51 protein-coding genes (2 of these 51 only partly in view) are annotated in these 57,671 nt (G+C 44.6%); 31 read left to right on the top strand and 20 right to left on the bottom strand.

From position 1 onward, the window contains the following. On the top strand, positions 1-1,894 hold the 3' portion of the coding sequence (locus CEQ32_RS06530) for a hypothetical protein (protein WP_037425594.1). It extends 638 nt beyond the left edge of the window; 1,894 of the gene's 2,532 nt are visible here — the last part of the coding sequence; its start codon lies beyond the left edge, outside the window; its stop codon occupies positions 1,892-1,894. Between the two features lie 86 nt (positions 1,895-1,980). On the opposite strand, the gene CEQ32_RS06525 is transcribed toward CEQ32_RS06530, so the two are convergent. After that, positions 1,981-4,209: a M3 family metallopeptidase gene (locus CEQ32_RS06525; protein ID WP_088585727.1), complete on the bottom strand. Its 2,229-nt coding sequence runs from the start codon at positions 4,207-4,209 to the stop codon at positions 1,981-1,983. A gap of 273 nt (positions 4,210-4,482) precedes the next feature. Here CEQ32_RS06525 and CEQ32_RS06520 point away from each other — a divergent pair, with 273 nt between their 5' ends. From CEQ32_RS06520 to CEQ32_RS06500, 4 genes are all read left to right on the top strand, one after another. Further along, positions 4,483-6,081, top strand: a complete 1,599-nt coding sequence (locus CEQ32_RS06520; RefSeq protein ID WP_037425589.1) for a dipeptidase — start codon at positions 4,483-4,485, stop codon at positions 6,079-6,081. A 548-nt stretch (positions 6,082-6,629) separates the two neighbouring features. Next, the gene (locus CEQ32_RS06515) at positions 6,630-7,934 is read left to right on the top strand and encodes an SIR2 family NAD-dependent protein deacylase (RefSeq protein ID WP_037425586.1); all 1,305 of its coding nucleotides are present in this window, start codon (positions 6,630-6,632) and stop codon (positions 7,932-7,934) included. Between the two features lie 405 nt (positions 7,935-8,339). Continuing rightward, positions 8,340-9,317, top strand: coding sequence for a hypothetical protein (locus CEQ32_RS06505; protein ID WP_037431476.1), 978 nt, complete (start codon positions 8,340-8,342; stop codon positions 9,315-9,317). Positions 9,318-9,699: 382 nt separating this feature from the next. After that, positions 9,700-10,161, top strand: a complete 462-nt coding sequence (locus CEQ32_RS06500; protein WP_037431474.1) for an Imm26 family immunity protein — start codon at positions 9,700-9,702, stop codon at positions 10,159-10,161. A 391-nt stretch (positions 10,162-10,552) separates the two neighbouring features. Here the strand turns inward: CEQ32_RS06500 and CEQ32_RS06495 are convergent, their stop codons facing one another. Beyond that, on the bottom strand, positions 10,553-10,759 hold the full coding sequence (locus tag CEQ32_RS06495) for a hypothetical protein (protein ID WP_037431472.1): 207 nt from the start codon (positions 10,757-10,759) through the stop codon (positions 10,553-10,555). 879 nt (positions 10,760-11,638) lie between these two features. Between CEQ32_RS06495 and CEQ32_RS06485 the strand changes: the two genes are divergently transcribed. Further along, entirely contained in the window at positions 11,639-13,732 is a 2,094-nt protein-coding gene (locus tag CEQ32_RS06485; RefSeq protein WP_088585726.1) for a TonB-dependent siderophore receptor, read from the top strand. A 181-nt stretch (positions 13,733-13,913) separates the two neighbouring features. On the opposite strand, the gene CEQ32_RS06480 is transcribed toward CEQ32_RS06485, so the two are convergent. Together CEQ32_RS06480 and ggt are read right to left on the bottom strand one after the other, a co-directional pair. Continuing rightward, entirely contained in the window at positions 13,914-15,122 is a 1,209-nt protein-coding gene (locus tag CEQ32_RS06480) for an IS4-like element IS10A family transposase (RefSeq protein ID WP_088585542.1), read from the bottom strand. Positions 15,123-15,333: 211 nt separating this feature from the next. Further along, complete coding sequence (gene ggt, locus CEQ32_RS06475; protein WP_037425373.1) at positions 15,334-17,073, bottom strand: gamma-glutamyltransferase; 1,740 nt, start codon at positions 17,071-17,073, stop codon at positions 15,334-15,336. A 109-nt stretch (positions 17,074-17,182) separates the two neighbouring features. Between ggt and CEQ32_RS06470 the strand changes: the two genes are divergently transcribed. Next, entirely contained in the window at positions 17,183-18,451 is a 1,269-nt protein-coding gene (locus CEQ32_RS06470; RefSeq protein ID WP_037425369.1) for a GNAT family N-acetyltransferase, read from the top strand. A 108-nt stretch (positions 18,452-18,559) separates the two neighbouring features. Here CEQ32_RS06470 and CEQ32_RS06465 read toward each other — a convergent pair whose 3' ends face one another. Beyond that, the gene (locus CEQ32_RS06465) at positions 18,560-19,183 is read right to left on the bottom strand and encodes a LysE family translocator (protein WP_037425366.1); all 624 of its coding nucleotides are present in this window, start codon (positions 19,181-19,183) and stop codon (positions 18,560-18,562) included. A 274-nt stretch (positions 19,184-19,457) separates the two neighbouring features. Between CEQ32_RS06465 and CEQ32_RS06460 the strand changes: the two genes are divergently transcribed. After that, positions 19,458-20,489, top strand: a complete 1,032-nt coding sequence (locus CEQ32_RS06460) for an IS630 family transposase (RefSeq protein ID WP_037425363.1) — start codon at positions 19,458-19,460, stop codon at positions 20,487-20,489. Positions 20,490-20,704: 215 nt separating this feature from the next. Here the strand turns inward: CEQ32_RS06460 and CEQ32_RS06455 are convergent, their stop codons facing one another. After that, the gene (locus CEQ32_RS06455; RefSeq protein ID WP_037425360.1) at positions 20,705-21,133 is read right to left on the bottom strand and encodes a hypothetical protein; all 429 of its coding nucleotides are present in this window, start codon (positions 21,131-21,133) and stop codon (positions 20,705-20,707) included. Positions 21,134-21,469: 336 nt separating this feature from the next. Between CEQ32_RS06455 and CEQ32_RS06450 the strand changes: the two genes are divergently transcribed. The 5 genes from CEQ32_RS06450 (at position 21,470) to CEQ32_RS06430 (ending at position 25,166) form a co-directional block, all read left to right on the top strand. Continuing rightward, entirely contained in the window at positions 21,470-22,018 is a 549-nt protein-coding gene (locus tag CEQ32_RS06450; RefSeq protein WP_037425395.1) for a YbhB/YbcL family Raf kinase inhibitor-like protein, read from the top strand. A gap of 10 nt (positions 22,019-22,028) precedes the next feature. Beyond that, the gene (locus tag CEQ32_RS06445) at positions 22,029-23,189 is read left to right on the top strand and encodes an L-dopachrome tautomerase-related protein (protein ID WP_050991290.1); all 1,161 of its coding nucleotides are present in this window, start codon (positions 22,029-22,031) and stop codon (positions 23,187-23,189) included. Between the two features lie 24 nt (positions 23,190-23,213). Next, complete coding sequence (locus tag CEQ32_RS06440) at positions 23,214-23,675, top strand: VOC family protein (RefSeq protein WP_037417625.1); 462 nt, start codon at positions 23,214-23,216, stop codon at positions 23,673-23,675. A gap of 88 nt (positions 23,676-23,763) precedes the next feature. Further along, positions 23,764-24,675, top strand: a complete 912-nt coding sequence (locus tag CEQ32_RS06435) for a glycine betaine ABC transporter substrate-binding protein (RefSeq protein ID WP_088585725.1) — start codon at positions 23,764-23,766, stop codon at positions 24,673-24,675. Next, positions 24,672-25,166: an Atu1372/SO_1960 family protein gene (locus tag CEQ32_RS06430; RefSeq protein WP_037425353.1), complete on the top strand. Its 495-nt coding sequence runs from the start codon at positions 24,672-24,674 to the stop codon at positions 25,164-25,166. Before CEQ32_RS06435 ends, CEQ32_RS06430 begins: the two co-directional genes overlap by 4 nt. A gap of 94 nt (positions 25,167-25,260) precedes the next feature. Here the strand turns inward: CEQ32_RS06430 and hppD are convergent, their stop codons facing one another. Further along, positions 25,261-26,301, bottom strand: a complete 1,041-nt coding sequence (gene hppD, locus CEQ32_RS06425) for a 4-hydroxyphenylpyruvate dioxygenase (protein ID WP_088585724.1) — start codon at positions 26,299-26,301, stop codon at positions 25,261-25,263. A 115-nt stretch (positions 26,302-26,416) separates the two neighbouring features. Continuing rightward, positions 26,417-27,577 (bottom strand): homogentisate 1,2-dioxygenase, encoded by a 1,161-nt coding sequence (locus CEQ32_RS06420; RefSeq protein ID WP_037425347.1) that lies wholly within the window; start codon positions 27,575-27,577, stop codon positions 26,417-26,419. 216 nt (positions 27,578-27,793) lie between these two features. Between CEQ32_RS06420 and CEQ32_RS06415 the strand changes: the two genes are divergently transcribed. Continuing rightward, the gene (locus CEQ32_RS06415; protein ID WP_069454782.1) at positions 27,794-28,708 is read left to right on the top strand and encodes a LysR family transcriptional regulator; all 915 of its coding nucleotides are present in this window, start codon (positions 27,794-27,796) and stop codon (positions 28,706-28,708) included. Positions 28,709-28,856: 148 nt separating this feature from the next. Further along, the gene (locus tag CEQ32_RS06410; protein WP_088585723.1) at positions 28,857-29,651 is read left to right on the top strand and encodes a TIGR00266 family protein; all 795 of its coding nucleotides are present in this window, start codon (positions 28,857-28,859) and stop codon (positions 29,649-29,651) included. Between the two features lie 121 nt (positions 29,652-29,772). On the opposite strand, the gene CEQ32_RS06405 is transcribed toward CEQ32_RS06410, so the two are convergent. The 3 genes from CEQ32_RS06405 to CEQ32_RS06395 all read right to left on the bottom strand — a co-directional run bounded on the left by CEQ32_RS06405 (position 29,773) and on the right by CEQ32_RS06395 (position 32,345). Beyond that, positions 29,773-31,032 (bottom strand): lipopolysaccharide biosynthesis protein, encoded by a 1,260-nt coding sequence (locus CEQ32_RS06405; protein WP_088585722.1) that lies wholly within the window; start codon positions 31,030-31,032, stop codon positions 29,773-29,775. A 443-nt stretch (positions 31,033-31,475) separates the two neighbouring features. Continuing rightward, entirely contained in the window at positions 31,476-31,808 is a 333-nt protein-coding gene (locus CEQ32_RS06400; protein ID WP_037425338.1) for a hypothetical protein, read from the bottom strand. Positions 31,809-31,883: 75 nt separating this feature from the next. Next, positions 31,884-32,345 (bottom strand): EVE domain-containing protein, encoded by a 462-nt coding sequence (locus tag CEQ32_RS06395; RefSeq protein WP_055647551.1) that lies wholly within the window; start codon positions 32,343-32,345, stop codon positions 31,884-31,886. A gap of 310 nt (positions 32,346-32,655) precedes the next feature. Between CEQ32_RS06395 and CEQ32_RS06390 the strand changes: the two genes are divergently transcribed. The 4 genes from CEQ32_RS06390 (at position 32,656) to CEQ32_RS06375 (ending at position 36,303) form a co-directional block, all read left to right on the top strand. Continuing rightward, positions 32,656-33,036 carry a DUF6508 domain-containing protein gene (locus tag CEQ32_RS06390; RefSeq protein ID WP_055647550.1) on the top strand — a complete coding sequence of 127 codons (381 nt, stop codon included), beginning with the start codon at positions 32,656-32,658 and terminating at the stop codon, positions 33,034-33,036. 126 nt (positions 33,037-33,162) lie between these two features. Then, a complete protein-coding gene (locus CEQ32_RS06385) occupies positions 33,163-34,887 on the top strand; it encodes an AMP-binding protein (protein ID WP_055647549.1) in 1,725 nt (574 codons plus the stop codon). A gap of 315 nt (positions 34,888-35,202) precedes the next feature. Then, on the top strand, positions 35,203-35,955 hold the full coding sequence (locus CEQ32_RS06380) for a substrate-binding periplasmic protein (protein WP_037417661.1): 753 nt from the start codon (positions 35,203-35,205) through the stop codon (positions 35,953-35,955). 117 nt (positions 35,956-36,072) lie between these two features. Continuing rightward, positions 36,073-36,303 (top strand): alpha/beta fold hydrolase, encoded by a 231-nt coding sequence (locus CEQ32_RS06375; RefSeq protein WP_226871884.1) that lies wholly within the window; start codon positions 36,073-36,075, stop codon positions 36,301-36,303. 170 nt (positions 36,304-36,473) lie between these two features. Here the strand turns inward: CEQ32_RS06375 and CEQ32_RS06370 are convergent, their stop codons facing one another. Beyond that, on the bottom strand, positions 36,474-36,881 hold the full coding sequence (locus CEQ32_RS06370) for a YccF domain-containing protein (RefSeq protein WP_011072069.1): 408 nt from the start codon (positions 36,879-36,881) through the stop codon (positions 36,474-36,476). 253 nt (positions 36,882-37,134) lie between these two features. Between CEQ32_RS06370 and CEQ32_RS06365 the strand changes: the two genes are divergently transcribed. From CEQ32_RS06365 to CEQ32_RS06350, 4 genes are all read left to right on the top strand, one after another. Continuing rightward, on the top strand, positions 37,135-38,085 hold the full coding sequence (locus CEQ32_RS06365) for a pyridoxal-phosphate dependent enzyme (RefSeq protein ID WP_088585721.1): 951 nt from the start codon (positions 37,135-37,137) through the stop codon (positions 38,083-38,085). Positions 38,086-38,180: 95 nt separating this feature from the next. Further along, the gene (locus CEQ32_RS06360; protein WP_088585720.1) at positions 38,181-38,894 is read left to right on the top strand and encodes an NrtR DNA-binding winged helix domain-containing protein; all 714 of its coding nucleotides are present in this window, start codon (positions 38,181-38,183) and stop codon (positions 38,892-38,894) included. 338 nt (positions 38,895-39,232) lie between these two features. Then, positions 39,233-40,120, top strand: a complete 888-nt coding sequence (prs, locus tag CEQ32_RS06355) for a ribose-phosphate diphosphokinase (RefSeq protein WP_088585719.1) — start codon at positions 39,233-39,235, stop codon at positions 40,118-40,120. Between the two features lie 7 nt (positions 40,121-40,127). Continuing rightward, complete coding sequence (locus tag CEQ32_RS06350; RefSeq protein WP_226871883.1) at positions 40,128-41,603, top strand: nicotinate phosphoribosyltransferase; 1,476 nt, start codon at positions 40,128-40,130, stop codon at positions 41,601-41,603. Between the two features lie 156 nt (positions 41,604-41,759). On the opposite strand, the gene CEQ32_RS06345 is transcribed toward CEQ32_RS06350, so the two are convergent. From CEQ32_RS06345 to CEQ32_RS06325, 5 genes are all read right to left on the bottom strand, one after another. Further along, positions 41,760-42,020, bottom strand: coding sequence for a hypothetical protein (locus CEQ32_RS06345; protein ID WP_037425313.1), 261 nt, complete (start codon positions 42,018-42,020; stop codon positions 41,760-41,762). Between the two features lie 269 nt (positions 42,021-42,289). Then, the gene (locus tag CEQ32_RS06340; RefSeq protein WP_011072074.1) at positions 42,290-42,463 is read right to left on the bottom strand and encodes a hypothetical protein; all 174 of its coding nucleotides are present in this window, start codon (positions 42,461-42,463) and stop codon (positions 42,290-42,292) included. 522 nt (positions 42,464-42,985) lie between these two features. Further along, positions 42,986-43,678, bottom strand: a complete 693-nt coding sequence (locus CEQ32_RS06335; protein WP_037425311.1) for a ChrR family anti-sigma-E factor — start codon at positions 43,676-43,678, stop codon at positions 42,986-42,988. Further along, positions 43,671-44,339 carry a sigma-70 family RNA polymerase sigma factor gene (locus CEQ32_RS06330; RefSeq protein WP_037425309.1) on the bottom strand — a complete coding sequence of 223 codons (669 nt, stop codon included), beginning with the start codon at positions 44,337-44,339 and terminating at the stop codon, positions 43,671-43,673. Before CEQ32_RS06330 ends, CEQ32_RS06335 begins: the two co-directional genes overlap by 8 nt. A 122-nt stretch (positions 44,340-44,461) precedes the next feature. After that, the gene (locus CEQ32_RS06325) at positions 44,462-45,013 is read right to left on the bottom strand and encodes an LON peptidase substrate-binding domain-containing protein (protein ID WP_037425390.1); all 552 of its coding nucleotides are present in this window, start codon (positions 45,011-45,013) and stop codon (positions 44,462-44,464) included. A 96-nt stretch (positions 45,014-45,109) separates the two neighbouring features. On the opposite strand from CEQ32_RS06325, the gene CEQ32_RS06320 reads away from it, so the two are divergent. Both CEQ32_RS06320 and CEQ32_RS06315 read left to right on the top strand, forming a co-directional pair. Then, a complete protein-coding gene (locus CEQ32_RS06320; protein ID WP_037425307.1) occupies positions 45,110-45,724 on the top strand; it encodes a class I SAM-dependent methyltransferase in 615 nt (204 codons plus the stop codon). A gap of 225 nt (positions 45,725-45,949) precedes the next feature. Continuing rightward, a complete protein-coding gene (locus tag CEQ32_RS06315; protein WP_037417686.1) occupies positions 45,950-46,894 on the top strand; it encodes a chemotaxis protein CheV in 945 nt (314 codons plus the stop codon). A gap of 53 nt (positions 46,895-46,947) precedes the next feature. On the opposite strand, the gene CEQ32_RS06310 is transcribed toward CEQ32_RS06315, so the two are convergent. Together CEQ32_RS06310 and CEQ32_RS06305 are read right to left on the bottom strand one after the other, a co-directional pair. Further along, positions 46,948-47,589 carry a hypothetical protein gene (locus tag CEQ32_RS06310; RefSeq protein WP_037425305.1) on the bottom strand — a complete coding sequence of 214 codons (642 nt, stop codon included), beginning with the start codon at positions 47,587-47,589 and terminating at the stop codon, positions 46,948-46,950. A gap of 51 nt (positions 47,590-47,640) precedes the next feature. After that, positions 47,641-48,000 (bottom strand): DUF2750 domain-containing protein, encoded by a 360-nt coding sequence (locus tag CEQ32_RS06305; RefSeq protein WP_037425300.1) that lies wholly within the window; start codon positions 47,998-48,000, stop codon positions 47,641-47,643. Between the two features lie 406 nt (positions 48,001-48,406). Here CEQ32_RS06305 and CEQ32_RS06300 point away from each other — a divergent pair, with 406 nt between their 5' ends. Together CEQ32_RS06300 and CEQ32_RS06295 are read left to right on the top strand one after the other, a co-directional pair. Continuing rightward, a complete protein-coding gene (locus tag CEQ32_RS06300) occupies positions 48,407-49,699 on the top strand; it encodes a lytic murein transglycosylase (protein WP_037425298.1) in 1,293 nt (430 codons plus the stop codon). Positions 49,700-49,859: 160 nt separating this feature from the next. Next, on the top strand, positions 49,860-50,348 hold the full coding sequence (locus CEQ32_RS06295; protein WP_037417724.1) for an FKBP-type peptidyl-prolyl cis-trans isomerase: 489 nt from the start codon (positions 49,860-49,862) through the stop codon (positions 50,346-50,348). A gap of 244 nt (positions 50,349-50,592) precedes the next feature. Here CEQ32_RS06295 and CEQ32_RS06290 read toward each other — a convergent pair whose 3' ends face one another. Next, positions 50,593-52,521: a M1 family metallopeptidase gene (locus tag CEQ32_RS06290; RefSeq protein ID WP_088585718.1), complete on the bottom strand. Its 1,929-nt coding sequence runs from the start codon at positions 52,519-52,521 to the stop codon at positions 50,593-50,595. 336 nt (positions 52,522-52,857) lie between these two features. Between CEQ32_RS06290 and CEQ32_RS06285 the strand changes: the two genes are divergently transcribed. The 4 genes from CEQ32_RS06285 to CEQ32_RS06270 all read left to right on the top strand — a co-directional run. Then, entirely contained in the window at positions 52,858-53,085 is a 228-nt protein-coding gene (locus CEQ32_RS06285; protein ID WP_037425292.1) for a DUF3389 domain-containing protein, read from the top strand. Positions 53,086-53,160: 75 nt separating this feature from the next. After that, a complete protein-coding gene (locus tag CEQ32_RS06280; protein ID WP_088585717.1) occupies positions 53,161-53,826 on the top strand; it encodes an alpha/beta hydrolase in 666 nt (221 codons plus the stop codon). A gap of 363 nt (positions 53,827-54,189) precedes the next feature. Next, the gene (gene ushA, locus CEQ32_RS06275; RefSeq protein WP_088585716.1) at positions 54,190-55,899 is read left to right on the top strand and encodes a bifunctional UDP-sugar hydrolase/5'-nucleotidase UshA; all 1,710 of its coding nucleotides are present in this window, start codon (positions 54,190-54,192) and stop codon (positions 55,897-55,899) included. Between the two features lie 426 nt (positions 55,900-56,325). Beyond that, positions 56,326-57,671, top strand: the 5' portion of a protein-coding gene (locus tag CEQ32_RS06270) for a TonB-dependent receptor (protein WP_088585715.1). Its footprint extends 1,312 nt past the window's final position; only the first 1,346 of its 2,658 coding nucleotides appear in the window; the start codon lies at positions 56,326-56,328; its stop codon lies beyond the right edge, outside the window.

The raw sequence follows: 57,671 nt of genomic DNA, 5'->3' as shown, positions 1-57,671 counted from the left end.
TCTTCCTGGTGCGGGTACTGCAAAAGCATCGTTGAACACGGGTGAGTTTGGTGAGCAAGTCTTTGTAGTGGGCGCTACCAATGTATTAATGGGAAGTGGCTCGCCCTTCGTGTCAGGCAAAGCAGATGTAAGTGCTACCACATTATCAGCAGGAGGAACTGCAACGATTTCTGTCCTCCTTCAGGATAGTAACGGTAATCCATTTACCGAGCCTGTGGATGTTAAATTTGCTTCAACTTGTTCAAATAAGGCGACACCAGAAGCAGTGTTAAGTACTCCTGTTACCGCTGTCGGCGGCCAAGCAACGAGTACCTATCTCGCAAAAGGATGTGTCGGTGATGATAATATTACTGTTACTGCAGATGTAGGGGGTAAAAACCTTTCCGCTACAGGTATTATTAAAGTGTTGTCAGCAAGTGTAGGTAGTATCGTTTTCGTTGATGCAACACCTCAGAATATTGGTATCAAAGGCACAGGCACTGCAGAATCTGCCACTTTGCGTTTTAGAGTGTTGGATACAAATGGCAATGCTGTAGCGAATAAATCGGTCGATTTTAAGCTTAACAATGATTCTGCTGGATTAAGCTTAACACCTGCAACTGTGACATCGAATAATCAAGGCTACGTACAAACAGTAGTGAATTCTGGTACTGTCGCAACCACGGTGCGTGTGACTGCAACGACTCAAGGGTCCAATGGGGCAATCATTTCAAGCCAATCTAATGTATTAGTCGTTTCAACGGGTAAGCCTGATCAAGACAGCTTTTCACTTTCCGCGTCAGTTTTAAACGTTGAAGGCTGGGATTATGATGGCGCTAAAGTGACTGTAACAGCCCGTTTAGCTGACGCTTTTAACAACCCTGTGCCAGATGGTACTGCTGTAGTGTTCACTGCGGAAGGTGGTTCAATTGAGAGTTCATGCCAAACAAAAAAAGGAGTGTGTTCTGTAGTTTGGACTAGTCAACAACCTCGTCCAGTTGGTGTTGCCGCTAATGGGCCTTTTTTCGATAGCATTGGTAATCGCGTTAAAGATCCTACTGCTTTATTAAAGCAAGAGGTCAATCTCGCTGGTCGAAGCTATTTTGGGAACTATTATGGCCAACCCTATGGTGGACGAGTCACTATTACTGCTACAGCAATTGGTGAAGAGTCTTTCCCTGATCTAAATAGCAACAATATTCTCGATACCGCGAATGAATTTAATTTATTTGTCGGTACCTCAACAAATTGTGGCCGTGATAACAGCGGAGACTGTTATGACTTGACCGAAGCCTACGTTGATCATAACGAAGATGGTATTTATACGCCGAAGTATATGACAGCAAGTACTACGGATACCTCCGGTGCTCGCGAAACCTTCACTGACTTTATTGATCCCGTGAATCCAACAGGACAAGGTGAGTTTAACTTAGCGGATGGAGAGTACAGCGGTGTGTTATGTGACGCTTCAGTTCCAGGGGTAAAATGTAGCCCACAAGCTTCAATTTCGGTTCGGCGCTCGCTTGTTCTTGTAATGTCAAGCAGTGAGGCTTACGCAACCAGTCTTGGAAATGTTGTGATTACTGATAATGTTGCAGGTAACAACCAAATTGATATCGGACTAAAAGGTAGCGCATCTGTTGTGTTTACTATAGCTGATATTAATAATCAGCAAATGCCTGCTGGAACAGTGGTTAACTTTAAAGCTACAGGCGCTACTGTCACGAGTTCAGGTAGTTATACTTGGCCAAGTACAAATTATAATGGTGGTAGACAGTTTGTTGTAAGCTTAAAAGGTGGCGATCAGCCCGACTCTGGTAATTTAATTGTCACAGTTACAACGCCAGGCTTAAGTGATGTTGGACTCGTAGGGACGGCATCTGAGGTGCTTAATATTCCCATCGTGGTTAAATAAGAACTAAAAAAATAAGGTGCCGATGGCACCTTATTTTTTGTTCATAAATACAATACCCGCATTGTTTTCACTGTGCGGGTGGTTGATTACTCAGCAAGTAAACCGCGGCTACGCAACAACGGTTCGATTCCTGCCTCTTTTCCACGAAATTTTTTATACATCAACATAGGGTCGTCACTGCCACCCTTAGACAAGATGTTGTTACGGAAGGCATCTGCGGTTGCTTTATCGAAAATGCCATTTTCTTTAAAGGCTTCGAAGGCATCGGCACCTAAAATATCCGACCAGAGGTAGCTGTAGTAACAGGCTGAATAACCGCCCGCGAAGATATGCGAGAAGTAAGTGCTGCGGTAACGTGGGCTGATCTCATTAATCAATCCCATGGCAGTTAAGGAGTCGGCCTCAAACTTGGCGGCATCCTTAGGCGAGGTATCGGTTAGGGTGTGCCAATCTAAATCGAGCTTTGTGGCGGCCATATATTCAACGGTCGCAAAGCCTTGGTTGAATTTGCTGGCGGCTTGGATTTTTTTCACCAGTTCCTGCGGGATCACTTCACCGGTTTTGTAGTGCTTAGCAAATTGCGCGAGCACTTCGGGCTGAGTCATCCAGTTTTCGTTGACCTGTGAAGGGAACTCCACATAGTCGCGAGGTACTGCCGTTCCGCCCTGTGAGCGATATTCAACATTGGATAACATGCCGTGCAGCGCATGGCCAAACTCATGGAACAGGGTGCTGGCTTCATCGAAGGTGAGCAACGCAGGTTCATTACCCGCTGGGCGAGGGTAGTTCAACACGTTGACTATAATGGGTTTAGAATCGACACCATTCATATGGTATTGCTTGCGGAACGAGTTCATCCAGGCGCCACCGCGTTTGCTATCACGGGTAAAATAGTCACCCATAAAGATGGCCATAAGCTTACCGTCTTTATCATACACTTCCCAGGTACGCACTTCGGGGTTGTATTTGGGTAAGTCGGTACGTTCTTTAAAGGTTAAACCATAGAGGCGATTGGCCGTGTAGAACACGCCTTTTAGGGTGCTGTCGAGGGAGAAGTAAGGACGAGTTTGCTGCTCGTTAAAGCTGTACTTCGCAACACGGATTTTGTCGGCATAGTAATCCCAATCCCAAGCTTGCAGCTTAAACTTGCCGCCTTGGCTGTCGATTAAGGCCTGCATATCTGCAACCTCAGCCTTGGCTTGGGCAAGGGCTGCTGGCCAAACTTTATTGAGTAAGCCGTAGACATTTTCAGGCGTCTTGGCGGTGCGATCTTCTAACACAAAATCCGCATGGGTTTTATAGCCCATGAGCTGCGCACGTTCGGCGCGCAGTGCGGCAATTTTTGCCAGAATGACTTTGTTATCATTGGCATTATTGTTATTACCACGCTCGATATAACCCTTATAGAGTTTTTCGCGTAGTTCGCGATTATCGGCATAAGTTAAAAATGGCGTGATAGACGGGCGTGACGTGGTAAATACCCATTTGCCTTCATGGCCACGTTTTTTCGCGGTTTCGGCGGCGGTGGCAACCACATCGGCCGGTAAACCTGATAAGTCAGCTTGCTTATCAATCACTAGCTCGAAGGCATTGGTTTCGGCTAACAGATTGTCACCAAAGGCTAAGTTAAGTTTGCCGATTTCTTCATTCAGGGCGCGCAGCTTGGTTTTATCCTGCTCGCTGAGGTTAGCACCGCCACGGGTAAATGATTTATAGGTGTCTTCCAGTAATTTGGCCTGAGCCGTGTTGAGCTTTAGGCTGTCTTTGCTGTTATAAACGGCTTTAACGCGTTGAAACAGCTTATCGTTCAATAAGATATCGTCTTCGGCCGACGATAACATTGGCGAGACTTCTTTGGAAATCGCTTGCAGCTCTGGAGTGGTATCCGCGCCAGTTAAGTTAAAGAAGACGTTGGATACGCGGGTCACGAGACCGCCCGAAAACTCCATCGCTTCAATGGTGTTGGCGAAGGTCGGCTTGTCTTTATTATCGACAATCGCTTGGATTTCTTCGTGTTGTTGAGCGATACCCGCCTTAAATGCTGGGAGGAAGTGCTCGGGCTTAATCTTATCGAAGGCCGGAATTTCCATAAAAGTATCATAGGGTTTAAAGAATGGGTTGCTGGCATTTTGGCTGATGATCTGTGCCGACATGGCATTCGGTGCGACTGCCGCCTGCGCCGCAGTATCGCTATGCTGCGCACTGCAACCGCTTAAGGCTAGGGCGAGCGTGATAGCGCTAAAGGTCAGTGTGATTGCGTGTGGTTTGAGTGTTCGCGCGTTAAGGGCCTGTGATTTTAGGCTTAGTCCCTTCATGTCAATTCCCCGTTAGGTGATTATTATTCTGTCGGATTAATGGTGTTAACAACCATTAAGCTTATTTTAAGCTGACTGTTTAGCATGTATTCGCCTAAGGGTTCCATCGATTTTGTGTTTTGTTTGTAACAAATGGTTAGCCTGCGGTTTTTAACGGAAGAACTATGGCAAACTGAGCCGCGCACTAAAGCAATATTCGGCAAAGGATAAAGCCATTGCTTGGGTGCGTTTTTATGTAAGTCCCTCATCATACAAATAATAAATAGGACCTCTATGGAATTGCTTCGGTTTAACTGTACGAGTCTCTGTCGTCGTTTTTCTTATTCCCTATTAGTCGCTGCGCTGTGGACATCGCAAGCAGCAGCGTCATCCACTAGCCTTAGCCAAGATGCGCTTAAGGTGGCCGATTATGCGGTGACCACCTATGACACGCAGATGGTTAAGAGTCTGGCGCATTTAATCAGTTTTAATACCCAAGCGGTTGAGGGGCAAACACCCGATACCAACCCCGCTTTTATTGGTTTTAAGTCGAGTTTAAAAAGCTTGAGCCAAGAACTCGGGCTCGATTATGCCGACCACGGTTATGTTGTATTGATTGGCCTCGATGCCAATGTTGTCGATGCCCAACGCTCACAGGTTGAGAAATTAGGAATCGTTACCCACGGCGATGTGCAACCCGCCAATCCCGCGCTCTGGGCCAAGAGCCCCTATGTGCTGGATACCGAGTCTGAACCTGGCAAGCTGATAGGTCGCGGCACTGAAGATGATAAAGGCGCGATTGTCACCGCCATGTATGCGATGAAGGCCATCAAAGATAAACAACTCGAACGGGAAAAACGCATTGAGCTGTTGGTGTATTTAGCCGAAGAGTCCGATTGGGATCCACTAAAAGCCTTTTTAGCCCATTACACCCTAGCGCAGATAAATATCACTATAGATGCCGAGTATCCAGTCGTCACCGCCGAAAAGGGTTGGAGTAAGATTGGCTTTACTGTGCCGAATATCGAGTCAACGCAGGAGCAGGGCGCGGCAACGAATGTTCCGAGCCTAACTGCATTTTCCGGCGGCTATTTTGCTAGCCAAGTGCCACAGCAAGCCGAGGCGCAAATTCATGCCATCACCCCAAGCTTGTTTGAACAATTACAGGCGAGCGCCGCAAAGCAGCAGGGGATGAAGTATCGATTCGAGCGTACTTGCGAGCAGGCCGTGTGCGACTTGCATATTTTTGCCGACGGTAAGGCGGCCCATTCCTCAACACCAGAAGATGGGGTGAATGCCGTGACGCATTTGGCCTCGCTACTTCAGCCATACACTTGGCCTAAAACCACTGCGGCTTTGACGGTCGCCGCCATGAATGAGTTAGTAGGGGTGGGGATTTATGCCGAGCAGTTTGGCGAACTGGCCTATAAAGATGATTTTATGGGCGCTTTAACGCTGGCCCCCACTGTTGTTGCGCAAACGAGTAAAGGGACGGAAGTCACCATTAATTTACGTCGCCCAGTGGGCAAAACGCCTGAGTTACTCTCAGCCCAAGCCAAGGACGCGCTGAACAAATGGCAAGCTGAGCATCAAGTGACACTCATCGACGTGGAAAGTTATTGGGGCGAGCCTATGGTGATGAAGGATGCACCGCATCAGCAGACTTTACTCGATGTATTTGCTCACTTTACTGGCATAGCATCACCCAAACCCGTGGCCATTGGCGGCTCAACCAACAGTAAATTATTCCCCAACGCTTTAAGTTTTGGCCCCGCCATGCCGGGCGTGGAATACACTGGCCACACCGAGAAAGAATTTATTACCCATAAACAGTTTATGCTGAATCTGAAAATGTACACCGCCGCTTTTATTGAGTTAACCGCCGCAAAATAGTGTGCTTTTTAATGGGCTTGATTAATTAAAGCGATGGGTAAAATACAACATAGGGTGAAAGGCGCTGATTTCACGCCAAAACTCATCGGTTTATAAGATAATGGCGGCTAATCCAAAATAGCCGCCATTGCATTGAATCGTTAAAACAAGATAACAACTGTTCATCTGGCGAAAAGCTTTTGCCCCAAAACGAGTTAACAAGTTTTCGGTGGAACAATAATGAACGACTTTCTGGCCTAGTAATATTCATCGTTATATCCCGTGTGATGTAATTCACTACTAACCATCAAAAAACGGGATAAGTATACCGTTGTATTCAAATTATAAGGATTGTGAACGATTTTCATCCTGCATTTGTGCGTGCTTTCTAATTTTTAAATAAATATCTTTAAAATTAATCGCTTATACTTACCAGTTCATAGATAATATGTTTTAAAAACGCGCATGTGCGTTTTTCTAGGTGGTGTATTTGAAGCAAAGCCGATAACTTCGCTGCAATACAATCAGTTAACCATGTGCAGTAATGTTATACCAATAAGGGGTGAAGGTTGAGCGAGTATTTCGAAATCGCGTATGCAGCGACATCAAGTAGATTGTGCTTATTCACTGGAACGGGATTTTCGAAATCTGTATCAGATAACCAAGCCCCTAGCTGGCAAGGACTTTTGGAGTCACTGTGTGAACTTCTTGCAAATGGAAATGATTTAAAGGCCAGCCTATTTCCAAAAGACGGTAAAAATACACTCGGATTAGAGGAGGCGGCTCAGGTTATTTCTATTGAACTGCAAAAAGTAGGTAAGAGCATCCACGAAGAAATTGCAAAGGAAATCAGTTCCATAAAGTTGATGGGGAACAATGCATCAATAGAAGATTTTCTATCAAAATGCTCTTGTCGTGTTGTTACAACCAACTATGACAAGCTTGTCGAAGAGCTAGTAGGATTTGAAGCATGTCACTCCTTGACGCCTGGCCTGCCGATTCCTAGATCGTCAGCCAGGGTCAAAGTCTATCATGTTCATGGGTCGATAGACTCTCCAGAAAATATGGTTGTTACGTCAGATGACTACTTTAAGTTTATTCATAGCGAATCGTATTTTTCGAGGAAACTAAGCACGGTGTTACATGAAAATACCGTGGTTATCTTGGGCTACTCTCTTGGAGATGCAAATCTAAAATCAATAATCAGTGATTATAAAGGGTTTTCTAAAAACCACGTTATAGGCTCGAATATATTTTTGGTGTCGCGATCAAAAGTCGATCAACCGGTTAAGGATTACTATGCGCACTGTTACGGTATTCGAGTGATTGATGAAACAGAGTGCCATGATTTTTTTAAAAAGCTAAATTCGGAAATCCCGAATGCAGAAAAGTGTGCAGAATCATCAGTAGCAAATATTAAAAAAGTGGTTTTTAATAATCATCAATTCACGAAAGGTTTTTTAAGTATTGAAAATGCATTTTACGAAATCGTATCTTCGATTGCGGCTGTCGGCGTAAGTATAAATGATAAAAAAGTGGTTAAAGCACTTGGTCAAATTATTGAATTCAAAACGGATTTGACGAATGGGTATAATGCGTGGGAGCAGTATGAACATATGGCGCGATGGTTAATATATATTGCGAGCATATTGGAGATCAGAGGAACATCAATAGAAAAGGTGTTCTTAGACGCTACTCTCAGATCTATGAACTCTATGCGTAAAGAGCTTTACATAGGTTATTCATGGCACGCTTATAACTCTTGGAATCAGCGCTGGCCGGGAATTATTGCATCAAATAGGGTTTTAATTAGAGATTATATCGTGGAGAACACCACATGGCCTGACGCTTTGCAGGTTGTAAATAGAAATTAGGTATAACAATTCGTTGCAGCCGGACAACTTTTCCGCTGTGCAACAAAGTTGCCTCAGAGTGCGGCGTTAATCCATTGAAATCTTAATCCGGAACCAACTGATTAGACTAAAAAACTAACGTGCTATTGTCCCTTAGCTTTTTACGTACATATTGCAAAATGGGTAGTTAAAATTGGCATTGGGGCACCAGTGACCGTTGGCGACATGGATGTCGCCGTCGAGCCTATAGGGATATATTCACGGCGAGTCACTGGGGAAACAATGACAATACTCCATAAATAGATATAAAGATCAATTGCTTCTGTCCCATAGTGAGTCAAGTAATAAAAGTGGACACCCAGCCTTAATAGCGCGGTAGTAAACCTCCGACTATGCTTTGGTTAAGCATTAAACAAGGAGGTTTGTATGCCGCGCCCTCGTAGAACTCAGATAAGTCTTGAAGACACTCCCTATTACCATTGCTGTAGCCGCGTTGTTCGGCGGGCTTTTTTATGTGGCGATGATAGTTACTCGGGTAAAAACTATGACCATCGCCGTGCTTGGGTGGAGTCATTATTATTTGAACTTGAAGCGGTTTTTGCTATTGATGTGGCAGCGTTTGCGGTGATGTCGAATCATCTGCATTTGGTGCTGCGGGTGGATATCGACAGTGCCAATCGTTGGACTGACCGCGAAGTGCTTGAGCAATGGCATAAGTTGTTTAAAGGCGATGAATTAACGCACAAATTCGCTAAAGGTGAGTTGGTTGAAGCGCATGAGGTGAACAGATTAAAGCATTCAATCGCTCTTTATCGCAGCCGTTTGTGTGATATTTCATGGTTTATGCGCTGCTTAAATGAACCGATTGCAAGGCAAGCAAATCAAGAAGATAACTGCACAGGTCGTTTCTGGGAAGGTCGGTTTAAATCCCAAGCATTACTCGATGAAGCCGCAGTATTAGCCTGCATGACTTACGTTGATTTAAATCCGATTAGAGCACAACTCGCTGATACACCTGAACAATCCGACCATACCAGTATTCAACTACGTATTCGGGCTGCATTAAAAGGTGAGCAGCCGAGCAATCTCCTGCCTTTTATTGGCAACGAGTGCGACAACCAACCCAATGGCATTGCGTTTGCCTTAACCGATTACCTTCAATTGGTGGATGATACCGGCCGAATCATTCGCAATGATAAACGTGGAAGCATCAGTGAAAGTAGCGCCAAGATACTGAACAGATTAAATATTCCCCATGACAATTGGCTCAAGCTGACAACCGAGTTTGGCAAACTATTTCACGGGCCAGTGGGCACGCTGCAAGAACTGAGCGATTACTGCGAACATCTCGAAAAGCGACGACGGCACTTTGCGGCAAGCTGCCAGCACTTGCGCTGCAACTGACAACGACTTATATAACTTCGAAAGTAACCCTTGCTGAGTATCCCCTAAGAACTGGGATGATTTATCTCGTCTGAAATGCCCGATTTTTTAAGGGATTAGCGCAATTTATTGCCTCAGATGCTGTCCCTATAACTTTTGATGGTTCTTTTTTAACAATGTTAACTTTTACAAGTTGTAGGCAAACTGAAAGTGCATTATGTTGTTGATTTAAAATGGGTGGCTTGATTTATCTTGGCTTGATTTATCGTTATGTTGTTGATTTAAAATGGGTGGCTTGATTTATCGTTTGATTTATCGTTAATAAAATCAGGCCGATCAGCCCAAGCAATCCAAAGATAGATGAGTACATGGATGCTGCTCGCCTTTACTTGGGAGGTAAATAATGAAGTCTATACCATATCGTGAGGGATCTTTGTTTGCGGTTCCTCTTCGAAATAATGGGTTTGCAGTAGGCGTTGTTGCGCGCATGGCAAAAAAAGGAAAAATTATCCTTGCTTATTTCTTTGGTAAGAAATTTGAAACGATTCCTTCGTTTACAGAAATTTCGATAATGCGGTCAACTGATGCGATTAAATGTCTTCGAATTGGTGACTTAGGGTTGATTAATGGCGAGTGGCTGATTCTGGGAGATATGCCTTCATGGTCGCATAAAGATTGGCCGGTGCCAACTTTTATAAGACAGGATGAGCTTACTGGGCGAGCTTGGCGCGTTATCTATTCTGATGCTGATCCAAGCAAGCTAGATAAGGAGGAATCAATCCCATATGACACAAAAGGCCTCGAAGAATCAGATCTTTATGGTTATGGTGCAGTCGAGTTGGTAATGACTAAGTTGCTAGGATAGAAATGGAGTCTTAGAAGATATCGTGTTTTATGTTTTTGGCACCTTGGCTGCATTTCCGCTGTATTTATTTGCTGGAAAAAACTTAAGCTAAAACGATTTGGTTTATATACGGTTTTATCTTCTTTTCAAATAGTTATTTTGATTGCTTTTAAGTATATATTGATGAATAGCCTAGTATAGAGTAATAGACAACAAAGCCCACGAGTGTGGGTTTTGTTTTCTCTGGAGTCAGGTAGCCAGTCCATGCTCAGTCTGTTTGCTGATTTCCTGCGCCTTCTCATGCTCTGCCTTCTGTTAGGCAAGGTATTTACTGGCCTGGGAGATAGAGTGGACATTCAAAATAGAGTTGTATATTCGCCCCAATCTATAGAGGGCTCTTTCTTGCCTGAAACTAGGCAATTTTGCCAGCGCTCAGGGCAGTCGTGACAGGTAGAAGTGGGCAGTCTTTAACAGCAATGTGCGCAACTTGGTGCAGCGCCGCCATTAAAATTGGTACTGGCACAATTGATCGCTTCTGCTGTCTATGAGTGATCGCTTCTACTGTTTTGAGCTGCTCAGTCTGCTGTGAGTTTTGACCAAATGAGTTTTTGGAGATCATTCGCTTAAGTTCATGCAACGAAAATGGATGACTTGTTTATCGGGTTTAATACTAACGTTCAATAATCGCCTTACAAATATTAATCCAAAACCAATTAATTAGAGTAAAAAATCTAACGCGCTTTTAGCCCAAAGGGAATCAGTTTCTTCTTTAAGATTAACATCCGAAATGACAGTTGAAACCAACACAAATTCAACTGTCTCTTGAAGAGTTCTTCTGGCGAAACAACTCATTGCGATAATATTTTCGCTCTAAATTAACTGTTGGAATAAATCCTGATCAGTTAACTGTATTAACTAGAGCTTGTGACTATTCCAGGGGGATGCTCGGGGTTGTAATATCAGCTTTTAGCACTAAGACAATCAAGAAAATAACGCCTAATAACGGGAATAATCCCAGTATCGCGCCTAGCATCCCTGTGAGCTTAGGATGTGTCGTTTTTTTGCGACCGAGTGAATAACTCAATATGCCGAAAAACATCATGCTAGCGAAGAGCAACAGCAAAATCAGCAAGAACATTGACACAATAAATTCCTTTTTAATTCATATGTTAGAGCTGGATAATATAGAGTGAGTGAATGCTAAGTCAATCTTATTCATAAGGATTGAACGCATGGCGGTAAGCAATAGGTGAGTTTCATCTATTGCTGAGTGAATCCTAAAGGCCCGTAAAACAGAGAGTATCGAATAAGATCTTGATGGCGATCTAGCTAGCCATGCTACATAAACCAACATTGAGGCCCGCCTTCAGCATGTGATGTTCCCAGCATTTTACGAATTTCAGAGTGTAAATGTAATGAGAATTGTTATCAATTGTGTGTATTGATAATTATTTTCAATTAAAATGCATCTCTCAAACAACAATGATGGGGAATCATGATGCAAAAAACGCTGTTAGCTACACTCATTGCGAGTTTTTTATTCGCACCAAGCACCTACGCAAGTGAAGACAAGTCCGCGACTAATATTGAGGTCATTAGTATCAAGGGAAGTCGTTTAGATAAGGCCGCAACGGCAACAGGGTTACCTTTAACTCTGCGGGAAACGCCACAATCCGTTACCATTATCGATCAAGAGTTTATTCAAAGTTTCTCACTTAATAGTGTTGCGGACTTAATGTTTTTAACCCCTGGCATTTATGCTCAAAAAGCTGAGACCAACCGCTATTTCTTTAGCTCTCGCGGTAATCCCATTACTAATTTCCAGTTTGATGGTGTGCCCGTTAACTATTCGAGTTTCTTTAATGACGCCTCAACTGACACTATATTATTTGACCGCGTAGAAGTGGTCCGTGGAGCAACGGGACTCTTAACAGGAGCGGGCGAACCATCGGCGGCAATTAACCTTATCCGCAAACGTCCTAAAGCGACACCTGGCGGCTATGTCAGCGCAAAAGTCGGTTCATGGGATAGCTACCGCGTTGAAGGCGATGCCTCTGTTGATGTGACGGACAGTGGTGCTGTGCAGGCTCGTTTTGCCGCTGCCTATGAGAAATCAGATAGTTATATTGACCTTGCCAAAGATGAAAATCTCCAAGTTTATGGCGTGATCACGGCAAAACTCAGTGACAGTACCTTATTTACCCTAGGTGCTGATTACAGTGACCGTGATCCAAAAGGCTCAACTTGGGGTGGTCTTCCTCTATTTTATGCTGATGGCAGTTTGGCCAATGATCTACCTCGCTCGACCACAACCGCAGCCTCTTGGTCGAGTTGGCAACGTAATGGCGCGAATGTTTTTGCCACGCTTGAACATGATTTTGATAATAATTGGGACCTTAAATTTGACGTCGAACATCGTGAAGATGAGATGGACGGACACTTGCTTTATCTTTATGGCGCGCCGGATAAAACGACAGGGTTAGGAATGGGGGCATCGGCGATGATCTATCAATCGACCCGTAAACAAGATGCTGCGCGACTATTTGCTTCAGGGCCATTTGAGCTCTTTGGCCGCGAGCATAAATTGACTGCGGGTTTATTGTATTCTAAGCAAGACACAACCGCAGATTCCTATTACCCATTGAATAGCATAAGTATTGGTAACTTTTTCGAATGGGATGGCTCAGTTGCCGAACCTAATTATCCGTCGACGCCAATCTATCAAGAAGGTGAGGATATTCAAAAAGGGGCCTATCTCGCGACCCAAATTAATTTACATGATCAATGGATGTTGTTACTGGGTGGCCGCATTAGCCAATATAAGTTTGAATCAAACGCGGCGGCTGACTACAACAATAGCGATGTTTTTACGCCCTACGCGGGCCTTATATACAACCTGAACGATAGCATCTCGATTTACACCAGTTATACCGAAATTTTCCAGCCACAGGATGCAAAAGACGCGAACAATAAGCGCTTAGATCCCATGACCGGAAATAATATAGAACTGGGTGCGAAAGGGGATTTCTTCGATGAGAAACTGACCGCCAGTATTGCCGTATTTAAAGTGCAAAAGGAAAATGTGGCAGAACGTGACCCAAATTATCCCACACCTCTACCAGATGGTAGCTATCCAATGCGTGGAGTGGACGGAACCAGTAACCAAGGTTATGAAGTTGAGTTAAACGGTAGACCAGTAGAAGATTGGGATCTGTTTTTCAGCTATACCCATAGTACATCGGAAGATCAAGACGGGGCAGCCTTTAGCACTCATCTACCGAAGGATCTGATTCGTTTATCCTCGCTTTATCACTTTGATGGTGCACTCGCGGATTTAACCGTTGGCGGTAACTTAAGCTGGCAGAGTAAAATTTACAAAGATGACGCAGGTCCCAATGGCGAGCGTTCCGAGCAAGATAGCTATTATCTAGTCAATCTGATGACAAGCTATCAACTGACAGACGATGCTAAAGTTCAACTAAATATCAATAACTTATTTGATAAAAAATATTACTCCAGCATTGATTTTTACAACCAAGGTTTCTTCGGTGAACCACGGAATATTGAGTTAAACCTAAGCTATAACTTTTAAATAATCATTCCTGTAAGTTAGAGCTGTAAATGCCGTGTCTATTACGACACGGCATTCACATCACTAAGTGATAGGAGATTAGCGAAAGTAAAGCCTGACATTTGCTAGTAATAATCTGCTTTTGTCGTTTGCTTGACTCTTGCTGAGAGTCATTATCGCGGCTTAGCTCTGAAGGATCCCCTCATAAATCAGCCATAGCATAGCCATATTTGAGCAACTGATTGGCGAATAATACCCAGGCCGCCAGCAATTCTTTCTCCGTGATTTGATAATCAGGCCGCCTGAGTACCTCCAATCCCAAGCGAATCGTTGAGAGTACCGTTCGATGCCCAATGGTATTGGCCTGAAAATGCTTATCCCAGCCCTGTTGCTGTGCGTGTAAACCAACTAGCCACAACAGGCATTGAACCATCAACGCTATCAGTAGGATGATGTCGAATCGCTCTGGACTGTTGGTACGACTTTGGCGTAAGCCAAAGCCGTATGCCGGGCTTTTGAGGTCACGAAAGGTTTCCTCTATTTGCATACGTTTGGCGTACAGGTTTACCAGCTGCTTTGGGCTCCGAGATTCTGGTGGTAAATTGCTGGCTAACACCCAAGGCTCTTTCGCCGATGTTGAGTACGTTTTTGCCGATGGATGGTGGCAATTAGTCCTCGTTGAACGCTGATTTGTACGCCCCTTAGGTTTGCTACGATAAAGCGTGAGATGGCAATTGATAGGGTTAGTTTTGGTCAAGGTCTTACAACCCAGGCTCTTCGCTTGACCGTTGGCCAAGTCATGTGTACTGCGAACTGCACGCCAATTTTCAGCGCCAATATCTGCAAATTGAACTGTACCGCGAATACGGCTTAGCCAAAACCAACCATGCGCCTCAACCTCTTTGTACCAAGGCACTTTGAACCCCGCGTCAGTCACGATGAGAGGGGTAACATGCAAAGGTAAAATCTTGGCTAAGTCCGCTAAAAAACCGTTGTGGGAGGCCTTAGAGCATTGTTCTGATAGGGGATAGGACTTCTCATACAGGGTAATAGAGCGGCCGTTGAAGGCTATTGAGGCGCGCAGAGCCATGATGCGTTTATGCTCTCGGATGTCTGACCAATCGACGAGCACAATCGGCATAGGGTTACCAGAACAGATGAGGCTGGCATGCCATTGGTAGACAGCTAACCGTTCTTGATGCAGATGCGTGTTGCCGAGCAAACGATCAATGCGCTTGATGTTGTGCTTGGTTCGGGCCGTGGTTGGTAAATTTCGACCTAACTCAGTCAAGGTCAGTGTCTTACATTCAATCAGCGCCTTAGAGGCCAGCATCAAGCTGTTTAATCGTTTTAGGTGAAGTTCTGGGCAGTATTGGTGTAAAGAATGTAGTAGGATATTGGCTTCGCGCATCTTGTTGTCCAAGTGTAGTTTTTGGCGAAACCATTTGATCATGCAACAAGATGCGCTTCCACCCTAATTTGATGATTTATTTGTAAATCATCAGGGGATTCTTCAGGGCTTAGCTTGAATGCTCAATATCCAGCAGCTTTGCGCTTAGCCTTATCGCTCCAATCCATGGCTTCCTTGCCTTTTTACATATCACTTGTATGCCAATCAGCGATTAGTAACCGACGGCTTCGCTACCTGAATGACGGGGATCGGTGGCGCCAAATATCCCTTGGTCTGTCACCATAATGGATTGAGTGCTACCCATGGCCGATTGCACACTCACCTTATGGCCTTTGGCTTCGAGTAATGAAATGGTATCGCGGTTCAGGCTGGTCTCGACCCGCAGTTCATCGGGGAGCCATTGGTGATGTACCCGCGCAGCATTGCTGGCTTCGGCAATGTTTAAGCCGTGGTCAATTACGTTCATAATGATTTGCAGCGTGGTGGTAATGATGCGTGAACCGCCTGGGCTGCCCGTTACTAAGAAGGGTTTGCCGTCTTTCATCACTATGGTGGGGCTCATTGAACTTAATGGACGCTTGTTACCTTCTACCGCGTTGGCATCGCCACCGACTAAGCCATAACCGTTAGGGGTGCCTGGTTTTGCGGAAAAATCATCCATTTCGTTATTGAGTAAAATCCCCGTGCCTTTGGCGACTAAGCCCGAGCCGTAGCTGAAGTTTAAGGTATAAGTGTTGGACACCGCATTACCCCATTTATCGACCACCGAGAAGTGCGTGGTTTGGTCACTCTCATAGGGCGCTAGATTACCGGGTTTGATTTCTTCGCTTGGCGTTGTTTTGTTCAGGGCAATTTGGCTGGCAATTTTTTGGGCGTAGTCCTTATCCGTTAGTTGCTTGACGGGCACTTTATAAAAATCGGGATCGCCTAAGTATTCGCTGCGATCGGCGTAGGCATGCTTCATGATTTCAGCCATCACATGGATAGTTTGCGCCGTATTGTGACCGAATTTATCGATAGGGAATTGCTGCAACACATTAAGCATTTCAATAATATGCACACCACCTGAAGATGGCGGTGGCATCGAAACCACCTCATATCCTCGGTATTGACCACGAACGGGTTCACGCTCAACAGCTTTGTAGTGTTTTAGATCTTCTAAGGTCATGATACCGCCAGCTTCTTGCACGGCCTTAACCAGCTTTTCTGCGGTTTCACCTTCGTAGAACCCTTTGGTGCCTTTCTCGGCGATGAGTTGCAGGGAGTGGGCGAGTTCTGGCTGCTTTAAAATATCATCCACTTGGAAGTCGCTACCGTCGGCCTTATAGAAGATGGCTGCCGTGCTTGGCCATTGACTCATGCGGCGCTTTAAGCCTGCAAGGGATACAGCCAAATCTGGGCTAACGCTAATCCCTTCTTGTGCCATTTTGATGGCGGGCGCAGTGACCTGTGCCATGGTCATAGTGCCATATTTTTCAAGGGCTAAACTCATGCCCATTACGGTGCCAGGTACACCGACAGCAAGGCCATGTTCACGGCTTAATTTAGTCACCGCATCGCCATTCTCATCGAGGAAAATGTCTTTTTTCGCCTTTGATGGCGCCATTTCCCGATAATCGATAGCGATAGTTTTATTTTCTTTGGCCAGATGAACGAGCATAAAGCCACCGCCGCCAATATTGCCAGCACGGGGTAAGGTAACCGCTAAACTGAATGCCACCGCCACCGCAGCATCGACGGCATTACCGCCTTGTTTCAAGATTTCAACCCCTGTGCGACTGGCCAAGGTTTCTTGGCTGGCGACCATGCCATGTTTTGCCCATACGGGTTGTGCCGTGGCCATTTGGCTGAAAATCGAAGGCTCTTCAGCATGGAGAGTGGGCGAAGACAATAAAGGCAGTGCCATGGCGATGGCGAGAATTAGAGGTCTAAAAGGTACTGCGCGGTGCATATTCAATCCTGAATTTATTTTCATTATGACTATGCAATGTGCCGAGTATTAGGCTTAATTGCAACCTTGGATCTTGGCTTAGTGTGTTTAACGGATAAGAATTCAACTCATGAGACAACTGATTTTGGCCTTTGCCAGCGCGGTGCAGAGTATTGACGCCGATAATTGGGATAGCTTGATGGGGAGGGATAATCCCTTTGTCCGACATGCCTATTTACTGAGCTTAGAGGAGAGTTTGTCTGCCTGCGCCGCCACGGGGTGGCGTCCACATCATCTGTGTGTTTTCGACGCCACCGGCAGTGAATTTGCACAAGAATTAGCGCCTGATACTGTAATCATTAGTCCAAAAGATGCCGCAGATTTTATGACTTTACCGCTGCTAGCATTGATGCCGCTTTATCAAAAATCCCACTCCTATGGCGAATATGTGTTTGATTGGGCGTGGGCGCAGGCCTATGAGCGTCATGGCCTTGAATATTATCCTAAATTATTAAATGCCATACCGTTTACCCCAGTGCAAGGGCGGCGGATGGGGCTGTCGCCTACGCTTTTGGCAGAGGAGGCGCAGCAGCTAAGTCTTGCCGTATTGTCTTGTTTAAATGGGCAATTAGCGAATGCGGATACGCCTATGTCCTCTTGGCATAGTTTATTTGTCTCGTCTTCGCAGCAAGCACTATTTACTGAGGCATCGAATTACACCGCCCTTCGGCGTCTAAGCACTCAGTTTCATTGGCATAACCGTGGCTATAAAGATTTTGCAACCTTTTTAGCGGCGCTCACTTCCCGTAAGCGCAAAAATATCCTTAAGGAGCGCGCCCAATTACAGCCCTATGGTTTGCAATATGAGTTTGTTGCGGGAGCGGAGATTAGCAGTCAGCAATGGCAGCATTTTATTGAATGTTATCAACTAACCTACCTTAAACGATCCGGCCATCGCGGCTACTTAACCCCGACATTTTTTTACATGATCGCCGAGCGTTTGGCCGAACAGATTGTGCTGTTGGTGGTAAGTGATGCAAAAGGGCAGATGATTGCGGGCGCGCTGTATTTTACGGGCCGCAACGAGCAAGGGCAGACGTGCCTGTTTGGCCGTTACTGGGGCAGTATTGTCGAGCTTGAGGGATTGCACTTTGAGGCCTGTTATTATCAGGGCATCGAATATTGCATCGCCCATAACATTGGTCTATTTGATGCAGGCGCGCAGGGCGAACATAAAGTACTGCGAGGGTTCGAGCCTGTGGCGCTCTATTCCTACCACAATATTGCCCATCCTGAATTTAAGCGGGCGATTGCGCATTTTACCGATGAGGAAGCTGCGCAAATGGAAGTGTATATGCAGCAGATGCGTGAGGTATTGCCCTATAAAAAAGGCCAATAGCCACCATAAACGTAAAACATCGCGTCAACAAATCCGTTGGCGCGACGCGAATGATGCTATACAAAAAGTGATGTGCTAAGCACATATGACTCAAGACGGCATGTTTGATTAGCTCATCGCTAACCAGATCCCAACACCAATCATTAGGCTGCCGGCGATACGATTTAGCCAACGAATGTTATCGCCGCGACTTAAAAAGATCCGCAAACTTTTGCCACCACTAGCGTAGGCCAACATAGAAGTAAACTCTGTCACCATAATAATACTCAGTAGAGCAAGGAGTTGCGGCGCGACTTCGCGCTCGGCATTAATAAAGGGCGGCAGGAGCGACACCATAAACGCCCAACCCTTAGGGTTGGCAATGGCGGTAATAAAGCCCTGTGAAATTAAGGTAAAGTTACTGGCTCTTGGATTAGTGTCATCATCGCTGAGCATCGCCATCTTGCCTCGAGCACGCCACATCTGCACACCGATATAGCCTAAGTAAATGCCGCCCACCCATTTAAATATCTGAAAAACCTCAGGGTAGTTAAGCATAATGCTGGCCACGCCCATGACTGCCGCCGTAGCGACCAAGGCAACTCCCATAAGCTCGCCGAGCATCATCCACAGGGTGCGGCGCACACCAATGCTCATCCCGAGTGTCATGGCGAGTGTCATACACATACCCGGGGTGATAGAAACAAAAAAGAACGTCGGAATAAAAACAGCGAGTAAGGCAAAGTCTGGCATGGTCTAAGCGGTCTATATGAAATTAACTGGAACGCTAGTGTAATGAAAATGCTTAAGTTAGCCAACGTAGACAGGATGATGTTTCTTTTTCTATGGCTGAATGGGGTTACTTACCGCTAACTCTCTGTTTCGAATGAGGGAGGAGTAAGCCATCAGGATGATTACCAAGAGCTAAATAGCTGTTCCAAATAGTAGATCAAAGGAAGGGAACTCAGTCCTGTTTGAGCGATCTGATCTATCGCCAAACAAACCCACCACTCGCCGAGGACTGAGAATGGCCATCTTACCACCACTTTGTCGCGCAGAGCGCAAACAACTACAGAAATTGATCCATAAAACCAAGGATAAACACTTCGCTCGACGCCTTATCGCTATGCTGATGCTGCATCAAGGGCTGTCGATTACTGACGTTCATCATGCTACTGGTGCAGCACGCTCCAGTATTGGTCGTTGGTTAGGCTGGTATACCGAAAGCGGCGTTGATGGGCTTAAATCTCTGCCGCTGGGACGGCCGGCAAGCTTGCCCATAGACCCCATATTGCTCTGTCTATCTTTGCTTATTCAGCTATGCCCACAGGACTCTGGTTACCAACGTAGCCGCTGGAGCAGTGAACTGCTTGCCATGGTGATTAATGCACAGCTTAAGCTCAACATCGCTGCATCCACCGTCCGCCGATTACTACCTAAAGCAGGAATGGTCTGGCGCCGCTCGGCTCCGACATTGCGTATCAAAGACCCACACAAAGAGGAGAAAATGGCCGCGATAAATCAGGCACTTGAGCAGTGTTGCGTCGAGCATCCGGTTTTCTATGAAGATGAAGTAGACATCGACTTGAACCCAAAAATCGGGGCAGATTGGATGCCAAAAGGACAACAAAAACGCGTTGTCACCCCAGGCAACAACCGTAAGCATTACATAGCTGGAGCCCTGCATGCCAGCACCGGAAAAGTGCTTTATGTAAGCAGCGATAGCAAAGCGTCAGAGCTGTTTATTGCCATGTTGGAGAAGCTTAAGCGTCATTACCGCAAAGCCAAAACCATCACGCTCATCCTGGACAATTACATTATTCATAAGAGCCGTAAGACCGTAGCTTGGCTCAAGCATAATCCCAAATTCAGATTACTATTTCAGCCGGTATACTCGCCGTGGGTCAACAAGATAGAACGCTTATGGCTCGCACTGCATGAAACGGTAACCCGCAATCACGCTTGCAGGAACATACGGGAACTGCTTGGCATGGTATGGCATTTTATGGGAACCGTTTCCCCATTTCCTGGCAGTGGGCATGGCACGGCGAAAATGTAGCAGTATTCGGATCAGCTATTTAGTAGTCCAATTTACGAAAAGAACGGTTATGGCTTGTTTAAATAGGATTTCCTGTAAACAAGTCTCTTGTAATCGTATCGTTTAAAGATGAGCAGGCTATGCTCGCGTTTTTACATGTGATTAACCGTGAACCCAATTAGGCTGATATTGAAATAAGACTTTTAAAACAGTGCTTTTAAAATAATCAATTATGTTTAAATGAGCAATTGTGTAACTTCAGGTTCGCATTCGGTATCAATTAAATATACGCATTCTTGGCTAACAATATAATAACTGTATAACTGAGTGTAAATGTGTTTGCCTAGCTCACCATAACAATCAAGCCGGGTATTTTTTACCGACTTCCATATCGGCCATGGCAACCTAAAATATTCACTGCTTTTTGCGCTGATGTTTAGGTCTTCATCTAACGGAAAGGTAATATTACGATTACCAACATGACTCAAATAAGTCTGATAGCTTGATTCATCAACTACCTGTAATCCCGCAATGGTATCGAAATGGATTGTCATGGTCACAGAGTCTTGCTGCCAACTAAGTGTTAATGAAAGATTATCTAGTTGGCAATGAACTAGTGGATAGGGCTTTAGCGGAGTATTAAGTGGAAACCAAGGCTGATACATGGATTTTTCCTCATTTTTTGAATAGAAAGCAGCTGAATAGAAAGCAGCCTAAGCATTAAAGGTCATATTAAGTGTCATTGCAGTTTTATGGCCGCGAGATACGGTAAATTATGTTGATGTGATTTAGTGATTAATTTGCAGCATAACTTATTCAATTAAAAAATACCTTAAGAGATTATCTAATAATTTTTGAAACTAATATCAATAAAGCGTGACTTATCAAACTAAGAACTCAGGTTATGCTTGTTCACAATTCTATTTCTATAGTGAGTGAATACGATGATACAAGGATTTTCTACTGCTTATTTGTTTCAATTGTCTCTTATAACCAGTGCTATGTTATTAAGTCCGGCAAGCATGAGTGCGCAAGATGAGCCCATTAAAACGACTTCATTAGATAGCGCTACAACGTTTAGCTTGCAGAGTAATTTAACACCTAATGCCTCTATTCCGGCCGATTATTATTGGAATCAATTTGGTTGTTCGGGTGCCAATCTGGCTCCAAAGTTAACCTGGGAACACGCCCCAAAAGGTACTCAAAGTTTTGCGGTCACTTTTTATGATAAAGATGCCCCCACTGGTAGTGGTTTCTGGCATCGAGTAGTTTACAACATTCCATCACAAATCAATCAATTGGAAGGTGGGGTAAATGGAGGAACATTACCCGCTGAGGCGATTGAGGCCAATACGGATTTAGGTAAGCCAGGATTTTTTGGCCCTTGCCCACCTAAGGGACGTGAACACCGATATGTATGGACAGTGCATGCCTTGGATGTTGCGAAGTTACCGATTGACGCCAATGCTAGTCCCGCCTTAGTGGGTTTTTATCTATGGCAACATCGCCTAGCTGAAGCAAACTTGACTGTATTAGCGGGTTCAAAATAGGAGCAAGCTTATGAAATTTAATTCTTATCACCCCCTCATCGCTTCGCTCGTCATGTTAACAGGCCAAGCATTTATCTCACCTAACCTGATGGCTCAGCAAGCGGCAATACCACAGGCGCAACCTGAGGTTTATGCCACGCTTGATGGTGCTGTTGGCGGCATTAGTTTTACCTCAACCGATAGGCTTATCTTTAGTTATCACCCTTTTTATCAACCTAAAGTCAAGGTGGGTGAATTGTTGGCAGATGGCAAAGTAAACCCATTTCCTAATTCAGATTGGCAACAATGTCATGATCCTCAAGGAAAACCGAAAGATCCTAATACTTGTTTAAATTGGGTTTTAGGTTTGCGAACCGACGATCGGGACCGAGTATGGTTGCTCGATTCTGGCCAAGCTGAACCCAGAATTGAGCCTAAGTTGGTGGCATGGGATACCCGTAAAAATCAATTAGACCGGATTATTCCGTTGCCATTCCCTGTGTCTATTCCTGAATCGCAGCACAATGACTTTGTTATTTCAAACCGTCATCAAGCGATTGTGATTGCTGATGAAGGTATTGCAACGGGTCCTGTTGGTGATAAGGCTGCCTTAGTTGTCGTGGATTTAACCACGGGTAAGAGTCGGCGTGTATTACAGGGGGATACTAGCGTGATGCCTGATCTGAAGCGACCGCTGATTATTGATAGTACCAGTGCCAATCCAAAGCGTATTGACGTGTTTGTTGGCGCCGATGGTATTGCCTTAGACAATGCCCAACATTGGCTTTATTTTGCGCCGATGAATAAGGACAAAGTCTATCGTGTCGCGATGGCAGATCTACTTAACCCGGATCTCAGCCCGAAGGCGCTGTCCGCCAAGGTTGAAGAATACGCGGATAAGCCAAATAACGGCGGGTTAAGCATTGATTCAGTAGATAATCTTTATCTAACCGATGTGGGTGAGCGCGCTATCGGCATTATCCCTGCCACGGGTCGCCAATATCAAACCTATGTGCATGACGAGCGCATGGTGTGGCCTGATGGTGTGAGCTTTGGCAAAGAGGGCTACCTGTATACTGGCGCTGCCCAACTGCCGCTGTCCGCTGCATTAAACAATGGCAAAGCAGAAAATCGTCCACCTTATTATATCTTCCGCTTTAAGCCATTAGCTGCCGGCGTTCCGGGTAACTAACTGTTAAAACCAGGAGTAAATCACATGAATATTGTTGGATTAGACCACTTTACGATCCGTACCCCGATATTGGCTGAAACGGTTCAGTTTTATCAAGTCATCCTTGGCTTAACGCAAGGTTGGCGGCCACGGTTTGGTTTTCCTGGTCATTGGCTTTATGCGCAAGAGAAACCTATTTTGCATTTAGTGGAAGTTGGCAGTCGAGCGTTAGATGCTTATTTGGGCGAGAGCAGTGCACTGTTTGGTTCGGGTCGGGTTGATCACCTTTCTTTTCGGGGGACGAATTTGGCCCAAATGCAGCAGCATCTATGCCGACAACAATGCCCATTTAGGGAGCGAATTGTCCCAGAGATTGGAGAGCATCAATTATTTATTGAAGATCCCAATGGCATTACGGTGGAAATGATTTTTCCCTATGCAAGAGATAACGCCATCGTGGGTGTCGCGATGGAAAGACTGGCAATTTTGCCTGAGGGATCAGCCTAAATGTCGCAAGGCGATCTCGCACGATAGCACAATTGATAACCGTGGGCGTGTTGCCTCATCTAGCTTGTTTTCCCTTGGAGCGATAGCAATGAACTTAATCGATGATCTTCAACAAAAACAATTATGTAATGACCAACATGCCCATCATCACACAATGCCAATTCGTTTAGGTGTAACGGATTTAAGCTTTCATCGGGTAACGGCGGCAGTTGTTGCCCAAGTAATGCGACGGATGGGCAAACAAGTTGAGCTAAGTTATGCCCTGCATGAGGCCAATTTTAATCGGCTCAAGCTTGGGCAGATAGATTTGCTTTGCTCGGCTTGGTTACCTCACAGTCATGGCGTGTATCGGCAGGAGGTTGAGACTCAAGCCGCAACGCGTGAATTAGGGCTACATTATGAGCCTTACGCACTTTGGGGTATACCAGATTATGTGCCTGAAGATGCGGTTTCACGTATTGAAGACTTGCTTAAACCTGAGGTAAAACAACGGATGCGGCCGATTATTCAAGGTATTGGTGAGGGGGCTGGTATCACCCGTTTTTCTAAAAATATCATGGCGCAATATGGATTAACTGCGGCAGGTTATCAGTTTAGAACGGGTACTCAGGCCGATTGTGTGGCGGCATTTGAATCGGCAGTGTCAGTACGGGACTGGGTCATTGTGCCATTGTGGCATCCGCAATTTTTACACCATCAATATGGTATTCGTGATCTTCAGGACTCAAAAGGGTTACTCGGGGGAAAAGATAAAGCGGTTTTGCTGGCCCGTGAACGCGAGTTAGTGATTAATTTCTCGCCGGCGCAAATTCAAGTACTTGATAGCATAGTGTTATCGAATCAAATTGTTGCAGAACTCGATTATGCGGTTAATCGACAAGGAATGACGGAAGATGAGGCCGCTGCGAACTGGCTGGAAGCCAATCCTTCGCATTTGACGACGTGGTTAGCTCCGCTGCTTAATCCTACTAATACCTCTTCTTCGGAGATGACATTATGATGAACACTCCCGAATCGCGGTTAGTGGCTGCTGGGCTTGAATTACCTGAAGTTGCAGCGGCGCTTGGAAATTACGAACCTTATTCAATTGTTGGTAGCCAATTAATGACTTCGGGTCAGTTTCCCTATTTACAGGGAAAGCTTAAGTATCAAGGACAATTGGGCGCAGATCATACTGTTGGTGAAGGTTACGCGGCCTGTCGTCTTGCTACCCTAAATGCCATAGCGCAATTGAAACAGGCTTGTGGTGAGCTGTCGCGAATAAAACAAATTTACCGCTTAGAAGGGGTGCTAAATGTTCATCAATCTTGCTTTGAACATCCTAAAGCACTCGATGGCGCTTCGGATTTATTGCTCGAGATTTTCGGCGAAGCTGGGCGCCACAGCCGAATGATTTGGACTAACCCCGTCATGCCGTTAAACAGTTTATGTTTGGTCTATTTATTTGCCGAGTTACATGAGGATTCTCAACTCGCGCAGCAGACGGCATAAACCTAACCCATGTTTGCGGTTAAAAAGCTTAGCGATAAAAATGCCGCTCGCAGTAAAGCGAGCGGCATCATTCAATCTATCTCACTCACTGTTGTTACAGTACGCCGCGGCGCATTTGATCGCGCTCAATCGATTGGAACAGGGCAGTAAAGTTACCTTCACCAAAACCTAAGTTGTTCTTACGTTGAATGATTTCGATAAAGATTGGGCCGAACAGGTTCTTAGTGAAGATCTGCAATAAATAGCCTGATTCGTCACCGTCCACCAGAATTTGGTGATGCTTGATACGTTCACGGTTTTCGGTCACTTGCGGGACTTTATCGAAAATGGTGTCGTAATATTCGGGAATAATATCTAAGCATTGAATCGAGCTACCTTCCATTGCATCCAGAGATTTAACGATATCGCGGCTTCTAAAGGCTAAGTGTTGTACACCTGGACCATTGTATTCCTTCAGGTATTCATCGATTTGGTTCTTATCGTTGCCTTTACCTTCGTTAATCGGAATACAGAAACTGCCATCGGGTGAACGCAGGGCGTAGGACACCAGTGCGGTTTGTACGCCGCTGATGTCGAAGTAACGTACTTCAGTAAACCCAAAGATGTTTTTGTAGAAGTTCGCCCAATGCTCCATGGTGCCTTTATAGACGTTATTGGTTAAGTGATCGACTTCGATAAAGCCTTTCTCTTGGGTGATGACTTGCTCGCTTAAGTCTTCAAAGTCAGTGGCATAGATATTGTTGTCGGCACCGAAGGTGTCGATAAAATAAATTAAGCTATCGCCAATACCATAAATTGCAGGATAGGGCAGATCCTTGGCCGAATCGGCTACGGCTTTGGCGCCGCGCTCTACCGCCACACGGTGAGCAAAGCTTGCATCTTCCACACGCCAGCCCATAGAGCAAATTGCAGGACCGTGGGATTTGGCAAATTCTGCCGAAAACCCTTCGCGCTCGTTGTTAAGCAGGAAGTTAATATCATTTTGTTTGTAGTACAAAATGTCTTTATTCTTGGCTTTTTTCAGCAGTGAAAAACCAAAGTCGATAAACACTTTGTGCATAAAATCGCTGTCGGGGCTGGCGAATTCGGTAAATTCGATACCGAGTAGGCCCAATGGATTAAGTTCGCTTGCCATGATCTGTTCCTCTTGATTAATTCAACACGCAGTCACTCTTTTTGCCTTGTTTGCGGTGGTGACTTACGGCTAGTTGCTTAGTTAATAAACCTTTCACTAGTTCTGCCGAGCAGATTTAGTTTTCTAGCCAGGAGCGGTTGTAGTCTTTACTCATGCAATTTTGCACATGTTCGGTTAATTTCAGTGGGGCGAAGGTGTCCACCATCACTGCATATTCATAGGTTTCTTTTTTGCCAATAGAGGCTTCGGTGCGGCCGGGCTGCGGGCCGTGCGCTACGCCTTTTTGGTGTAGAGTAATGTAGCCAGCTTCAATCCCGGTGCGGCTCATAAAGTCGCCATCGACGTAGTACAGTACTTCGTCACTATCGATGTTGTTGTGGTAGTAAGGCGCGGGGATGGCACGCTCATGGAAGTCATAGGGGCGCGGCACAAAGTTACATACCACAAAGTTGTGGGCGGTAAACACTAAGTGATCTGACGGCGGCAAGTGAATTTTGCCAACTTTAGGCGCGTATTCGGTGATGTTAAATGCCCAGGGGTAAACACAACCGTCCCAACCTACAAGGTCAAAGGGATGCCATTCTAGCGTTGTAAGCTGGTACTTATCGCCAAATTTACACACCAGCGGGAAGGCGCCGCGTTCAACTACGGCAGCTTGCAATACTGGCGTGCGTAGATCGCGCTCACAGTAGGGCGCTGATTCAAGTAACTGGCCGTATTCATTACGGAAATGCTTAGGCACTTCCACCATTGAAAAGGCTTCAATCACGAATAAACGTACATTGTTGTAATCGTTAAATTTGAGCTGATGCGTAGTGCCGCGTGGGATCACTAAGTAGTCCCATTTTTTAATCTCTAGGGTGCCATATTCACTGTAGAGCGTGCCTTCACCTTCGTGTACAAACACTACTTCATCGGCGTAGGCATTACGGTAAAACTCCGGCGTGTCTTGGGTGACTTTTGCGGTGTAAAGTGCCACATCATTGTTATAAAAGATTTTGTTGCGGGCGCTAAAGAAGTTGCCTTCACGATCGGCTGTGCGCGAATCCAGTTTATAGTTTTGGACTAATGAATCTTCCCATTGGGCACCGTGACCGAGGTGGTAGGGCGCGACTTCCAATGCCTTCGTCGGCATATTGTGGTGATATTTATTCGAGTAAATATTGGAAAAACCATGGGTTGAAAACAGCTCCTCACGGTATAGCTCGCCGTTTTCCTTCTCAAATGCGATATGGCGCTTATGGGGTACTTGGCCTTGTTTCACATAAAATGGCATGGTGGATCCTTGAGTTTTATGCGCTGTGAGCTGTGCCTACAGCGCTTATTGTTATGTTGCAAGTTGCATTACTGTGATCTTCTTATCAATTTAGTTGCTTAGATGAACAAAAAAAAGAATAATAAATCTGTCATCTCAATCTAAAAAATAGATGGTATTAACTACTTTACGCTTCGTAGCGATTGCGTGACATTTTTATTCGGCTAAGGAGTCCCCATGCGCATCGATATTGATGCTTTTAATGTGCTGCAAGTGCTGGTGGAAGAGGGTAGTTTTGCTAAGGCTGCCGAGCGTTTGCATAAGGCGCAATCGGCGGTGAGCTATCAGGTTAAAAAGCTAGAGGAACATTTAGGTGTGCAGCTTTTTAGCCGTGACCAATACCGAGCAGAGTTGACAAGTGAAGGGCGGGTGATCTTGGCTGAAGGTCAAAGATTGCTGCAACACCTTGCCAATATTGAACATCTAGCCAGTCGTTTTAGTGAAGGTTGGGAACCAAAACTGGAGTTAGTGATCGATGGCGCCTTGCCGATGGAGCCGATTATGACAGCGCTTAAACGAATGGCTGAGCATCAAATTCCAACGAAAATTCAGCTCAACATGGAGTTTCTCGGCGGTGTGCAGCATAGATTCGAACGTGATAATGCGGATCTGATGTTGGTTAAAGACTACCGCACCGGCCCCTATTATCACCCACAGCCGCTGCCAGCGATTACTAGCGTGCTGGTGACGAGTGCTTCACATCCGCTGGCACTATTAAAAAAAATCAGTCTGCCTGAGTTACAGCAGCACGTTGAGTTGACTATCGAAGATTCCTCTCCCAATAAAACCTATCGAGATGAGCTGCAATTCGGCGGCGATAAAGTGTTTTATCTTTCTGGTTTTATTATGAAAAAGAATGCGTTATTAAAAGGACTCGGCTTTGGCTGGCTGCCAGACTTTTTAGTGCAAGAGGAACTTTTGAGCGGTGAGTTGGTGGAGGTCGACTTTGTCGGTGGCAGTCGTTATACCTTTATCCCCCAATTAGTGTCGACCCTTGAGCGGCCCTTGGGGCGTGCGGGTAAGCTATTTACTGAGTTGATTTTAGAGGAATTTGCAAAAGCAGAGCAGTTTAACGGCGTTGGATTAGGATAAACCTCATATTACGAAATGATTTGAAACAACGAGAACAATAAAAATAATCGCCTTTTGACATTTTATGTCATAAAGTAACTCACAGAAGTGGGCGATGTGGATGTAGTACGCCCAGTCAATAAGGACCGACAGAATAAAGGGGAATCGTATGTCTAGACGTTGTCATGAAGTGGATTATGAAATCATCGGCCACAGTATGCAGTTGGTTGAGGTAGAACTTGACCCAAACGAAACCGTAATAGCTGAAGCGGGGGCAATGAATTATCTGGAGCAGGACATTAGCTTCGAGGCTAAGATGGGCGATGGCTCCGAGCCAGAGTCAGGCTTTTTTGGCAAATTAATGGGAGCGGGTAAGCGGGCGTTGACCGGGGAGAGCATCTTTATGACGCACTTTACGAACCTCGGACATCAAAAACGCAAAGTCGCCTTTGCTGCGCCTTATCCTGGTACGATTTTGGCGATAGATCTTGCCCAATATGGTGGCGAGCTGATTTGCCAGAAAGACAGTTTTCTCGCTGCGGCCCTCGGAACTCGCGTTAGCATGAAGTTTAACCGCCGTTTAGGTACAGGCTTTTTTGGTGGTGAAGGTTTTATTCTGCAGAGCTTACAAGGCGATGGCATGGCGTTTATCCATGCGGGTGGCACGCTGATTAAAAAGGAACTAAAAGGTGAGACCTTAAGGGTCGATACCGGTTGTCTCGTCGGTTTTTCCCCAGGCATTGACTATGATATTGAGCGCGCAGGCTCATTAAAATCGATGTTTTTTGGTGGCGAGGGGTTATTTTTAGCGACCTTAAAGGGCCATGGCACGGTATGGTTGCAGAGTCTGCCGTTCTCGCGTATGGCCGATCGCATTATTGCTCACGCCCCTTCTGCTGGCGGTAGCGACCGCGGTGAAGGTTCAGTCCTCGGCGGTCTTGGTCGTATGATTGATGGCCGTTAAGTTATCGGTCAAATCGACATAAACTGCACACTCGAGTAATCGCGCTTTCTATTGGTCTGGCATCCCAAACTAGCTTATGGGATGCCTTTTTATTGTCGTTTTTGGTTTGATTAAGCGGGTTTTATTTGTGTTTAAGACCTTGCTGAATGCGCTTTTCAACCTGTCTCGATATCAAATACATCATTAAATAACCTGTGCCTAAGGCCAAAATCACCGCCACAACATTTTCTGTATACAATCGATAAGCGTAGAAAGTGCCAATCAGTACGACGATACCACTAAGGCGTATGAGTAGGCTTTGGGTAAAATAGCCATGGGCTTTGAGATTGGCTAACTGATAGCCATTAAGCATCATAAAGATAAAGAACATGGAGAAATGCATTAATACCGGAGCGGCTTTAAGGTATTGCTCAGGAAATAACCAAGCCACCAATGGTTTACTTGCGAATAACATCATCACGAAAAATATTCCGCTGACCCATAACGAAACCTTTGTCAGCCATGATTTGATTTGCTGAACCTCTTCAAAGCGTTTTTCTCGCACGCACACTGCGACTTCGGGTAGTACAAAACGGTAAATGGGGAAGACAAAAAGTAGGGTGAGGTATGTGATCATCGGCCGCACTACCACTTGGAAATCCCCTAGCTCATCTATGCTGAAATAGGCAATCGTCAGCAGTACTGTGATGTAAATCATCAAGATACTGGCACCCGCTTCCATCGAGGCTGTTAGGCTTTTCTTCATAAAACTGCGCAACCCCGGATCAAAATGCACAACAGTTAAGGGCGGAGTGGCAATATCCTTGCGCCGTTTGAAGTACATATAGAAGGCAACGATGAGTGATGACAGAGTCATGCTATAAAAGAGAGATGCAATGGCGGTTTGTTTTAAGCCATAGAAACATAATAAAAAGCTAGCCACTTGCGCGAGTGGCTCTAACCAAGTGACTCGATTGGAGATGGCATATAGCCGGTACATGGCAATTTGATTGGTAAAATAGACCTTGAGCCCCATACTTAAAATAATGCCAACCAATTGAAAATATTCAACATTAAGCTGGAGTTTGTGTTTGATATAAGGTAACACAACGCCCCACGCGAGTAGCACCATTGCGATTAAGCTGTAGCGGAATATATTAGTGATATCCACATCTTGTTTGGTTTGTGAGTAGGTTACCACCATAGAGGAGCGAAACCCTGTCATCAGGATCAGCGATAATGAAATGATATCGATAACAGTGTGATAGAGTGCAAGATCGGCTTTGGCTACCCATTGTGCTAGCCAAAGTTTAAATAGAAAACCTACGACAATACTGGCCAGAGATGCCCAGAATCCCGCAACAATCGCTTGCTTAACCCGTTGAAGTGAAGTTTGTTCCATGTTCAAAAATCCAGCGTCAGTTTGCGATCATTATTAGGATGGGATGCATGCAATTCGGCTTATGCTTCAAGCGCATCATCCCTTTAGATTGGCGACATAACGGCTTTTTTGATGCTTGTTTTATTGAGTCGAAGCAGTGTTGTACGCGAAGGTTTTAAGATGTCTGACGTCGATACAGCTTCAGTTATTGCGTACCGCAGTAGCCGTTTATCTTATGTTTATGCGCAGCTTCATCATTGCAGAGTCTAACATCCTACCGATTTACGACCAAACAGCAGAGCGTAAAGATATGATAAATATCAGCATGTTGCTTAGATGTAACACTTGTTGTTAATGTGCCAATATCGATGTAGTCATCGAAATCAAATTAAGGTGAGATAAAAGCATTGGCTAAAATGTTGGCACTCTCAAAAATAGTTGAGCGTGCCAACGAATGATCTGCACTAATCAGTAATGATATTGACGATATCGAGGATCTTGCGACTCTTTTCATCCAATTTAATAATTGCACCCTCGACTTGGATACTGATCCTTCCCTCTCTATCTAAGGGCACAACAATACGTCCGCGGTCATAAATATCGTAATCTAAGATATCACCACGGTGCAGTTTTTTCTGCCATCCTGGAGGGAGAGGCTGACCCTTATCTACTTTCTTCTGTAGGCCGGGAGGTAAGCCAGTATCTCTCTTGTCATGTTCAGGTTTCGCCAAAGTGACCGACGGGGCTAGCAGACTGAGCACGACCCCACCCATTAGTGTTGCAGTTAATTTATTCATACTTATTACCTTGGGTATTGCATTGTTAGGGTCAATCTAGCTTAGCTTAAATGAACATTGACTGAATATGCGCCATTAATGCTTGAGCATCAGTACGGCTTGCCATTGCTCTGCGGTAACAGGTTGAATACTCAGCCTTGAACCTTTAGACACTAAGTACATATCAGCTAACTGCGGCAAGCTTTTAATTAAGCTGAGAGGAATGATTTCTTTGAATTGTTCCACAAAGCGAATATCGACCCTTAGCCATCTTGGGTTGCTAGGATCTGACTTAGGATCAAAATACTTTGATTCTGGATCAAAGGCCGTACTATCCGGGTAGGCGCTCGTGACGACTTCGGCAATGCCGACAATACCGGGTACTTTGCAGCTTGAATGATAGAAGAAGACCTGATCGCCTATTTGCATGGCATCGCGCATAAAGTTACGTGCTTGGTAGTTACGGATCCCAAACCAAGCTTCGGTTTGATTAGGCCTTGCTTTAAGATCTTCGATACTAAATTCGTCGGGTTCCGATTTCATAAGCCAGTAATTCATTTTGTGTCCTTTTACTGAAATAACAGTCTTATCGCGTTAATTCCTTGAGTTTATCTTAGTTTTTACTGACCACCCAGTTAACTGTATTGATGGCTGCGTGTTTTGAACCGTTAAGTCAGTGTTCAGTTAACACCGCTTACCCTGTCATCACTATAGAGTCTGGTAAGACTGATGCTGCAATTGCTGCAATTGCAGCAATGCAATATCACAACTCAATACAAGCAAAGTTGACGAGTTTAGGTTAAACCCAAGCGAGTTTTTCAATCCCTGACTTATAACAAAAGTAATGTTGAAATCAGTGAGGTGTGCTATGGAAGCTTCAACAATGATGACAGACTGTGGTTTATACACTAAATATCTTAAGGATTTCACCGCAGGTGATGCGAGTTTACACCGTGATCGCATGTTGGAATTTATTAGCGATTTAACCGCTCAGGGCTGGTTACTTGCTAATTTTACTTGGGATTATTGGTATAATAACAGTTACTTGGTGGATAAGCCTGCTTATATCCGTGATGCCAGTGTGGCCCAATGCCGCCTATTATTGACCGCAATGACACGTTTAGAGGTTTTTAGCCCAGGGGTGTTAGAGAATATGCGCCGCCAAGGAGTACTACTGGCGATTATGGAGCGTCTGCAGTGTCTAGAGGCATCAACATCCAATAACCAGGATGTATTTATGAGCCGTTAATCGGGCTTTAGGGAAAGGGGATGACCTTACTCTTTAGTCTAATACTGGATTTTTTTACTTGTGACATGTTCCGTGGATTGGTTAGTTTGGACCACGCTAACCATAATAAAAAGCACGGAGGCCTTAATGTCTGCTTCAAAGACTCAAGCAATAAATCAATCCACTAGTCCACTAAAATATAGTGAGTTTCGGGGAGCTAACGCCCCAAAACTTGTTGAAAAAACCATAGGACAATACCTTAACGATATCGCTAACAGCTATCCCGAACAGTTAGCCGTTGTCGTTAACCATCAAAATATTCGCTGGAATTACCGTCAATATCTTGCACAAATCGACGCGCTTGCAACAGGTTTACTCAAATTAGGCATAGGTCCAGGGGACCGCGTCGGTATTTGGTCACCCAATAATATTGAGTGGTGTTTAACCCAATTTGCTACTGCCAAAATTGGCGCCATCATGGTGTGTATTAACCCCGCTTACCGCCCTGAAGAATTACAATATGCCTTGACTAATGTGGGTTGTCGCGCGGTGATCTGCGCTGATAAATTCAAGTCCAGTAACTACTTGCAGATGCTCTACGAGCTTGCACCTGAACTTAAGCAGTGCGCTGCGGGTCAATTGCAGGCTAAGGCATTACCAGAGTTGCAATTTGTGATCCGCATGGGAGCTGAAAAGTCTCCCGGCATGTTGAACTTCGATGACTTATTAGTCGAGGTGAGCGAAGATGATAAAGCAATGCTTGCGCGTATTGCCAATGAACTCAGCCCCTATGATGCGATTAATATCCAATTTACCTCTGGTACAACGGGTAGCCCAAAGGGGGCGACCTTATCGCACCATAACATCTTGAATAACGGTTATTTAGTGGCCGAGGCAATGAGGTTTACCTGTGATGATAAGCTCTGTATCCCCGTACCTTTATACCATTGTTTTGGTATGGTGCTAGGTAATCTCGTTTGCTTGGCTAAGGGCGCAGCAGCCATATTTCCGGGGGATTCTTTCGATCCTCTCACTACCTTAGAAGTGATTGAGCGTGAGCGCTGCACCGCACTGCACGGTGTTCCCACCATGTTTATTGCCGAGTTAGAACATCCTGAATTTAAACGTTTTGATCTCAGTTCGTTGCGTACGGGCGTGATGGCGGGGGCGACTTGTCCTGAAGAAGTTATGCGCCGTGTACAACAGCTAATGTATATGCAGGAAGTGTTAATTGGGTATGGCCAAACCGAGTGCAGTCCGTTAAATCACATTACCGAAATCGATTCTCCTGTGGAGAAGCGTGTTCTCACCGTCGGCCGTGCGTTGCCCCATACCGAAGTGAAAATTGTCGATGAATTTGGCGAAGTGCTGCCGATTAATCAGCCCGGTGAAGTCTGTAGCCGAGGGTATTGCATCATGCAGTGCTACTGGAATGATCCTGAAAAAACCGCGGCTACGATTGACCGCGAAGGTTGGTTACATTCTGGCGATATTGGCCAAATGGATGAGCAAGGTTACGTGCAAATTGTGGGGCGGATTAAGGATATGATTATTCGCGGGGGCGAGAATATCTATCCCCGAGAAATTGAAGAAAAACTCTATACCCACAAAGATGTGCAGGATGCCGCGGTGTTTGGCGTCCACAGTGATAAATATGGTGAGGAAGTCTGTGCGTGGATTAAAGTCCGCTCAGGGGCGTCGATTACTGAGGAGGATATTCGTCATTTCCTTACCGAAAAGTTCGCCTATTTTAAAGTGCCACGTTATATCAAATTTGTGGACCAATACCCGATGACCGTTACGGGTAAAATCCAAAAATTTAAAATGCGCGAGCTGATGTATCAAGAGCTGTACGAAGATATTAATGCCTAAAAGGCATAAACTTTCAAACCGACCCAAGCCCGAACGCTTGGGTTTATTTTTATATGGCCATCTGTGCTTAAGGAAAACATTGTCGCATGACCATCAGGTTTTCCTTCAGTCTTCCCCTTGTCGTAAAGATGTCGTTTTTGGCGGCGATAGTTCTGCCTACTCCGAGCATTGCTGTCTTAGCGTGGTTCTACAAGGCTAAACAGATAACAAATATTCGCTGTACCTATAGGTATGGCTGATTATACTGAATAGAGTTAAACCGATGAGCTATTTGTTTTTTTAGCGATTAATAGATGAGTCTTTGATGGAGGCATTATGATCCGCTGGTGCCCACTGATGTTTAGTTGCCTATTAACCGTGGCAAATACGACATTTGCAGACACGCTGAAGCTAACGTCATTACTTTGGCCGCCGTATTCCGGCTATCAACTCCAGCACCAAGGCGCGAGTGTTGCGGTGGCTAAGGCGGCGTTTGAGCAAATGGAACAACAACTTATCGTGGATTTTTACCCTTGGAGCCGCGCGATTAAATTAGCCGTTATGCCGGGCTCTGACTACATTGGCTATTTTCCAGAATATTATTTTGAAACCGATAAGTTTATTTTTTCTAAACCGATTGGTATTGGCCCATTAGGTATTGTTGAGCAAAAATCCCGTCCCATTAGTTGGCATCATTTAGCCGATTTGAATCGTTATACTTTAGGTATTGTGCAGGATTATGTGAATACCGACTCGTTGGATGTAATGATTGCTTCAGGGAGTCAACCTGTCGAAGCGGCAACATCCGATGAGCAAAATATCAAAAAGGTGGCGGCTGGTCGTATTGACGGCGCTGTGATTGATATTAATGTGCTGCATTATCTACTTAAACAACCCCACCTTCAGCCGCTCGCAGATAAGTTACAGGTCAATCGACAACTTATTGCCAATAAACAACTTTATGTCGCGTTTCGTAATACAGAAGAGGGACGGCGTTGGCGGGATATTTTTGATCAAGGTTTAGCGAAGCTCGATATTGATAGCATTATGGGCGATTTGTTATTTCAGCCAGAAGCCTTAAGTCAGTAATGCTATTTTGCACCTAACCAAAGCTGTGAGATGACATGTTTTGTCATCATTTTGTCTAACACTGCGAGTAATCAGTTGTGGGCGGCATTTCGTTATCACTGCTCAGCATGTTTGTGTGTGCCAGTGAGTATTTTGTCAGGTGATCGCGATGGGTTAATCAAGATCCAAACCAGCAGGGCATTGGTACAATATTTTAAGGTCGACTTAGTTGTGTTGGCCTATGATGGTCATGACATCACCATAGATGCGCCAGCTAAACTGGCGCATTATCTCTTTGAAATCATCAGCTCACCGGAGCAGGATGCGGGTGAGCAGTTTGCTGATAGCGCTGATTTACTCAATGAATAAAGGGATTATTACGAAGCAGAATTAGTGCAATCGCTGCCGAACTATGCATCAGCACTACCCACCAATGCTGAGTAGTGCTGAGTAGTGCTGAGTGATATGCCTTACGCCTTGGCGATCATGGTTATTACGCTTTCGCTACTGTGGTTATTACGCTTTCGCTACTGTGGTTATTACGCTTTCGCTACTATGGTTTGCCCAATCGGCGTTAGGCTTAACAGCGCCAGCTTAAGATGTTGGATCCCGAAAGGGATACCGATAATCGTCACAAAGCAAGCAAGAGCATGGGCCAAATGACCTATGGCCAACCAAATCCCAAACAGTAAGAACCAAATGATATTGCCCACCATGCCAAAGGCGCCTGTTCCTAAATCTTCACGGCCAGTTAAATGACGGCGATTCATTTGTTCTTGTCCAAAGGGCCAGAAGGTCAATTCACCAATCACAAAGCAGGCGCGACCAAAGGGAATACCGATAATACTGATAAAACACAGAATCCCCGCAAGCCACCAGGCTAGGCCCATCACAAATCCACCAAGGACAAACCAAGCAATATTGAAAATTAACCGTAGTAATGACATTGAAAACTCCTTATCGAATCCAAAATCTGTGCGACAGAAACAACATCCACACTCGAAATTATTAATTGATGCTTAAATGTCATAAGCGAGAATTATGCCAAAATATTTTTCATTAATAATCAATGGCATATTATAGTTTATACCTCTACGGATTGTGAGTTAAGCTAATATTTCGTGAATTTCCTTAATTCTTAGGAAGAATTTAGCCAAGCCCGCGTTACACTAAACACCTTATCTCCCCTTGAGTAAATAAATGCTAGTTAATAGTCCCGTCGAATCATTTTCTTTTGCAGGCAGAGAGATCTTTCTTAAAAGAGATGATTTATTACATCCTGCTTTTAGTGGTAATAAGGCGCGTAAGTTTGCCTACTTTCTAGACCATGATTTTGCTGGTGTGACTAAGGTGATTGGTCATGGCTCCGCGCAGGCTAATTCACTGTATTCGCTGTCGGCGCTCGCCAAACTGAAAGGCTGGCAGTGTGATTTTTATGTGGACCATATTGCTAGCCACGTACTGACTTTACCGACAGGGAACTATGCCGCAGCTATCGCCAATGGTACACAGGTTATTGATTTATCAAGCCTGATAGCAGCTAATCCTTTTCTTCTGCGTGAGTTTAAGTGGACTTGCCATGACTATATTGAGCATCAAGTTTTGGCTGCTGAGCCTGACACTTTGTTTATTCCGGAAGGCGGGCGCTGCCAGTATGCGGAGTATGGTGTCAGTCTGTTAGCCGTTGAAATTGAAACGTGGGCAATGCAACAGGGACTGACTGAACTGAAAGTGTTTTTACCCGCGGGAACGGGAACCACGGCATTATTTTTAAACCAATATTTTGTGCGTAAGCAAAGTCACATTCGAGTGCTTACCTGCGCAGTGGTGGGCGGCGATGAGTATTTAGCGCAGCAGTTTTATGAGTTAAATCCTAACGCTGCTGAGCATCCACAGATTTTGAATGTGGGGAAGAAATACCACTTTGGTAAACTCTATCCTGAGTTTTATGCCATGTGGCAGCGGATTTGCGCCTCAGGTATTCAATTTGAATTACTCTACGATCCCTTAGGTTTTATGGTGTTAGAAAAATATTTACCGCAGTGGGGCGCAAGCCCTGTGATGTATATCCATCAAGGTGGTTTGCTTGGAAATGAAACCATGTTGCCACGTTATTTGCGTAAATTTGGTAAAAGTCGTACGACCCTATAGAGCAGATGATTTACTTAGTGGCGCTAAGACATAATATGTTTGAAGCGACGTAATCTCTAAGTTAAGCTTATGATGTCGAACGATGGAAAATACTCATGACAGAAGCGGAATATCTCGCCAATTACGATCCTAAGGCTTTTAAGACTGTGTTACTGACAGTGGATGCAGTATTGTTTACCTACCATGATCAGCAGCTTAAAGTACTTTTAGTGCAACGCTCAAATCATCCTTTTTTAGGTTTTTGGGGATTACCTGGAGGCTTTATTGATGAATATTGCGATCAATCCCTAGAGGAAGCAGTGTTACGCAAATTGCAGGAGAAAACTGCAATAGTGCCACCTTATATTGAGCAGCTTTGCACCATGGGTAATAGTCGTCGCGATGTCAGAGGCTGGTCGGTGACCGTGTGTTATACCGCGTTGATGGGTTATCAAGCCTGCCAAGTCCAGATTGATTCAGTGAGTGATGTTAAGTGGTGGCCATTAGAGGATGTGCTACAGATGCCCTTGGCATTTGATCATCTGCAATTAATTGAGCAAGCGCGGGAACGCTTAACACAGAAAGCCTTATATTCTTTAGTGCCAGGCTTTGCGCTGGCTGAACCTTTTACCTTGCCAGAACTGCAACATGTGCATGAAGTCTTACTGGGTAAGCCTATCCAAAGTAAATCTTTTCGTCGCCGGGTTGAACAGGCCGATTTATTGATCGATACCGGATTGAAGCGTACTGAACGTGGGCGTCCTGCTAATTTATATCGCTTGAAACCTGATACGGCATCGTATCGATTCTTAAGAAATCTAGAATGTTAGTCAAAGTGTTTGCCGCTTAAAGTGGTTGCCCATAGCAATAATAGTGACAGATTATACGGTACATACAGTTAGCTTGAGTTATCAGGGTTTATGTAGCCGTCGATGTTGTCGTAATACGTCCATTCTTTACTTTTCGATATCCATTTCCCCATTATCATAGCTAAATTGCACTTAGTGTCTTAAGGACAATATATGCAATTTAGGTATATTCCTTAGTATTATCCGATAAAAAATAGTCTAAAAATCAACTTTACATATTAGTGTCTATAAGACACTATTGCTTGCAGACAACAAGATTGCTGTATATCACAGCGATCTTGCACAGACAGGAGGTGAATATGTCTCTAGGTATTCAAATGCATCAAGGCACAGTTAACTCACCACATCAGCAAGCTGATTTTTATCGACTTCCCGCCGCTAGCGATGAGGCTAATTACCGTTTATTTCAATTTGGTGCGGGGGAGAATCATGTTCAACTGCGGGTTCCTCCAGCGAAACGCGTCACAGTTTTTTTCGGTTATCGTGGCGATCAATCCATCATGCAACTCTTATTGTTAACTGATGCATTACACCGCAGCGGTGCAGAGCAGATCGATCTGTTACTGCCTTATATGCCGGGCGCCCGCCAAGATAGAGTCTGTAATGTGGGCGAGGCCTTATCGGTAAAAGTCTATGCCAGCCTGATTAATCAGCAGCAATATGCTTCAGTCAGTATTTTTGACCCGCACAGCGATGTCACCGCGGCATTATTAGACCGAGTGCAAGTTATTGACAACCACAGCTTTGTCGCCGCGATTGCAGCTCAATTGACCGGTGATCTAGTGTTAGTTTCGCCTGATGCGGGGGCGAATAAGAAAGTATTCGGCTTAGCTAAGGCGTTACAGGGAATGCCGGTGATCAGGGCCGATAAACATCGTGATGTGGTCAATGGTCATATTATCGCTACTGAAGTGTTTTGTGATGATTTATCGGGTAAAACCTGCTTAATCGTCGATGATATTTGTGCTGGTGGCAGAACCTTTATCGAACTTGCCATCAAGTTAAAGCAAAAAGGGGCCCAAAGCGTCATTTTGATCGTGTCACATTATGAAGATAAGGCCTGCGAATCGGCTCTGCGTGAGGCGGGCATAGACAGATTATTTTGTACCGATAGTTTAGGTGTCCCCACACATATTTCGAGCGAGTTCTGTCATTGCCACGCTGTTTTGCGTTTTATGAATCATTAAGGAAAATATGATGTACTTGAATCCCGTTACCGCCATTGATGGCTACAAAGTCGACCACCGTCGTCAATATCCTGATAATACTCAAGTGATTTTTAGTAACTTGACCGCCCGTAAATCCCGTCGTGGTTATACTGAGCAGATGGTATTTTTTGGTCTGCAATATTTTATCAAGCATTACTTAATTGACAGTTGGAACCGTGATTTCTTTCAACAGCCCAAAGAGCAAGTGATTCGCCAATTCTCCCGCCGCATTAATAACTATCTTGGACCAAATAATGTGGGTACTCAGCATATTGAGGCGTTACATGATTTAGGCTATTTACCCATTAAAATCATGGCATTGCCGGAAGGTTCAGTATATCCCTTAAAAGTGCCTTGCTTGGTTTTGTACAATACCGATGAGCGGTTCTTTTGGTTGACTAATTATCTCGAAACCATTCTTTCAGCCAATGTGTGGGGAATGTGTACTAGCGCCACTACCGCGCTGCAATACCGCAAAATATTTGAGACTTACGCGCTAGAAACCGATGGCAACATAGGTTTTGTTGATTGGCAGGGCCACGATTTTAGTTTCCGCGGCATGTATGGCGTAGAGGCTGCGGTAATGAGCGGCGCCGCCCATCTACTCAGTTTTACGGGCACAGATACCATTCCCGCGATTGATTTTCTTGAACAATATTATCTTGCAGACAGTGATAAGGAACTCGTTGGCGGCAGTGTGGCCGCAACGGAGCACAGTGTGATGTGTGCGGGTGGCATGGAGAATGAGTTAGAGACGTTCCGCCGTTTGATTGAAGATATTTATCCTAGCGGCATTGTCAGTATCGTTTCTGATTCTTGGGATTTTTGGCAGGTGATGACAGAGTTCACCGTTGCCTTAAAAGACCGTATTCTTACCCGTGAGGGCAAAGTGGTGTTTAGGCCTGATACGGGTTGTCCGGTGAAGATCATTTGTGGCGATCCACAAGCAGCTGTGGGGAGTCCTGAGTATAAAGGCGCTATCGAGTGTTTGTGGGATGTCTTTGGGGGCAGCACAACTGCCAAAGGTTACAAATTACTCGATAGCCATGTCGGACTGATTTATGGCGATTCAATCACCATTGAACGGGCTGAAGCCATTTGCGCCGGTTTGAAGGCTAAAGGTTTTGCATCAACCAATATTGTGTTTGGAATTGGCAGTTTTACCTATCAACACGTGACCCGAGATACTGACGGGTACGCGGTGAAAGCAACCTTTGCGAAAGTGGATGGTAAAGACAGAGAAATATTTAAAGATCCTAAAACCGATGATGGCACTAAAAAATCCGCTAAGGGATTAGTGGCGGTATTTAAAGATGCGCAAGGTCAATTTTATCTTAAAGATCAAGCAAGCTGGCAAGATGTTAACCATTGCGAATTTGTCCCCGTATTTGCCGATGGTGAATTATTAACTGAATATTCTTTGGCAGATATTCGCGCAAGATTGGCAGCGTCTCGTTGTTAACGATGTAAATCCCTTTCTACAATGAGATAGAAATTAGGCTGGCAATGCGGTTTTTATGTGAATACGCTTGCCAGTCAACTTAAATCATACTGGCTGTCATGACGGCTGTTATTGCTAAATGCGCGAGTCACATAATAAAACGGTGAGAACAAAAGGCTAAGAGACTAGCTGGTTTCGTTTAAGAATTTTATAGGTGCGACGGCCAATGTTTTCGAGGTTTTTTAAATCTTTTAGGCTGGGTACCGCATCGGAATATTGCCAATAGCGGATTTCTGCATCGAGCATTTCAAGCATTTTTTTCGAACAACCTAAACATTCGCCTTGGCACATTTGTGCTTCATCTAAATTCAGCGGAATTGTTTGCTGGATTTGCGCGATAAGCTGTTGCATAGCGGTTTTGGTATTCGGTTTTGACATAAAAATACTTCACAGTCAGAAAGTGTGAACATATTAGCAGAAGCAAAATTGATAGAATTGATCTAGATTAATACACATTTGGTTCAGCGTGTATCCATGTGAGCTAGATACTGGCTGAACCAAACGAGTTCGTCATATCGACGTGAAGGGATAGCAAATCGTGATATTTGGCTATCGATAAAGGCGAGTTGATTTCGGTATGGCGAGGAAAATGGGACCGAATAAACCAACATGCCATTATATGTACTCGATGAGTACTTAATTCAGACTTATTTATTTGACGACAAAAGCCATTTCATAAAGTTTAAGGCTTCGGTACGTTTTGAAAACGTCTGCCTGTTTTTACCTTGTCTATCGGTAAAAGCAATTGAAGTTTTGTTGACTGAAATTGAATCTACAGGGAAGTTCACTGTGATTTCATGTCCGTTAATTTTGTATGACATAGGCCACACTCCTTTTAATTAAATTCACCCTTAGGTGAGCAAGTAATAACGATAAAATATCCTTAGCATAATTGCGAAAGATGATACTAATGAGTCTTGAGGTTACCCATTCCACCATAATTAATCAAGAGATGCTGTATTGATAACTAATGCAAATCAGCGATTGTGTCAATGGAATATCCCAATTAGACCAGTTAAACATAGTCAAGTGACAGTACTATGACATTGGCCGAATTAAAGAGTTCACTTTTTTGAGTTAATGTTGAAAATCACTAACTCATTATTTTTGCAGGACTTACTTGTAGTAGGCTTTCTTTGTGAGGATCAAGTTTGATACAAGTCAAACTGATATAAAAAGGGTAACAACAAGATACTTCTCAAAACGTGGTGCAGTATAACAGTAAATTACCCGCTGGCAAGTGTAATTTTTGCTCAGCGAGTAATGTTTTTATATTGTTTCTTTTGTTGCTATTTTGTGGGTTGGTTTTTAGCTATTTTTCACTATTCGATGCATAACTGACTTTAGTAAATCAGCTCACCAATAGGGTTTAATAATTTGCTTAATCCCTTAGTGAAATAGAGCGGTGCGTCCAACACTGTGTAACATAAACATCCCGTTTGAGTTGTGGGAGAATGCTGTGTATTACCATCTAAGATAATAAAGTCGCCAGGAACATAATTACCTGATGAGTCCGAAAATTCGCCCGCCAATAATAACGTCAACTCAATCCCTTTATGGGTATGCTGTGGGATTTCACCTAGCGCTTCAATATGCAATAAACTGGCGCGAGTATTTTTTTCATCTAGGTCGAATCGCATCCGACTGACTTTACCAATTTGTTGCCATGGCTGTGCAATATGCTGCCGAAACACCCTAGGCAGTTCGTAGCGGATATTTTTATGGTTAACACTCACTGAGGATTCTATGTAAGGTTCATGCATAGTGCTTTCGGGAAGCGCCATAATGTTCGATAACATTTGTTGCCAGGGATCATTATCGACGACATCAATCTCATTTGACGCGTTGTGTTGAACCGTATTATCACTGGGGGAAACAAAAGCGAGTTTGGCCGCTTCTTCAGTCAATTTAGCTACTTGAGTTTGGCATTCTTGACATAAGGCACAATGCGCAGCAACAGCGATAGACATCGACAAAGGTAGCTGACCTTGAGCATGGGCCTGAAGTAATTCTGCATGGGGGTGATGTTTAATCATGTTGTGTCTCCAAAAAGCTTTTAAGCTTTTCTAACCCCAATCTGAGTCGCGATTTAATGGTGCCAATGGGGACTTTTAAGGCATCAGCCAATTCTTGCTGGGTGAGTTCTTGCATATAAATGCCTTGTACTACTTGACGTTGAGCAAGGGGCAGGGCATCTAAATGAGCGAGTAACTTGGCGGTCAATTTATGGTCAGGGTTGTTATCTTGGCTAACCGCAACGTCATACAGTGGCCAGATATCATCGCCAAATGCATCTTCACGATTGTGCTGTACTCGTCTAAGCATATCGAAGCATTGGTTACGCATAATGGTAAATACCCATGTTGCGACAGAACCTTTATCTGCATTGTATAAATGAGATTTAGTCCAAACGATGGTCATCGTTTCTTGAACTAAATCCATGGCGAGGCCTTGTTGATTTAATCGTTGCAGACCAAATGCCCGAATTTTGGGCATAAAGTGACTGAACAAATAGCCAAATGCCGCTTTGTCCCGTTGATTAGCAACTTTGATGATGGCGCTCACTAAGGGATCTGCATCCGTTTTATGCTCATCGGCAATCAAATTATGGTTATCGGTTTCCATAGCTATTTCGATAGGGGGCGATAACTGCCTATCATAGCGATTTTGCGCTGAATGTGATTGAAAATTTTCCATTATTGAGCTCTTCATTTAAGGTTCAATCCCGTTCGAACATGGCTTCAAATCCTGCTTCGCTGTCAATGTTCGATAAGCATGCACACCAATACGCAGTGCCCTAGAAATTGGATCACTGAAAATTATTTTATAACGGTTCTTAATAAATCCAGTGTGAGCTGGTGGTCGAGCGCATTAATGCAGGTGTACTTTTCGGCTGAACGTATGGGTAAAATTTCAAGCCAGCGTTGGCAAACCCATGCAATATCATCAAATTGTGCCGCTTGATATTGTTGTAAGTGCTTTGGGTACTCTTTCAGAATATTTTGCAGCATATCACTGAGATAACGCTCATTTTTTTGAATCTTTGCCGCTGGCCAGTTATCGATTAGACTGATTTGCGCGCGCTTTAAACCATCGGACTCCACATTGATGTCGCCGAGAGTAAATCGTTGTTTCCCTTCAATGCTGACACCTAACATGCCATCAGGTAAGGTCTCAAAGTCAATGATATGCACTAGAGTACCAATTGGATAAAGCGTGCTATTTTCCTCTGAGGTCATACACAGGCCAAAACCATCGCCTGATTTAAGTGATTCAGCCACCAAACGTTTATATCGAGGTTCAAAAATTCGTAATTGAGTATATCCCTCAGGTAATAAACAGATGGGTAATGGAAAAAGAGGTAATTTCATAGTGGCCTCGGGTGAACTTAAGTTTCTATCATTACGTACCATCATCAGAATTTGATCAGTGTTTCAAGCAACAGCCTACTCATTTAAGGGGATATGATGAAGTTAAATCCATTCGAGAAAAAGCTGGTTCAGCATCCGCTGCGTTTTTGGTTGCAAAACCATATTGAAGCACCATTATTGACCTCAATGATGCCTAAACCGCTTGTGTATATTCAACAGGCGCTCGAAATTGGTTGTGGTTTTGGCAATGGTATTCATTTGATCCGTGAGCATTTTGGTGCCGAGCATGTTACCGCGGTGGATCTGGACCCTGAGATGGTGAGTGCTGCTAAGGCCCGCTGGCAGTCTTCAGCCCATGGGCTCGAACAGCTCGACTTTAGTGTTGCCGATGCAACCGCATTACCTTTTAAGGATGCACAGTTTGACATCGTGTTTAATTTTGCGGTGTTCCACCATATTCCTGACTGGCAATCCGCGATTGTTGAGGTTGCCAGGGTATTAAAGCCGAACGGGTATTTTGTGATAGAAGATCTTTACCGTGCCGCGATTTGTAATCCACTGAGTCGCCGGTTGTTTGAGCATCCGCAGCAGAATCGATTTGACCATCAGCAATTATTGCATATGCTTCGCCAAGCGGGGTTTAAGATTGTATGTGACAGGAATCTGTTTAATTTGAGCGGTATGGTGCTGGCTCAAAAGGTTTTTTCTTAAACCTTAAGGTCTTTATATCGCTGAATATTGAATTGAGCATGGGTTGATTGTTTGTTCTGTAAACTGCTTGCCCGAGAAATGAGCCGTTTTCGCATCAGAGTGATTGTAATTTTTAGATAAAATCGACATATCACATGGTTCTCATTGCGAGTTTGCCGCTATAATTTAGCTTAATCCTTAGCAGCTGAGGGAAGTTCTTCCTCCCCAGAGTAGAGAAGTCGCATTATGGCAAATGTCTTGGCAACGGTAGATCAACGCACCAATCTCGTCGGTGAAAATCGGCTTGAACTGCTGCTGTTTCGCATTAATTCGATGCAGCTATTTGCGATTAACGTCTTTAAAGTTAAAGAAGTCGTTAAACTACCACACCTTAACGCTATGCCTGGGAGCCATCCGCATATTTCTGGTGTAGCTAATATTCGGGGAATGTCTATTCCGGTGATTGACTTGCGTTCGGCCATTGGTTTCAAACCTGTGCCGCCAGATGATAATGCCAATATGATCATCACTGAATATAACCGCAGTGTGCAGGGATTTTTAGTCGGTAAAGTCGAGCATATTATCAATATGACGTGGAGTGATATTATGCCGCCGCCGAAAACAGCGGGTCGGAATAATTATCTTACCGCAATCACCCGAATCGAGTATCAAGGCCAGTCGCAATTGGTTTCAATTATCGATGTGGAGAAGGTGCTGGCTGAAATTGTCCATTACGATATTAGCCTATCTGAAGGTGTGTTAGATGAGAGCTTGTTAGACAAAATGCCCGGCCGAAAAATATTGATTGTAGACGATTCATCGACCGCAAGGCGACAAGTGCGTGAAACGCTTGGCCAATTGGGTATTGAAATTATCGAAGCCTCCGATGGGTTGCAGGCGTTACATTTACTGCAAAAATGGCGCGATGAAGGTAAGAATGTCGCCAAAGAACTGCTCATGATGATCACCGATGCCGAAATGCCTGAAATGGATGGTTACAAACTGACCTATGAAGTCCGTAATGATAAGGCTATGGCGGACTTATTTATCACGCTAAATACTTCGCTGAGTGGTAGCTTTAACAATGCGATGGTGGAGAAGGTGGGCTGTGATCGTTTTATTTCTAAATTCCAACCTGATTTACTGGTTGAAGTCGTACAGGACAGATTAAAACAAGTTCTCGGTAAATAACTTCATCTAAACGAGTCGGCTGCCTTTACAAACATAAGGTTTTAGTTTGGTGGCTACTCGCTTAATTCTGCTTTGACATCGGCTAACACTTGGCGCTTCATTTCTTTCGCCGCGGCAATGTGGATACGTGCAAGCCTGAGTGCGTAGCTAAATCGATGTTTACCAACGAGCCTAAGTAATTCTGCAAAAAAGGCTGAATCTAAGCAAAATTGTTTGCTGTAGTAGTGAATGGCGGCAGGCAATGATGAATAGCTTACGCCATCGAACTCAAACTGAATACTGTCTTGTTGACATTCGAGGTCAACCCCTTCAAGCAGAATGGGCCATCCGGGAAAGTTGATCCTGTCGCGGGCAATTTGATACATCATCCAAGCACTTTTTTTAAAGCCTTCAAACACTTTGCAGGAAAACTCAGACTCGGCGAGTTCCACTTCTGTCCAATTAATGCCAATGGCTAAATGTTTAGCGTAAAGGGCCATTAAGGCATCTTTAACCGCCATTCGGCAGTCCCAAATTGAGGTTAAGGGATGTTGTTTCGCCAGTTTTAAGCATTCGCTGCAGCAAGGCACGGCAAGGGAAGGATGGGGCGCATGCGGCGTTGCATGATATTCAAAAAAATCTTTACAAGGTTCACCACAAAACCAGCAAAGGTGTCGCTTATCGAAGGGAATATCGATACAAGTAATAGGCAACATCAAGGCCAGAGTTCCTCTGGCCTTGATGTGTTAAGCATGACGCTGAGAAAATTAAGCTTCTTCAACATCAACTAAATTTTTGGCAAGTACGATAGGATCGAGTTCTAAACATTCTTCATCGCTTTGCCAATCAACGCCAATGAGCACGCCATCATCATTTAAATCGAATACCCAGTATTCAAGAAATTCTTCAAGGCTAATCGCAACGGCTTGGTAGTCTTTCCATTCTTCGGTACAGTGGGATTTTGCCTGCGCTTCGCTTGACCACAAAGGCATTACATCAGTGTCTTCGAACTCGCCTGAGTCACAAACCACCCAGCCTTCGCCTGTTTCATCCATCAAACCCCACAGTGTTTGATGCTCTTTTACGTTTTCGATAAAGCCAGCTAAAGCCGCGTTGATTTCAGTCATGATAGGTCTCTTTGAAGTTGCTATTAACTCACCCATTATACGGCAACGGCTAGATAGACCAAGGGATTCTTTGTTAAGATTTTTTCGCTGTTGTTTAACTGAGCAATAAGCGAATTTATCCGTGTATTTATTGTGATGAGCATTGTGTTGACGGGCGCTATCGGTCAGGATGTGCGCTCTAGAGGCGTAAATCGGGTTAACCGGAATTACGCGCATCTGGAGGATTTCCAGTGGGGGAGAAAATACCTTTGTGGATTTTTAGCCGTTGTTCATTCTCGTTTATCCTTGAATTAAGCCAGCAACTGCTTTGTGGCTAAAAATCGTATCTCTCTTGGCATGAGTCGATCCCAACTCGTGTCTTGCTCAGCTAAGGCATACCTTAGCACTGAATTGAGGAGTAATTGATTTGATGAAAGCAAAAGGCATGTACTATCTTGCAGCGAGCATCACGGCCTGTGTTAGCTTAAGTGCTTGTTCTAGCGCGCCTACCGCTAATGCTACGTCTGACAATAATAGTCAAATTGCTATCGAACAGGCCCAAGCCGTGCAATTGAACGAGATTATCGCCAGCCATGCGGCCGCCTTTCCTACGTGTGTTGCAAACCTTCAGGCGCGCGCGCAACGTGAAGGTCTATCTGAAGAGACGATTAACAATACAGTGGCAAGCCTACAGTTTGTACCTAAGGTGATTGAGCTTGATCAAGCTCAGCCTGAATTTAGTCAAACCTTCACGAATTATTTCACCAAACGGGCAACGGATTGGCGAGTTAATGAAGGTCGACGTCTACTGAAAAAACACCGAGTATTGCTTGATAAACTCGCGCAGCAATACGGCGTACAGCCACAATACATTCTGTCTTTTTGGGGACTAGAGACCAACTATGGTTCTTATAAAGGCAAAATGTCCGTCTTAGATTCCCTTGCAACCTTAGCCTGTGAGCCTCGTCGAAGTGATTATTTTACGACTGAGCTGATGCAAGCGCTTAAGCTTAAAGAAAAATATGGCTTTGATAAGAGCACTATGGTGGGCTCTTGGGCAGGCGCCATGGGGCATACTCAATTTATGCCCTCGGCTTATGCTAAATATGCCATCGATGGCGATGGAGACGGTAAAGCGGATCTGTGGAATAGCACAGAGGATGCCCTCACATCAGCGGCTAACTTTCTACAACACTTAGGCTGGCAGCGTAACGAGCGTTGGGGTCGCGAAGTATTATTGCCAAACAATTTTAGCTACCAACATCTTGGGGCTAAAGAGGCGCAGCCTCTGTCACAATGGGCTGCGCAATCTGTGCGGCAAACGAATGGATTGTCTTTGCCCGCTATTGATATGAAGGCCGCGCTATATTTGCCTTCAGGTCACACTGGACCTGCGTTTTTAGGCTATGAAAACTTCAATGTGATTATGCGTTGGAATCGCTCGGAGTTTTACGCCATTACCGTGGGCCATTTGGCTGATAGAATTAATGGCGGCGAACCATTAAAAGTCGCGCCGCCCGAGCAGCCACGTTTGAGTCGTGAGCAAATCAAACAGTTACAAACCAAACTGAATGAATCCGGCTTTGATGTTGGTAAACCTGATGGTGTGTTAGGCCGCAATTCGACTGCGGGGATCCAAGCATTCCAACGCAGTAATAATATGATTGCCGATGGTTTCCCAAGTCCTGAAGTCTTTACTGCCCTAGGTATTTCACTCTGATAGACGCCTCGTTATAGGTCATCGCCCGCAGACAATGCTTGAAGCAACCACTGCGCTCCATTGGCGCAGTGGTTTTGTAGGGATAAAACAGTGGAGTGCAAAGGCCAGTTTTGTTAAGCTCGGCCGACATTTGAAATCGAAGCAAGTCAAAGGATATTCGATGAACATTAAAGACGATATGGTTGTGCAGTTTAATTACACCCTGCGCGACGAAAAAGGCGAAGTGATCGAGACGAACGAAGGTCGCGAGCCTATCGCTTATTTACACGGTCATGACAACATGATGCCTGGTGTTGAGAATGCGATTAATGGTAAAGCGGTCGGTGAAAAGTTCACAGTGACGCTGCCATGCGCTGAAACCTATGGTCAACGTATTGAAGGTGAAGCGGCGCAGCAACGTGTATCGGTAAAGCACCTGTTAGGCGCTAGCGTGTGGAAGCCAGGTATGACGGCGGTAGTTCATACTGACCACGGTCAACGCCAAGTGACAATCGTAAAAGTCGGTAAATTTATGGCGACCGTGGATGTTAACCATCCATTAGCGGGCCGTGACTTAACCTTCGATATCGAAGTGGTTGGCGCCCGTGATGCGACCGATGAAGAAATCGCCCACGGTCATGCCCACGGTGTCGGTGGTCATCACCACTAATCGGCCAGAATGTGATGTTTGATAGCGCTGCTAGCGCATTTTAAGTGCTGCGATACAATCACCTGCCGATGATAAAGCAAAGCCCAAACCTAAGTTTGGGCTTTTTTGTTGGGTTATTATTTGAATTCTGCTTTAACCTCATTTCGTGACGGTAAATTCACCTCAAACCGCTCTTTACCACGCTTACTGCGATGAATTGACTTAATTCTTAGTTTTCACACTCCAGATCAATCTTCACTTGCGGTTAATGCTCGTGTTCAATCGGGGTATCGCTAAACATCATATCTAAACTGGCTTGAGTCTGTGGATGGTAGCCGCTGCGCGCCGCAAGGTAGACGGCTTTAGCCCAGTCATAGTGCTCGCTGCTCGCCAGTTTTTGGTACAAGGGCACAATCAGCCTGCGCCTGCCGATCTCAGTTAAGTGCTGTTTTAATGCGGGTAACACGCTGTAGTATCCGTTATCGAGGGCGAGGGCATACCAAGCAAAGGCGATTTCATTATTGTGGGTGCCAGTTAAATGAAAGGCCTTATCTAACTCGGCTAATTGTTGCTCAGTGAGATTTAGTCTTGGCATTTCATTAATAAAGCGTAGCCATTGATGCACAGTCCAGCCCTGAGTGTTTAGGGCGCTGGCGGCACGCTTGCCTTCTAACCATGCTTGGCGCTGGGCATCGATATCATCGAAGGCGTGTGAGTTGGGGGGCACTAAAAAGCTAGGTAAACCTTGTCCCTCAACCCAAGTATCCACTTCGGACTCGCTGACGATATTGGGATATTTTTGCAATAACTGCTGCGTGAGGTAATTGCGGAACTGCTCCGTGGTAATGCTTTGAAACGCAAAATGATCAAAGTAACTTTTGACAAAGTTATCGAAGCGTTCACGGCCGAACTTTTGCTCAAGGAAACGCAGGAATAATTGTCCTTTGACATAGGGCACGCCGCTAAAGGCATCGTCGGGATCGCGCTCACCTAAGTCAATATGCAGTACGGTGTCGCCTGCGGGTAACTCGGCTAATTCTGCCAGCAGCTCTGAGTAACTAATGGTTTGCTCCATCAATGCACGGTCGCGGCCATAGAGATCTTCCATAATCCGGTTTTCCACATAGGTGGTAAAACCTTCGTTGAGCCAGAGATCGCGCCAGGTGGCGTTAGTGACTAAATTGCCCGACCAAGAATGGGCCAGCTCGTGGGCAATTAAACTCACTAAGCTTTTATCTCCCGCGATGACTGTGGGAGTAATAAAGGATAATCGCGGATTTTCCATCCCGCCGAAGGGGAAGCTGGGCGGGAGGATCAACAGATCGTATCGACCCCAGCGGTAATCGCCGTAACGTTTGGCGGCGATGGCGATCATCTCCGGCGTATCGGCAAATTCTTTGCTGGCCTTGGCAAGCATTTCTGGCTCAGCCCAAATGCCTGAGGTGTCGTCTAAGGCGGCAAATTGCAGGTGTCCCGCAGCAATGGCAATCAAGTAGGCAGGAATCGCCTGCGGCATAGTGAATTGGGTTTGCGTTGCAGACATACTCTCTCGGTCGGCACTCATCACGACACTAATGCCTTGCTTGGCTGTGACTGTGGCGCTGTAGGTTTGGCGCACTGCGGGCGTATCTTGCAGCGGGATCCAGCTCCTGGCATGGATGGCTTGGCTCTGGCTAAACATAAATGGCCATTGCTTACCTTGGGTTTGCTCTGGAGTCAGCCATTGAATGCCTGATGGATTCTTGGATGTATGGTAATTAACTTTGATCTTAGCGACTCGCTCTTGAGGCAGATTGATGGTGAGCGCTGCGCCTTTGACCTTATCGGTCGCACCTAAACTAAAGGGCACGGATTGCCATTGGCCGTTTGCATTTAACATGCTGACACTGTTAATCGTCAGGTCACGGGTATCTAACACCAGCATCTTGCCTGCTTTATGCCAATCTAGCTCGAGAATGGCGTTGCCCGAAAGTTGTTGCAGCTCAAAATCCACATTTAATGCGAGTTCAATGTGGCGAATACTTACTTGTTGGTAATTGGCAAAGGTCAGTTCATCGGTGGCAGTATGAAATTGGCTGGAGGCGACGCTAGCAATATTACTATTAGGTAAGCTATTGGTTGCATTGGCATATTGTACTAATGGCAGCAGTAGCAACAGGGCACTGCTAATGAGGGTACGACGGGATAAAAACATATAACCACCCAGTGTTGTGATTCTTGTATGGTGTAAAACGCGATCGCCGCGGCGACTGTATTCGTTGGGGCGTGAGTTTACTCGAACTCTGTAGGTTTGGGGCTATTTAGCTGACACTAAAATGTAATCAAACTTAATTTGGAATGAGGTTGATGTTGAGGAAAGGTTACTCTTTTACGAAAACGCACGCCAGAGTGTGCTATTTAACTCTTGCAGGGGGATGCAAAGCGACTTGGCACATAGAGGTTATCGGGTATGTAAAAGTACATCCCCAGCGATATAACTTTGTTATCATGACGCGTGTTCACAATGTCTTATAGCTACAACAGGACAACTATGGTACTGGATTTTTCGCAGGGTAAGCTGATAGCAACAGAGTTTGAAGTACAGATCAGATTAAGCGTGGCCAATGTTGTGCTTCAAGCGAGTGCCGAAGATATTAGCCTTAGGCTTGACCCTCCAATGATCATCGCCAATGGTGGCGGCGTGCGTTGGAGCATGAAATTAGATAACGCGGAACAGCTCGATGCGTTACAAGCACTCCTCGGGATTGATTATTTGTAAGCACACTTGATTATCGCCAAATGTGCTTGACGTTTAACCTTAGTTTTCAATTTGATTTAGAAAGGATTTATCAGTATGACGCTCGAACGTATTGTGATTGAACCCCAAGTTGAGGCGACCGCAGTTGTGGTCTGGCTTCATGGGTTAGGCGATTCTGGTGCTGGTTTTGCCCCCGTTGTACCTGCGCTAGGGTTGCCAGCGGATCACAGTATTCGCTTTATTTTTCCCCATGCACCTGAGCAGGCGGTCACCATCAATGGTGGTTATATTATGCGTGCTTGGTGTGACATTAAAAGTATGGACTTGCATGATAGAGCGGATATGCAGGGCGTGATGGCATCAGAATTAAGCGTTCAGGCGCTGATTGATGAGCAGATCGCCGCAGGTATTCCAAGTGAGCGCATTGTGCTGGCGGGATTTAGCCAAGGCGGGGTGATGAGTCTGTTTACCGGATTACGCTATCCTCAAAAACTTGCCGGTATTATGGCGTTATCCTGCTATTTGCCAACGGGTGATGTATTGCCAAGCCAACTAAGTGTGGCCAATGCTGACACGCCGATTTTGCAGCAGCATGGCGAGCAGGATGATGTCGTTCCGTTATCGGCCGGATTGTTGGCAAAAGAGGCGTTAATTGCCGGTGGATATCCGGTGCAATGGCAAACCTATCCGATGCCACATTCAGTTATTCCAGTGCAATTAAAAGCGATTAGTGCTTGGTTACAACAGCGTTTTGAAATGTAGTTAAATCTAAATGCTTATAAAATCATCATGCGGTAAACAATTTTTTGCCGCTTGATGTTTTTTATAAAGAACAATGCGGCTGTCTGCGAAACTTCTGTAAGCTACTTAAATTAAAGCGTTTAAATTTACAATTATATTTTTAATTGTCATTAAATTCGAAAAGTGAAAATAAGTCGATTAGCTTATTTTTTATTTGAAACAAAACTGTATTAAAACTCGCCAAAAATCCCACATTAAAGTCACGTTTATTAATAAAAATGACACAATTCATCTTTATTCTTTGATATTATGCGTGACGCGAGAGTTGATGGTACTCGCACAATCTATCTATGATAAAATAATTAAAATCAAGGGGTTGATGTAATGACAAATAAGCTTATTAAAGGATTAATTGCCACTGCCGTGCTTGCTGCGTTAGCAGGTTGTAATAGTGATGATGACAAAGTTCCAACAACTTGCGCCGAAGCGGGTGCTGCCTGTAAAACATTTACGGTATTACATACAAACGATAACCATGGCCGTTTTTGGGAAAACAAAGATGGTGAATATGGTTTAGCTGCTCAGAAAACTTTGGTTGATCAAATTCGTGCTGAAGTCAGCAAGAAAGGTGGTCAAACATTGTTGCTTTCTGGTGGTGATATTAACACTGGTGTGCCTGAATCCGATTTACAAGATGCGATTCCTGACTTTACTGGTATGAACAAAATTGGTTACGACGCAATGGCGGTCGGTAACCATGAGTTTGATAATCCATTATCCATTGTGGACATGCAACGTAGTCTTGCTGAATTCCCTATGTTAGCGGCTAACATTTATAAGACTGATGGTACTCGCTATTTCGATGCCTATAAAATATTTGATGTTAATGGTGTCAAAATAGCTGTTATCGGTCTAACCACTGAAGATACTGCTAAGATCGGTAACCCTGAATATATTAGTGAATTAGAGTTCAGAGATCCAAAGACTGAAATTGCCAAAGTCATCAAAGAAATCAAAGATGCTAAGTCGGCAGACATCATTTTTGCTGTGACGCATATGGGGCACTACGCCGATGGCCAAAATGGTAGCAATGCCCCTGGTGATGTGGCGTTAGCCCGTTCACTTAAGGAAGGCGAACTTCAAGTGGTGATTGGTGGTCATTCACAAAACCCCGTCTGTATGGAGCCAGGTAATAAGGCCTATGCAGCATTCCAACCGGGTGATGCCTGCGCGCCAGATCAACAAAATGGCACTTGGATCATGCAAGCCCACGAATGGGGTAAGTATGTCGGTCGTGCGGACTTTGAATACTTTAACGGTGAACTTCACTTAGCCAGCTATAAATTAGTGCCAGTGAACTTAGTTAAAGAAGTCACTGATGAAGCGGGTAACAAGAAAAAAGTACTCGTTGGGGAAAAGATTGAGCCTGATACAGAGTTAAAAGAGCTGCTTTCTTACTATCAAGAGAAAGGTCAAGCTAAGTTAGACGAAGTGATTGCGACTACCGATGCGCTGCTTGATGGTGAACGTGCAAACGTACGTAACAAACAAACCAACTTAGGCCGTATGTTAGCCATGGCACAAAGTGCTAAAGTGTCTGCTGATTTTGGCGTGATGAACTCTGGTGGTGTGCGCGCTTCTATTAAAGCGGGTAACATTACTTACCGTGATGTACTCACCGTTCAACCTTTCGGCAACATGGTAACCTTAAACGAAATGACTGGTGCGGCTGCTGCTGATTATTTAGGGGCTGTGGGTAGTTTACAAATTGGTTCTGGTGGTTATGCGCAAATTACTGGCGTGAAGATGACCATTGACTGCGTGGCTAAAAAAGCGACAGTTCATGAAATCAATGGTAAAGAGTTCAGCGCTACAGCAAACTACAAATTCACTGTACCTAGCTTTAACGCTACAGGTGGTGACGGTTATCCTAAACTGGCGAGCCCAATCCAGACAGGTTATGTAGACGCCGATTTACTTTATTCCTTCCTGAAAGAGAAACAATCCATTGTTGCAGCTGATTATAATCCAGTAGGTGACATTGTGTATGAAAACTCTGAAAGTGTAGAAGGTTGTAAGATTACTGCTAAGTAATCTACAGCGGTTAATAAAATGCCACTCAATTTGAGTGGCATTTTTATTTTGCTCGTTTATTTTTCCATCCGTTAGATACAGCCTAAAATCACCATAAAATAAAGCGATACATTTTGCTAACTATGTATATTAAATTGAGTAGATTGATATCTCGTAACGCTAGGTGTTCAATTGATTCTATTTGTATCAGTTTATCAATAATCGCTTAAATTTGCTTAAAGACCTTTAACGCTATGTTTGGGTTGAATTTTGTACGTTTTAAACTCAAAATTTATTTGCTGTGTATGTATCAATTTGTTTTTTTGTTGTTATTTGTTGTTGTCGATATTCGTTTTGCTTAACAGTATTGATACGTCAAGGGAACTTGAAAATTAACTAAAATAACAACAAGACGGGTTTATTCATTTAAGCCTCAAGGAGAGATATATGCATCATCTAACGTTAGCAGCTAGAGCTGTGCGCGCTAGTCTAATCACTATGGGTTCTGCTAGTGTTTTATTATCTGGAATAACGATTGCGGCAGAAGAAAATACCAAAGTTGAACGTATTGAAGTCACTGGATCACGTATTAAACAGGTGGATATGGAAACCGTTTCTCCTGTCACTGTGATTAATGCAGCTGATATTGCCATGACGGGCGAAAAAACCGTTGCTGATGTTTTGAATAACTCGGCAATCAATAGTTTTGGTTCATGGCGGGGCGTTTCTGGTTATGGTTCAGGCGCAAGCTCAACAAGCAGCGTTAATCTTCGCGGGCTAGGCTCGTCTGCAACCTTGGTGTTGCTCGATGGCCGCCGTATGCCTGGTACGAGCTCAAGCTCCGGCTCTGTTGCTGACACATCCTCAATTCCAATGGCGATAGTGGAGCGTATTGAGATCCTACGTGATGGCGCCTCTGCCGTTTATGGTTCAGATGCCGTTGCGGGTGTGATCAACATTATTACCAAAAAAGAATTTGATGGTCTGCAATTAGATTACAGTACAGAGCAGCCTAGTGTCGAAGGCGGTGATGCTAACCGTTTATCCATTGCGACAGGTTATAATACGGATAAAGGCAATATTACCTTAACCTATGAATATTATGATACCAAAGCCGTCATGGATCGTGATATTTGGAATATGGACGATCCGAGTTACGCAACCTACAGTGGTTTTAGTTCTGTGCCAAATGGTAAATATGGCACAGGTAATGGCAGTTGGTATAGCAATTCAGATATTTGTGACCAAACTGAAAATACCGTCGATACAACCGATGGAAATAATAAGGGCCGCTGTTTATATGATTCAGGTAGAGTGACTAAATTATTTGGTGATCAGACCCGTAATTCCTTTTTATCCAATTTTACCTATGAAATTACCGACGGTATTCAATTTCGCGGTCGTGCATCTGCCTCGTTAGCTGAAACTGAAACGCGTTACGCAGGAACACCTGTGTCAACAAATTATCCAGTAATGAGTGCTGATAATAAATTCAATCCCGTTGGGGAAGATATGACACTTTATATGCGCTCTGCCCAAATTGGCGAGCGTGATACCTTAACTGAGACCAATAATGTCGATATTCTCGGTGGTTTTATTGGTACGCTGGATTTAGGCAATGGCATTGATTGGGAATTAAATGCACAGCATTCCCGCTCAACCACGAATTCATTTAATTACAATTTAATTAATGATGAGATAGTTCAGCAAGGAATAGATTCTGAACAGTACGATATTTTTAATACCACGGGCATGAGTTATGAGCAGTGGAACCAGCAGATGACTGAGCTGTA

The sequence above is a fragment of the Shewanella sp. FDAARGOS_354 genome (assembly GCF_002209245.2).
Classification (GTDB): domain Bacteria; phylum Pseudomonadota; class Gammaproteobacteria; order Enterobacterales; family Shewanellaceae; genus Shewanella; species Shewanella xiamenensis.
Note: the sequence above shows the minus strand (reverse complement) of the source record. Positions and strands in the feature narration are given on the sequence as shown.

Bases quoted from the DNA above. Each gene is read 5' to 3' on its own strand.
- CEQ32_RS06500 (WP_037431474.1), top strand. From the start codon at position 9,700: ATGAAGTCTATACCATATCGTGAGGGATCTTTGTTTGCGGTTCCTCTT.
- CEQ32_RS06335 (WP_037425311.1), bottom strand. From the start codon at position 43,678: ATGATTAAACATCACCCCCATGCAGAATTACTTCAGGCCCATGCTCAA.
- CEQ32_RS06405 (WP_088585722.1), bottom strand. From the start codon at position 31,032: ATGGAACAAACTTCACTTCAACGGGTTAAGCAAGCGATTGTTGCGGGA.
- CEQ32_RS06305 (WP_037425300.1), bottom strand. From the start codon at position 48,000: ATGACTGAAATCAACGCGGCTTTAGCTGGCTTTATCGAAAACGTAAAA.
- prs (WP_088585719.1), top strand. From the start codon at position 39,233: ATGTCTCTAGGTATTCAAATGCATCAAGGCACAGTTAACTCACCACAT.
- CEQ32_RS06435 (WP_088585725.1), top strand. From the start codon at position 23,764: ATGAACTTAATCGATGATCTTCAACAAAAACAATTATGTAATGACCAA.
- CEQ32_RS06360 (WP_088585720.1), top strand. From the start codon at position 38,181: ATGACAGAAGCGGAATATCTCGCCAATTACGATCCTAAGGCTTTTAAG.
- CEQ32_RS06285 (WP_037425292.1), top strand. From the start codon at position 52,858: ATGGTACTGGATTTTTCGCAGGGTAAGCTGATAGCAACAGAGTTTGAA.
- CEQ32_RS06465 (WP_037425366.1), bottom strand. From the start codon at position 19,183: ATGCCAGACTTTGCCTTACTCGCTGTTTTTATTCCGACGTTCTTTTTT.
- CEQ32_RS06525 (WP_088585727.1), bottom strand. From the start codon at position 4,209: ATGAAGGGACTAAGCCTAAAATCACAGGCCCTTAACGCGCGAACACTC.
- CEQ32_RS06485 (WP_088585726.1), top strand. From the start codon at position 11,639: ATGCAAAAAACGCTGTTAGCTACACTCATTGCGAGTTTTTTATTCGCA.
- CEQ32_RS06370 (WP_011072069.1), bottom strand. From the start codon at position 36,881: ATGTCATTACTACGGTTAATTTTCAATATTGCTTGGTTTGTCCTTGGT.
- CEQ32_RS06310 (WP_037425305.1), bottom strand. From the start codon at position 47,589: ATGTTGCCTATTACTTGTATCGATATTCCCTTCGATAAGCGACACCTT.
- CEQ32_RS06440 (WP_037417625.1), top strand. From the start codon at position 23,214: ATGAATATTGTTGGATTAGACCACTTTACGATCCGTACCCCGATATTG.
- CEQ32_RS06320 (WP_037425307.1), top strand. From the start codon at position 45,110: ATGAAGTTAAATCCATTCGAGAAAAAGCTGGTTCAGCATCCGCTGCGT.
- CEQ32_RS06450 (WP_037425395.1), top strand. From the start codon at position 21,470: ATGTTATTAAGTCCGGCAAGCATGAGTGCGCAAGATGAGCCCATTAAA.
- ushA (WP_088585716.1), top strand. From the start codon at position 54,190: ATGACAAATAAGCTTATTAAAGGATTAATTGCCACTGCCGTGCTTGCT.
- ggt (WP_037425373.1), bottom strand. From the start codon at position 17,073: ATGCACCGCGCAGTACCTTTTAGACCTCTAATTCTCGCCATCGCCATG.
- hppD (WP_088585724.1), bottom strand. From the start codon at position 26,301: ATGGCAAGCGAACTTAATCCATTGGGCCTACTCGGTATCGAATTTACC.
- CEQ32_RS06380 (WP_037417661.1), top strand. From the start codon at position 35,203: ATGATCCGCTGGTGCCCACTGATGTTTAGTTGCCTATTAACCGTGGCA.
- CEQ32_RS06520 (WP_037425589.1), top strand. From the start codon at position 4,483: ATGGAATTGCTTCGGTTTAACTGTACGAGTCTCTGTCGTCGTTTTTCT.
- CEQ32_RS06495 (WP_037431472.1), bottom strand. From the start codon at position 10,759: ATGATCTCCAAAAACTCATTTGGTCAAAACTCACAGCAGACTGAGCAG.
- CEQ32_RS06410 (WP_088585723.1), top strand. From the start codon at position 28,857: ATGTCTAGACGTTGTCATGAAGTGGATTATGAAATCATCGGCCACAGT.
- CEQ32_RS06280 (WP_088585717.1), top strand. From the start codon at position 53,161: ATGACGCTCGAACGTATTGTGATTGAACCCCAAGTTGAGGCGACCGCA.
- CEQ32_RS06315 (WP_037417686.1), top strand. From the start codon at position 45,950: ATGGCAAATGTCTTGGCAACGGTAGATCAACGCACCAATCTCGTCGGT.
- CEQ32_RS06330 (WP_037425309.1), bottom strand. From the start codon at position 44,339: ATGGAAAATTTTCAATCACATTCAGCGCAAAATCGCTATGATAGGCAG.
- CEQ32_RS06415 (WP_069454782.1), top strand. From the start codon at position 27,794: ATGCGCATCGATATTGATGCTTTTAATGTGCTGCAAGTGCTGGTGGAA.
- CEQ32_RS06430 (WP_037425353.1), top strand. From the start codon at position 24,672: ATGATGAACACTCCCGAATCGCGGTTAGTGGCTGCTGGGCTTGAATTA.
- CEQ32_RS06420 (WP_037425347.1), bottom strand. From the start codon at position 27,577: ATGCCATTTTATGTGAAACAAGGCCAAGTACCCCATAAGCGCCATATC.
- CEQ32_RS06445 (WP_050991290.1), top strand. From the start codon at position 22,029: ATGAAATTTAATTCTTATCACCCCCTCATCGCTTCGCTCGTCATGTTA.
- CEQ32_RS06345 (WP_037425313.1), bottom strand. From the start codon at position 42,020: ATGTCAAAACCGAATACCAAAACCGCTATGCAACAGCTTATCGCGCAA.
- CEQ32_RS06505 (WP_037431476.1), top strand. From the start codon at position 8,340: ATGCCGCGCCCTCGTAGAACTCAGATAAGTCTTGAAGACACTCCCTAT.
- CEQ32_RS06325 (WP_037425390.1), bottom strand. From the start codon at position 45,013: ATGAAATTACCTCTTTTTCCATTACCCATCTGTTTATTACCTGAGGGA.
- CEQ32_RS06400 (WP_037425338.1), bottom strand. From the start codon at position 31,808: ATGAATAAATTAACTGCAACACTAATGGGTGGGGTCGTGCTCAGTCTG.
- CEQ32_RS06455 (WP_037425360.1), bottom strand. From the start codon at position 21,133: ATGTATCAGCCTTGGTTTCCACTTAATACTCCGCTAAAGCCCTATCCA.
- CEQ32_RS06365 (WP_088585721.1), top strand. From the start codon at position 37,135: ATGCTAGTTAATAGTCCCGTCGAATCATTTTCTTTTGCAGGCAGAGAG.
- CEQ32_RS06395 (WP_055647551.1), bottom strand. From the start codon at position 32,345: ATGAATTACTGGCTTATGAAATCGGAACCCGACGAATTTAGTATCGAA.
- CEQ32_RS06350 (WP_226871883.1), top strand. From the start codon at position 40,128: ATGATGTACTTGAATCCCGTTACCGCCATTGATGGCTACAAAGTCGAC.
- CEQ32_RS06290 (WP_088585718.1), bottom strand. From the start codon at position 52,521: ATGTTTTTATCCCGTCGTACCCTCATTAGCAGTGCCCTGTTGCTACTG.
- CEQ32_RS06390 (WP_055647550.1), top strand. From the start codon at position 32,656: ATGGAAGCTTCAACAATGATGACAGACTGTGGTTTATACACTAAATAT.
- CEQ32_RS06295 (WP_037417724.1), top strand. From the start codon at position 49,860: ATGAACATTAAAGACGATATGGTTGTGCAGTTTAATTACACCCTGCGC.
- CEQ32_RS06340 (WP_011072074.1), bottom strand. From the start codon at position 42,463: ATGTCATACAAAATTAACGGACATGAAATCACAGTGAACTTCCCTGTA.
- CEQ32_RS06470 (WP_037425369.1), top strand. From the start codon at position 17,183: ATGAGACAACTGATTTTGGCCTTTGCCAGCGCGGTGCAGAGTATTGAC.
- CEQ32_RS06460 (WP_037425363.1), top strand. From the start codon at position 19,458: ATGGCCATCTTACCACCACTTTGTCGCGCAGAGCGCAAACAACTACAG.
- CEQ32_RS06480 (WP_088585542.1), bottom strand. From the start codon at position 15,122: ATGCGCGAAGCCAATATCCTACTACATTCTTTACACCAATACTGCCCA.
- CEQ32_RS06385 (WP_055647549.1), top strand. From the start codon at position 33,163: ATGTCTGCTTCAAAGACTCAAGCAATAAATCAATCCACTAGTCCACTA.